This window comes from Actinoplanes sp. NPDC051470 (assembly GCF_040682035.1).
GTDB lineage: Bacteria > Actinomycetota > Actinomycetes > Mycobacteriales > Micromonosporaceae > Actinoplanes.
In genome coordinates this window covers 1-55724 of record NZ_JBFBAA010000021.1, presented here as the reverse complement: position 1 = coordinate 55724, position 55724 = coordinate 1, and the positions used below count along the sequence as shown (strand labels likewise).

General features: G+C 69.4%; 54 protein-coding genes and 2 tRNA genes (1 of these 56 running past the window's edge). 35 read left to right on the top strand and 21 right to left on the bottom strand.

The annotated features are described in order from the left end of the window. On the top strand, positions 1-1357 hold the 3' portion of the coding sequence (locus AB0M54_RS31095) for an arylsulfotransferase family protein (RefSeq protein ID WP_364475260.1). Its footprint begins 185 nt before the window's first position; the window shows 1357 of its 1542 coding nt (coding positions 186-1542); its start codon lies beyond the left edge, outside the window; its stop codon occupies positions 1355-1357. Between the two features lie 88 nt (positions 1358-1445). Here the strand turns inward: AB0M54_RS31095 and AB0M54_RS31090 are convergent, their stop codons facing one another. The 5 genes from AB0M54_RS31090 to AB0M54_RS31070 all read right to left on the bottom strand — a co-directional run bounded on the left by AB0M54_RS31090 (position 1446) and on the right by AB0M54_RS31070 (position 4614). Next, positions 1446-1865, bottom strand: a complete 420-nt coding sequence (locus tag AB0M54_RS31090; protein ID WP_364312518.1) for a PIN domain nuclease — start codon at positions 1863-1865, stop codon at positions 1446-1448. Further along, positions 1862-2056, bottom strand: coding sequence for a type II toxin-antitoxin system VapB family antitoxin (locus AB0M54_RS31085; RefSeq protein WP_364312520.1), 195 nt, complete (start codon positions 2054-2056; stop codon positions 1862-1864). Before AB0M54_RS31085 ends, AB0M54_RS31090 begins: the two co-directional genes overlap by 4 nt. A gap of 83 nt (positions 2057-2139) precedes the next feature. Beyond that, positions 2140-2859 carry a CDP-alcohol phosphatidyltransferase family protein gene (locus AB0M54_RS31080; protein WP_364312523.1) on the bottom strand — a complete coding sequence of 240 codons (720 nt, stop codon included), beginning with the start codon at positions 2857-2859 and terminating at the stop codon, positions 2140-2142. After that, positions 2834-3895: an iron-containing alcohol dehydrogenase family protein gene (locus tag AB0M54_RS31075; RefSeq protein WP_364312525.1), complete on the bottom strand. Its 1062-nt coding sequence runs from the start codon at positions 3893-3895 to the stop codon at positions 2834-2836. Before AB0M54_RS31075 ends, AB0M54_RS31080 begins: the two co-directional genes overlap by 26 nt. After that, positions 3883-4614 (bottom strand): phosphocholine cytidylyltransferase family protein, encoded by a 732-nt coding sequence (locus tag AB0M54_RS31070; RefSeq protein ID WP_364312527.1) that lies wholly within the window; start codon positions 4612-4614, stop codon positions 3883-3885. The genes AB0M54_RS31075 and AB0M54_RS31070 overlap by 13 nt, the downstream gene beginning before the upstream one ends. Positions 4615-4676: 62 nt before the next feature. Here AB0M54_RS31070 and AB0M54_RS31065 point away from each other — a divergent pair, with 62 nt between their 5' ends. The 3 genes from AB0M54_RS31065 to eccB all read left to right on the top strand — a co-directional run bounded on the left by AB0M54_RS31065 (position 4677) and on the right by eccB (position 8528). After that, positions 4677-5771 (top strand): PLP-dependent aminotransferase family protein, encoded by a 1095-nt coding sequence (locus tag AB0M54_RS31065; protein WP_364312529.1) that lies wholly within the window; start codon positions 4677-4679, stop codon positions 5769-5771. A gap of 172 nt (positions 5772-5943) precedes the next feature. Continuing rightward, positions 5944-7068, top strand: coding sequence for a magnesium/cobalt transporter CorA (gene corA, locus AB0M54_RS31060; RefSeq protein WP_364312532.1), 1125 nt, complete (start codon positions 5944-5946; stop codon positions 7066-7068). Between the two features lie 56 nt (positions 7069-7124). Further along, positions 7125-8528, top strand: coding sequence for a type VII secretion protein EccB (eccB, locus tag AB0M54_RS31055; protein ID WP_364312536.1), 1404 nt, complete (start codon positions 7125-7127; stop codon positions 8526-8528). A 67-nt stretch (positions 8529-8595) separates the two neighbouring features. Here eccB and AB0M54_RS31050 read toward each other — a convergent pair whose 3' ends face one another. Then, the gene (locus AB0M54_RS31050) at positions 8596-9198 is read right to left on the bottom strand and encodes a hypothetical protein (protein WP_364475258.1); all 603 of its coding nucleotides are present in this window, start codon (positions 9196-9198) and stop codon (positions 8596-8598) included. A 129-nt stretch (positions 9199-9327) separates the two neighbouring features. Between AB0M54_RS31050 and AB0M54_RS31045 the strand changes: the two genes are divergently transcribed. Together AB0M54_RS31045 and AB0M54_RS31040 are read left to right on the top strand one after the other, a co-directional pair. Further along, positions 9328-9858, top strand: coding sequence for a peptidylprolyl isomerase (locus tag AB0M54_RS31045; protein WP_364475256.1), 531 nt, complete (start codon positions 9328-9330; stop codon positions 9856-9858). A 31-nt stretch (positions 9859-9889) separates the two neighbouring features. Then, positions 9890-10795 carry a rhomboid family intramembrane serine protease gene (locus tag AB0M54_RS31040; RefSeq protein WP_364475254.1) on the top strand — a complete coding sequence of 302 codons (906 nt, stop codon included), beginning with the start codon at positions 9890-9892 and terminating at the stop codon, positions 10793-10795. Here AB0M54_RS31040 and AB0M54_RS31035 read toward each other — a convergent pair. After that, a complete protein-coding gene (locus AB0M54_RS31035) occupies positions 10792-11241 on the bottom strand; it encodes a PH domain-containing protein (protein WP_364475252.1) in 450 nt (149 codons plus the stop codon). The genes AB0M54_RS31040 and AB0M54_RS31035 overlap by 4 nt on opposite strands. Positions 11242-11277: 36 nt before the next feature. On the opposite strand from AB0M54_RS31035, the gene AB0M54_RS31030 reads away from it, so the two are divergent. Genes AB0M54_RS31030 through AB0M54_RS31015 form a run of 4 tightly spaced genes read left to right on the top strand, consistent with a single transcriptional unit; the run spans position 11278 to position 14531 of the window. Then, on the top strand, positions 11278-12408 hold the full coding sequence (locus tag AB0M54_RS31030; RefSeq protein WP_364475250.1) for an acetyl-CoA C-acyltransferase: 1131 nt from the start codon (positions 11278-11280) through the stop codon (positions 12406-12408). 58 nt (positions 12409-12466) lie between these two features. Further along, complete coding sequence (locus tag AB0M54_RS31025) at positions 12467-12901, top strand: hypothetical protein (RefSeq protein WP_364312552.1); 435 nt, start codon at positions 12467-12469, stop codon at positions 12899-12901. A gap of 22 nt (positions 12902-12923) precedes the next feature. Next, a complete protein-coding gene (locus tag AB0M54_RS31020; RefSeq protein ID WP_364475248.1) occupies positions 12924-14354 on the top strand; it encodes a hypothetical protein in 1431 nt (476 codons plus the stop codon). 18 nt (positions 14355-14372) lie between these two features. Then, positions 14373-14531: a hypothetical protein gene (locus AB0M54_RS31015; protein ID WP_364475246.1), complete on the top strand. Its 159-nt coding sequence runs from the start codon at positions 14373-14375 to the stop codon at positions 14529-14531. 350 nt (positions 14532-14881) lie between these two features. Here AB0M54_RS31015 and AB0M54_RS31010 read toward each other — a convergent pair whose 3' ends face one another. Beyond that, positions 14882-15076 carry a hypothetical protein gene (locus tag AB0M54_RS31010; RefSeq protein WP_364312560.1) on the bottom strand — a complete coding sequence of 65 codons (195 nt, stop codon included), beginning with the start codon at positions 15074-15076 and terminating at the stop codon, positions 14882-14884. A 419-nt stretch (positions 15077-15495) separates the two neighbouring features. Between AB0M54_RS31010 and AB0M54_RS31005 the strand changes: the two genes are divergently transcribed. The 4 genes from AB0M54_RS31005 to AB0M54_RS30990 all read left to right on the top strand — a co-directional run bounded on the left by AB0M54_RS31005 (position 15496) and on the right by AB0M54_RS30990 (position 21353). Next, positions 15496-16299 carry a class I SAM-dependent methyltransferase gene (locus AB0M54_RS31005; protein ID WP_364475244.1) on the top strand — a complete coding sequence of 268 codons (804 nt, stop codon included), beginning with the start codon at positions 15496-15498 and terminating at the stop codon, positions 16297-16299. Positions 16300-17026: 727 nt separating this feature from the next. Continuing rightward, positions 17027-17500 (top strand): hypothetical protein, encoded by a 474-nt coding sequence (locus AB0M54_RS31000; protein ID WP_364475242.1) that lies wholly within the window; start codon positions 17027-17029, stop codon positions 17498-17500. Between the two features lie 149 nt (positions 17501-17649). Then, positions 17650-19974, top strand: a complete 2325-nt coding sequence (locus AB0M54_RS30995; RefSeq protein ID WP_364475240.1) for a tetratricopeptide repeat protein — start codon at positions 17650-17652, stop codon at positions 19972-19974. A gap of 497 nt (positions 19975-20471) precedes the next feature. Further along, positions 20472-21353, top strand: coding sequence for a tyrosine-type recombinase/integrase (locus AB0M54_RS30990; protein ID WP_364475238.1), 882 nt, complete (start codon positions 20472-20474; stop codon positions 21351-21353). A gap of 154 nt (positions 21354-21507) precedes the next feature. Here AB0M54_RS30990 and AB0M54_RS30985 read toward each other — a convergent pair. Beyond that, positions 21508-21595: transfer RNA gene (locus AB0M54_RS30985), tRNA-Ser, on the bottom strand. Between the two features lie 84 nt (positions 21596-21679). Here AB0M54_RS30985 and AB0M54_RS30980 point away from each other — a divergent pair. Next, a complete protein-coding gene (locus tag AB0M54_RS30980) occupies positions 21680-22636 on the top strand; it encodes an NAD(P)H-quinone oxidoreductase (RefSeq protein WP_364312565.1) in 957 nt (318 codons plus the stop codon). A 147-nt stretch (positions 22637-22783) separates the two neighbouring features. Here AB0M54_RS30980 and soxR read toward each other — a convergent pair whose 3' ends face one another. Further along, entirely contained in the window at positions 22784-23224 is a 441-nt protein-coding gene (soxR, locus tag AB0M54_RS30975; RefSeq protein WP_364312568.1) for a redox-sensitive transcriptional activator SoxR, read from the bottom strand. Between the two features lie 48 nt (positions 23225-23272). Between soxR and AB0M54_RS30970 the strand changes: the two genes are divergently transcribed. The 3 genes from AB0M54_RS30970 to AB0M54_RS30960 are packed head-to-tail and all read left to right on the top strand — an operon-like array spanning position 23273 to position 25376. Further along, positions 23273-23929 (top strand): transketolase, encoded by a 657-nt coding sequence (locus AB0M54_RS30970; RefSeq protein WP_364475236.1) that lies wholly within the window; start codon positions 23273-23275, stop codon positions 23927-23929. 5 nt (positions 23930-23934) lie between these two features. Next, the gene (locus AB0M54_RS30965) at positions 23935-24816 is read left to right on the top strand and encodes a transketolase (protein ID WP_364312574.1); all 882 of its coding nucleotides are present in this window, start codon (positions 23935-23937) and stop codon (positions 24814-24816) included. A 20-nt stretch (positions 24817-24836) separates the two neighbouring features. Beyond that, positions 24837-25376 carry a hypothetical protein gene (locus AB0M54_RS30960; protein WP_364475234.1) on the top strand — a complete coding sequence of 180 codons (540 nt, stop codon included), beginning with the start codon at positions 24837-24839 and terminating at the stop codon, positions 25374-25376. Here AB0M54_RS30960 and AB0M54_RS30955 read toward each other — a convergent pair. Beyond that, entirely contained in the window at positions 25363-25815 is a 453-nt protein-coding gene (locus AB0M54_RS30955; protein WP_364475233.1) for a lamin tail domain-containing protein, read from the bottom strand. The genes AB0M54_RS30960 and AB0M54_RS30955 overlap by 14 nt on opposite strands. 117 nt (positions 25816-25932) lie before the next feature. Between AB0M54_RS30955 and AB0M54_RS30950 the strand changes: the two genes are divergently transcribed. The 3 genes from AB0M54_RS30950 (at position 25933) to AB0M54_RS30940 (ending at position 28095) form a co-directional block, all read left to right on the top strand. Next, positions 25933-26388, top strand: coding sequence for a DUF427 domain-containing protein (locus AB0M54_RS30950; RefSeq protein WP_364312583.1), 456 nt, complete (start codon positions 25933-25935; stop codon positions 26386-26388). 75 nt (positions 26389-26463) lie between these two features. Then, the gene (locus AB0M54_RS30945; protein ID WP_364312586.1) at positions 26464-27333 is read left to right on the top strand and encodes an NlpC/P60 family protein; all 870 of its coding nucleotides are present in this window, start codon (positions 26464-26466) and stop codon (positions 27331-27333) included. A gap of 108 nt (positions 27334-27441) precedes the next feature. Next, on the top strand, positions 27442-28095 hold the full coding sequence (locus AB0M54_RS30940; protein WP_364475232.1) for a GNAT family protein: 654 nt from the start codon (positions 27442-27444) through the stop codon (positions 28093-28095). Here AB0M54_RS30940 and AB0M54_RS30935 read toward each other — a convergent pair. The 3 genes from AB0M54_RS30935 to AB0M54_RS30925 form a co-directional block, all read right to left on the bottom strand. After that, on the bottom strand, positions 28079-29278 hold the full coding sequence (locus tag AB0M54_RS30935) for an ATP-binding protein (protein ID WP_364475230.1): 1200 nt from the start codon (positions 29276-29278) through the stop codon (positions 28079-28081). The two genes, AB0M54_RS30940 and AB0M54_RS30935, sit on opposite strands and share 17 nt — an antisense overlap. A 285-nt stretch (positions 29279-29563) precedes the next feature. After that, on the bottom strand, positions 29564-30277 hold the full coding sequence (locus AB0M54_RS30930) for a class I SAM-dependent methyltransferase (protein ID WP_364312593.1): 714 nt from the start codon (positions 30275-30277) through the stop codon (positions 29564-29566). 266 nt (positions 30278-30543) lie between these two features. Continuing rightward, positions 30544-30993 carry a hypothetical protein gene (locus AB0M54_RS30925; RefSeq protein ID WP_364475228.1) on the bottom strand — a complete coding sequence of 150 codons (450 nt, stop codon included), beginning with the start codon at positions 30991-30993 and terminating at the stop codon, positions 30544-30546. Between the two features lie 60 nt (positions 30994-31053). On the opposite strand from AB0M54_RS30925, the gene AB0M54_RS30920 reads away from it, so the two are divergent. Beyond that, complete coding sequence (locus AB0M54_RS30920) at positions 31054-32484, top strand: hypothetical protein (protein WP_364312597.1); 1431 nt, start codon at positions 31054-31056, stop codon at positions 32482-32484. Positions 32485-32520: 36 nt separating this feature from the next. Here the strand turns inward: AB0M54_RS30920 and AB0M54_RS30915 are convergent, their stop codons facing one another. After that, positions 32521-34374, bottom strand: a complete 1854-nt coding sequence (locus tag AB0M54_RS30915; protein WP_364475226.1) for a GGDEF domain-containing protein — start codon at positions 34372-34374, stop codon at positions 32521-32523. 268 nt (positions 34375-34642) lie between these two features. On the opposite strand from AB0M54_RS30915, the gene AB0M54_RS30910 reads away from it, so the two are divergent. Continuing rightward, positions 34643-35788, top strand: a complete 1146-nt coding sequence (locus tag AB0M54_RS30910) for a monooxygenase (protein WP_364475224.1) — start codon at positions 34643-34645, stop codon at positions 35786-35788. On the opposite strand, the gene AB0M54_RS30905 is transcribed toward AB0M54_RS30910, so the two are convergent. Next, positions 35789-36547, bottom strand: coding sequence for an IucA/IucC family C-terminal-domain containing protein (locus AB0M54_RS30905; RefSeq protein WP_364316948.1), 759 nt, complete (start codon positions 36545-36547; stop codon positions 35789-35791). 269 nt (positions 36548-36816) lie between these two features. On the opposite strand from AB0M54_RS30905, the gene AB0M54_RS30900 reads away from it, so the two are divergent. After that, positions 36817-38358 carry a peptide deformylase gene (locus tag AB0M54_RS30900; RefSeq protein WP_364475222.1) on the top strand — a complete coding sequence of 514 codons (1542 nt, stop codon included), beginning with the start codon at positions 36817-36819 and terminating at the stop codon, positions 38356-38358. Here the strand turns inward: AB0M54_RS30900 and AB0M54_RS30895 are convergent. Next, positions 38351-39457 (bottom strand): globin domain-containing protein, encoded by a 1107-nt coding sequence (locus AB0M54_RS30895; RefSeq protein ID WP_364312608.1) that lies wholly within the window; start codon positions 39455-39457, stop codon positions 38351-38353. The genes AB0M54_RS30900 and AB0M54_RS30895 overlap by 8 nt on opposite strands. A gap of 75 nt (positions 39458-39532) precedes the next feature. Between AB0M54_RS30895 and AB0M54_RS30890 the strand changes: the two genes are divergently transcribed. Then, positions 39533-40285: a CPBP family intramembrane glutamic endopeptidase gene (locus AB0M54_RS30890; protein WP_364312610.1), complete on the top strand. Its 753-nt coding sequence runs from the start codon at positions 39533-39535 to the stop codon at positions 40283-40285. Positions 40286-40401: 116 nt separating this feature from the next. On the opposite strand, the gene AB0M54_RS30885 is transcribed toward AB0M54_RS30890, so the two are convergent. Next, the gene (locus AB0M54_RS30885) at positions 40402-41229 is read right to left on the bottom strand and encodes a hypothetical protein (RefSeq protein ID WP_364475220.1); all 828 of its coding nucleotides are present in this window, start codon (positions 41227-41229) and stop codon (positions 40402-40404) included. A gap of 994 nt (positions 41230-42223) precedes the next feature. On the opposite strand from AB0M54_RS30885, the gene AB0M54_RS30880 reads away from it, so the two are divergent. Then, a tRNA-Ser gene (locus AB0M54_RS30880) sits at positions 42224-42314 on the top strand. Positions 42315-42614: 300 nt separating this feature from the next. Here the strand turns inward: AB0M54_RS30880 and AB0M54_RS30875 are convergent. Continuing rightward, positions 42615-42857, bottom strand: a complete 243-nt coding sequence (locus tag AB0M54_RS30875; protein WP_364475218.1) for a hypothetical protein — start codon at positions 42855-42857, stop codon at positions 42615-42617. 28 nt (positions 42858-42885) lie between these two features. Further along, positions 42886-43635, bottom strand: coding sequence for an MFS transporter (locus tag AB0M54_RS30870; protein ID WP_364475216.1), 750 nt, complete (start codon positions 43633-43635; stop codon positions 42886-42888). 336 nt (positions 43636-43971) lie between these two features. On the opposite strand from AB0M54_RS30870, the gene AB0M54_RS30865 reads away from it, so the two are divergent. From AB0M54_RS30865 to AB0M54_RS30855, 3 genes are all read left to right on the top strand, one after another. Then, positions 43972-44553 carry a hypothetical protein gene (locus AB0M54_RS30865; protein ID WP_364475214.1) on the top strand — a complete coding sequence of 194 codons (582 nt, stop codon included), beginning with the start codon at positions 43972-43974 and terminating at the stop codon, positions 44551-44553. A 32-nt stretch (positions 44554-44585) separates the two neighbouring features. Next, a complete protein-coding gene (locus AB0M54_RS30860; RefSeq protein ID WP_364312622.1) occupies positions 44586-46214 on the top strand; it encodes a GGDEF domain-containing protein in 1629 nt (542 codons plus the stop codon). Between the two features lie 862 nt (positions 46215-47076). After that, positions 47077-48318 (top strand): glycosyltransferase, encoded by a 1242-nt coding sequence (locus AB0M54_RS30855; RefSeq protein ID WP_364475212.1) that lies wholly within the window; start codon positions 47077-47079, stop codon positions 48316-48318. On the opposite strand, the gene AB0M54_RS30850 is transcribed toward AB0M54_RS30855, so the two are convergent. Then, on the bottom strand, positions 48299-48979 hold the full coding sequence (locus tag AB0M54_RS30850; protein WP_364475210.1) for a DUF998 domain-containing protein: 681 nt from the start codon (positions 48977-48979) through the stop codon (positions 48299-48301). The two genes, AB0M54_RS30855 and AB0M54_RS30850, sit on opposite strands and share 20 nt — an antisense overlap. A 115-nt stretch (positions 48980-49094) precedes the next feature. Between AB0M54_RS30850 and AB0M54_RS30845 the strand changes: the two genes are divergently transcribed. The 6 genes from AB0M54_RS30845 to AB0M54_RS30820 all read left to right on the top strand — a co-directional run bounded on the left by AB0M54_RS30845 (position 49095) and on the right by AB0M54_RS30820 (position 54788). Continuing rightward, positions 49095-49562: a hypothetical protein gene (locus AB0M54_RS30845; protein ID WP_364475208.1), complete on the top strand. Its 468-nt coding sequence runs from the start codon at positions 49095-49097 to the stop codon at positions 49560-49562. A 137-nt stretch (positions 49563-49699) separates the two neighbouring features. Beyond that, positions 49700-50608 (top strand): ABC transporter ATP-binding protein, encoded by a 909-nt coding sequence (locus AB0M54_RS30840; protein WP_364475206.1) that lies wholly within the window; start codon positions 49700-49702, stop codon positions 50606-50608. Further along, positions 50605-51561, top strand: a complete 957-nt coding sequence (locus AB0M54_RS30835; RefSeq protein WP_364475204.1) for a hypothetical protein — start codon at positions 50605-50607, stop codon at positions 51559-51561. The genes AB0M54_RS30840 and AB0M54_RS30835 overlap by 4 nt, the downstream gene beginning before the upstream one ends. A gap of 5 nt (positions 51562-51566) precedes the next feature. Continuing rightward, positions 51567-52223 (top strand): hypothetical protein, encoded by a 657-nt coding sequence (locus AB0M54_RS30830; RefSeq protein ID WP_364475202.1) that lies wholly within the window; start codon positions 51567-51569, stop codon positions 52221-52223. A 70-nt stretch (positions 52224-52293) separates the two neighbouring features. After that, complete coding sequence (locus AB0M54_RS30825; protein WP_364475200.1) at positions 52294-53214, top strand: ABC transporter ATP-binding protein; 921 nt, start codon at positions 52294-52296, stop codon at positions 53212-53214. Continuing rightward, on the top strand, positions 53211-54788 hold the full coding sequence (locus AB0M54_RS30820; protein WP_364475198.1) for an ABC transporter permease: 1578 nt from the start codon (positions 53211-53213) through the stop codon (positions 54786-54788). Before AB0M54_RS30825 ends, AB0M54_RS30820 begins: the two co-directional genes overlap by 4 nt. Positions 54789-55724 lie beyond the last annotated feature (936 nt).

Below are 55724 nucleotides of genomic sequence, written 5' to 3'. Positions count from 1 at the left end.
CCCCGATCTGCGCACCCTGCCGGACGTGACGATCACCGTCCCGGCCAACGCGACCGCACCCGGGTACATCTTCCTGACGCCGGCCTCCGGCGCCGGCCTGTGGGGACCGCTGATCGTCGACGACAAGGGCTCGCCGGTCTGGTTCCGCAAGGTCCCCGACCCGGCCACCGTCGCCATCGACTTCAAGGTCCAGCAGTACCGCAACAAGCCGGTCCTGACCTGGTGGGAGGGCACCATCGGCGGTACCGGCGGCCAGGGTGTCGGCCAGGGCGAGTTCGTCATCGCCGACGAGAACTACCGCGAGATCACCCGGGTCCGCGCGGCCGGCACCGAGCAGGCCGACCAGCACGACTTCGTGATCACCCCGCGCAACACCGCGCTGTTCTGGGTGTACGACCCGATCCCGATGGACCTGACGGCCATGGGCGGCCCGGCCGACGGCGTGCTGCACGACGGCGTCATCCAGGAGATCGACATCGCCACCGGCAAGCGCCTCTTCGAGTGGCGCGCCCGCGACCACGTCGACCTGGACGAGTCCCACGCCCCGCTGCCCCAGGGCGACTCGGCCCACCTGCCCTGGGACTACTTCCACCCCAACTCGGTCGGCCTGGACGCCGACGGTCACCTGATCATCTCGGCCCGGCACACCTGGACCTGCTACAAGATCAACAAGGAGACCGGCGAGGTGATCTGGCGCCTGGGCGGCAAGAAGAGCACCTTCATCATCGACGAGCAGACCAGGTTCTCCTGGCAGCACGACTTCCGTCGCCGCCGGGACGGCTCGTATGGCATGTTCGACAACGGCGCCGGCGTCACCAAGGAACGCCCCTACTCACGCGGCCTGATCCTCAAGCTGGACGAGGCGGCCAAGACCGCGACCTTCGTCCGCGAGTTCGTCCACCCCGACAAGATCTCCGCACCCACCCAGGGCAGCTTCCGCGAGCTGGCCGACGGCGGCAACTTCATCGGCTGGGGCCAGATGCCCCACTTCACCGAGTTCACCGCCGACGGCAAGGTGCGGCTCAACGGCCACCTCCCGCTCGACAACCAGTCCTACCGCGCCTACAAGGCCGAGTGGGCCGGCGCGCCCCTCGACCAGCCGGCCCTGGGCCTGTCCGTCGAGAACGGCGGCGTGACCGTCAGCGTCAGCTGGAACGGCAACACCAAGGTGGCCAAGTGGCGGGCCCGCTCGGGCAGCCAGCCCAAGGCGCTGACGGCCACCACGGCCGAGGTCGCCCGAACCGGTTTCGAGACCAGGCTGACCATTCAGGGCACCCCGGAATACGTGGTGGCCGACGCCCTGGACACCAACGGCAAGGTCCTGGGCACCAGCTCCGCCATTCCCGTCCGCGTCTGACCGAACGCCCGCCGAGTGTTTACTCTCTGCCTCAGGAAGGCGACTTCCGATCCCGCCTTGGGCCCCGCGCGAGCGGGGCCTTCGTGCGTCAGTCGGCGGTTCCGGCGGGGACCACCCACACGACCGGCTGGCCGGTGATGGCCGCGATCATGTCGAAGTCGCCGTCGTAATGCATCACGGTCGCGCCGTGGCGCTCGGCGGTCGCCGCGATCAGCAGGTCAGCCATGGAGAGGGCGCGATGGATCCCCTTACCCACGGCTTGGAGCTGGATGTCCGCCGCGCGGTCCCAGGTTTCGTCCGGCATCGCGAGCCAGTCGAAGCCGCGGAGGAGATACCGCGCCCGTTGAGCCTCTTCCGCGGTGCGGGCGCTGTGGACCACCTCGATCTCCACGGCGGTGCACACGGCCAGCAGCCCTCGATCGGAAAGCTCGTCGAGAACGGAAGCGACGGGCGGCTTCGGCCATCGAGCCATGGCCGACTTGTCCAGCAGGAAGCGGCGTTGTGTCACGTGGCGTCCGGAGCTCCGGTCAGATCGGGCAATCCGCCGGCCTTGAGCCAGTCGGCGAAATCACGCCTCTTCTCGCGGTTGACCAAGGCCTGAAGAGCCGCATTCACCGTTGCCCGCTTCGTCTTGGTGCCGAGGATCTCCGCTGCTTCGGAGAGCAGATCGTCGTCAACGTCGAGGATCGTTCGTGCCATCGTCTCGACCTCCTTCGCGAGAGTCCCGGCCGATGATATCAAAACTTCGATGAGTTGATATCAAGACTTCCGGCCCGAGATGATCACCGCCTGAGGGCCTCGCGGCCGGAGAAGGCGATGCTGGCGGCCAGGAACGCCCCGTTGACCAGGGTGAACAGCCCGACCAGCCAGATCGTCCACTGTGGCGCGACGGTGAGCACCGCCCCGGCCAGCGCCACCACGAACCCGTAGTCGCGGACCAGCTTCACCAGCCGCACCGGCATCGAGGTGCTGGGGACCATGCTGGCCGCGGACGGACCGGCCTGCATCACCGAGGTGACCAGGTTGACCATCCAGGTTCCGGCGAACGCCGCCAGGAGCCAGGCCGGCGTGGACGGCACCTGGGCCTCGGCCACCGAGGCCAGCGCGGCCACCAGCGCGATCTGCGCCGCCACGTCACAGAGCACATCGATGCGGGCGCCCGCCGCGCTGGTCTGGCCGGTCACCCGGGCCAGCTGGCCGTCGGAGCAGTCCAGCGCGTACGCGATCTGCCACCCGACCAGCGCGAGCAATCCGAACGGCCAGGCCCAGAAGCGCCCGTCGGCCACCGGCTCGGCCGTCGCCACCACCGCGACCGAGACCAGGCAGCCCAGCCCGAGGTTGGCCACCGTGAGCACGGTCGGCGCGATCCGATGCTTGTTCGCGAACACCGCGATGCGGGCGCCGACCTGCTGGGCGACCAGCTCGCTGAAGAGTCCTCCGCCGCGGTTGACCCGATAGAAGTCGGCCGCGGTCGGCTCAGCAGGCGGCGACGGCGGCGTCATACTCGGCCAGTTTCTCGGCGATCTCATGCGGCTTCATCTCGAGGTGTTCGAGGATGGTGTAGCGGTCCGGCCGGGTCCGCGGCGCGAACTCCACGACGCGCACGAACTGCTCCTCGTCAAGACCAACATCGGCCGGTGTACGCGGAAGCTGATGCCGGGACAGGCACGCGGACATCTCGGTGAAGCGGCGCGTGTCCCCGCGCAGGAACGTGCAGAACAGGGCGCCCAGCCCGGCCAGCTCGCCGTGGGACGCCGTGCCGGGGTAGAGCGCGTCGGTGGCGTGCATGATCTCGTGGCAGCCGCCACTGGACGGGCGGCTGCTCCCGCACACCGCCATGGCCAGCCCGCTGGAGATCAGCGCCTCGGCGAGGACGGTCAGGAACCCGTCGTCGTTCATGTCGCCGGGGTGCGTCAGGACCGCTTCCGCGCCCATCCGGGCGAGCGACGCCGCCAGGCCGTCGACCGGCTCGTTGCGGACCTGCCGGGCCAGCTCCCAGTCGGCCAGGGCGCTGATGTTGCTGATCACGTCGCCGATGCCGCCGCGGTTGACGCGTTCCGGGCCGTTCTCGACGAAGTCCAGGTCGACCACGACGGCGATCGGGATGTGTACGCCGTACGACCCCTTGATCCCGTCGTTGATCAGGCTGGCCACCGGGGACGCGACGCCGTCGTTGGCGAGGCTGGTGGCCACCGACACCATCGGGATGGCCCAGCGGGTGGCCGCGTACTTGGCGGTGTCGACCGTGGCGCCGCCGCCGATGCCGACCACCGCGTCGTAGTGCCGTGAACGCAGCTTCGCGGCCAGTTCGAGCGCGGCGTCGAGGGTGCCGCCGGAGGTGGTGTAGACGTCGGCCGCGCCCAGCTGCGGCCGGATCAGGTCGATGACCCGCTCGCCCAGCCCGGGCCCGACCACCACCGCCACGTCGCCGCCGGCCGAGATCCGCCCGTCGGACAGGATCCGGCCGAGGTTGGCCACGGCGCCCCGGCGCACCTCGATGTGCAGCGGCGCCTGGACCGTGCGTGCTAGTAGCGGCATGCGATCTCCCGCGCCTTGGCCAGGTCGTCGTGGTTGTCGACCTCGACCCAGGGCACGTCGCCGATCGCCGCCATCCGGATCTCGCCGCCTCGGTTCACGTACTCCTGGTACCCGTCCTCGTAGTAGAGATTCGGGTCGCGTTCCCAGGTCGTCCGGAGCGCGTCGGCCAGGTCGGCGGCCACCGAGGCCTCGATGACGGTCGCGCCGATGTACTCGCCGTGTGCCTCGGCCGGATCCATCAGTTTCGTGATCCTGGCCAACCGGCCATCCGGCGTGAACGTCGTCTTCATCTCCTCGTCACCCAGCTTCTTGAGGCTGTCGACGGCGAGCAGAATTTGGGGTCCACGGTTCGCCAGCAGGGTCTCCTCGACGCTGACCGGGTGCACGGTGTCGCCGTTGACCAGGAGCGCGCCCTGAGCGAAATGCTCACGGGCGAGCCACAGGGAGTAGGCGTTGTTCCACTCCTCGGCCTTGTCGTTGTGCACAAGGGTGAGGGTGACGCCGTACTTCTCCTCGAAAGTGGCTTTCCGCTGCTCGACGGCGGACGACTGGTAACCGACCACTACGGTTACGTCGTTGAGCCCAGCAGCGGCGAGGTTGCGCAGCGAGATGTCCATGATCGTCGTCTCGCCGTCGACCGGCACGAGTGCCTTGGGCAACGTGTCGGTGTAGGGGCGTAGCCGACGGCCGGCGCCGGCCGCCAGAATGAGACCGATCATGTGGGTCCTTCCGGGCAGAGGGGTGCCGTCCGAGAATAGCCGCGGCTCGTAAGCTTGTGAGCATGACCGCTGAGCAGCTGATCTCGTTCGCCCGTGGCGCCCCGTCCCTGGACATCATCGATGTGCAGGGCCTCAAGGACGCGGCTGCGCGCGCTTTCGACGCCGATCCGGCCGGCATGACCGCGTACGGCACCTCCGTCGGCTACGTTCCGCTGCGCAAGTGGATCGCCGAGAAGCACGGCGTCTCGCCCGACCAGGTGATCGTCACCAACGGCTCGCTCCAGGCCGACGCGTTCCTCTTCAACCACCTGGTGAAGCCGGGCGACGACGTGGTGGTGGAGAGCCCCACCTACGACCGCACCCTGCTGAGCCTGCAGAACCTGGGCGCCAAGGTGCACCAGGTGACGCTGGAGCCGGACGGCATCGACGTCGCCGAGCTGCGCGCGCTGCTGGAGTCCGGCGTACGCCCCAAGCTGGCGCACATCATCCCGAACTACCAGAACCCGGCCGGTGTCACGCTTTCCGCCGAAAAGCGCCGCGACCTGCTGGCTCTCGCCGCCCAGTACGAGTTCCTGATCTTCGAGGACGACCCGTACGTCGACATCCGCTTCCGCGGCGACGCCCTGCCGTCGATGCTGTCGCAGGACACCGGCAACGTGGTCGTGCACGCCTCCAGCTTCACCAAGACGGTCTGTCCGGGTGTCCGCGTCGGCTACCTGGTCGGCCCGGCGGCGCTGATCGACGCGATCGCCAAGAAGGCCACCAACCTCTACATCTCGCCCGGCATGGTGTCCGAGGCGATCGTGCACCAGTTCTGCGTCTCCGGTGACATCGACCGCTCGATCTCCACGGTCAGCAAGGCCCTCGGCGAGCGGGCCCGGGTCCTGGGCGAGGCGCTGCGCAAGCACATCCCCGGCGCCACCTTCGTCGAGCCGGACGGCGGCTACTTCCTCTGGGTCGACCTGCCCGACTCGGTCGATGTAGAGCTGCTGTTCCCGGCCGCGATGAAGAAGGGGGTGGCGATCGTGAAGGGCACCGACTTCTTCGTCGACGGCGGCCGGCACTCGATGCGGCTGGCGTTCTCGGCCGTGACGGTCGATCAGATCGAGGAGGGCGTACGCCGGATCGCGGTCGCGATGGAGGAACTGGCGGCCTGATACGTAAGTGTCGGGTTTCTGACACAGAGACGGTTTCCGCTGCGCGGCCGAAAAGGCAGACAATGCGCAGCGGACCTACCCCCCGCCCCGGCGGCGGGCGGGCCGACCGTGGCACTCCACCCCCTCCAGCCGCGGCCGGCCCGCCCGGCGCCACCACCTTGGGGAGGTCTTCATGAGCGAGAACAGCCTGAACCGCTCGCTGTCCCGCGCCTGGACGGCGCCGGTCCGAGCCATGAACCGCTTCCTCGGTACGTCCGACAGCCCGCGCCGCGCCCCGGCCCGCTCGGGCGAGTACGGCAGCTCGGTGATCGACTGCGGGCTCTACATCGACGGCAAGCGCGAGCCCGGCGAGTTCACCCCCGACGAGGCGCTGCGGGAGGCGTGCGAGCGGGACAACGCGTTCGTCTGGCTGGGTCTGCACGAGCCGTCCGAGGCCGAGATGATCGACATCGCACAGACGTACGGGCTGCACGAGCTGTCGGTCGAGGACGCCGTCAAGGCCGAGCAGCGGCCCAAGCTGGAGCAGTTCGGCGCGGTCCAGTTCCTGGTCCTGCGTACCGCCCGCTACGTGCCGCACAGCGAGCTGACCGAGACGTCCCAGGTGGTCGAGACCGGCCACATGATGATCTTCATCGGCGAGCGCTTCGTGATCACCGTCCGGCACGGCGACGCGTCCGAGCTCGCCCCGGTCCGCGCCAACCTCGAGACCGAACGTCCCCAGCTGCTCGAACAAGGGCCCTGGGCGGTCGCGTACGCCGTGACCGACCGCGTCGTCGACCTGTACGTCGAGGTGGCCGACCAGGTCGAGGTCGATCTCGACACGATCGAGGAGAGCGTGTTCTCGCGGGACAGCGGCTCCCGCATCCAGCACATCTACCAGATGAAGCGCGAGCTGGTGGAGTTCCGCCGGGCGGTGGTGCCGCTCCAGCGCCCGCTGGCCACCATCACCGCGCCCCAGAACCGCCTGGTGCCCAAGGAGATCCGGCGCTACTTCCGCGACGTTCAAGACCATCTGACGCGTACGGTCGAGCAGGTCTCCTCGTACGACGACCTGCTGAACTCGATCCTCCAGGCCCGCCTGGCCCAGGTGACCGTCGACCAGAACAACGACATGCGCAAGATCGCCGCCTGGGCCGGCATCTCGGCGGTATGGACCGCGATCGCCGGCGTCTACGGCATGAACTTCGCGCACATGCCCGAGACCCAGTGGCTCTACGGCTATCCGGTGATGCTGACGCTGATGGTGTCGATATCGGTGCTGCTCTACCGCGCTTTCCGCAAGAACGGCTGGCTGTAGCCCACCGGCGTGGGCGCCGCCCCCCATCGGCCCATCGATACTTCTAGAGTGTCGGGGTGCCGTCGCGTCAGGACCAGCTCCACTCGTACCAGTACTCGCTTCAGCGGGTGGTGGCGGCGCTGGTCACCCACGACCCCGACCCACACCGCTCGCCCCTGCGCCGGGCCGGCACCACCGCGCTCGTCAGCCTGGTGATCGCCGCCCTCGCGGTCGGCGCCGCCGCCATCTACGGCCTGCTCACCGGCAACACCACCGCCAACATGAAGGACGAGTCGGTGGTGTACATGGAGAAGGGGTCCGGCGCCCGGTATGTCTACCTGGCCTCGGACAACAGGCTCCACCCGGTGCTCAACTACGCCTCCGGCCTGCTGGTCGCCAACGCGCAGGCGCCGCGGATGGTGACCGCCTCGCGTGAGCGGCTGGCCTCGGTCCCGCTCGGCGACCCGCTCGGCATCCCCGACGCGCCCGACTCCCTGCCGGTCAAGAAAGACCTGGTCACCGGCGACTGGACGGTCTGTTCGGCGCCGCCCGCGGTCACCTCCGGCGCGACCCAGCCGCAGAGCACGCTGATCATCGGCGCGCGGGCCACCGGGGGCACCATCCTGGCCGCCCCCGACGCGCCCAGGGGCCTGCTGGCCCGTGACACGGCCAAGCCCAACCGCACCTATCTGCTCTTCGGCAACCGCCGCTTCCCGATCCCGGCCAGCCGCGAGACGGCCAGCCTGCGGGCGCTGGGCTGGAACGCGCAGCAGCCGTACCCGGTCTCGGCCGGCTTCATCAACGCCGTGCCGGTCGGCCCCGACCTCCAGGCGCCCCGGATCGACAACCTGGGCGCCCCGTCCGGCGTGGCCGGTTTCCGGATCGGCCAGCTGCTCACCGACGGCAAGCAGTGGTCGGTGGCGGTCGCCGACGGCGCCGCCGCGCTGACCGACGTGCAGGCCCGGCTGCTCCAGGCCGACCGGCAGATCCCGCCCGCGATCAACCTGGGCACCGCCTTCAACAACGTGCAGGGGTCCAAGCTGCGGCTGGCCGGGGGTGAGGGGTTGCCGGCCACCGTTCCCGAGCTGACCGAGCCGCGCGAGCGGGCCTGCATGACCCTGCCGGTCGGCAAGGAATCCCAGGCCGGGCTGCGGATCGACCCGACAGTCCCGACCGGCGCGCAGATGCGCGGCGCGTCGGCCGCGCCGGGTGGGGTGCAGGCCGATTTTGTGTACGTCCCTCGCGGCAAGGGCGCGCTGGTGGTGGCCGCGGCCTCGCCGAACGCGCCGGCCGGGACCGGAACGGTGAGCATCGTCACCGACACCGCGACCCGGTACCCGATCGCCGGCCGTGACCTGCTCGGCCGCCTCGGCTACGGCGGCGTGAACCCGCAGCAGGTGTCCTCGCAGATGATCGCGATGCTGCCGCAGGGCCCGTCGCTCGACGCGGCGAAGGCCCGCCAGGCCGTCACGACCGGGTGACGCACATGCGCATATGGGCTCAGAGACGTCTCCGAGCCCATATGCGCATCAATGCTGTTACCGGGGTTCAGAGCTCCTGCCGGGCGACCGTCGGGTTGTCCGCGATCGTCGACGGGGCGGTCTCGGACGCCGGCGGCAGCGGCTCGAACGCCGCGTCGTCAGCACCCTCGGGCTCGGTCGTGACCGGGCTCGGGTCGTACTCGTCCCACTGCGCCTGCTGACGCCGGCGCAGCACGTACGCGGTGCCGACACCGACGGCCGCGCCGATCAGCGCGATGCCGAACAGCTTGCTCTTCCGCCCGGAGCTCTGCTGGCGGCCGAGCACCTTGTTGGCCCGCTTCTCCAGCTTGCGCGCCTTCTTCTTGCTGACCTTGGCCTGCTTGCGCCCGGTCTTCGCGGTCTCCCGCTTGGCCTGCAGCACGTTGTCCGCGACGGCCGTAGCCAGCGGCGTGATCGTCGCGACCGCGCTGCCCCAGCCGCTGCTGGCGGCGTCACGGGCCTGGCTGACGGCCGGTTGTACGCGATCCCGCGCGGCGTTGAGCTTGGGGCCCACCGTCGAGCTGGTCTCCTGCGCGGCGATCGTGGCCGCCCGCTTGAAGTGATCCACGCTCTGGCCGAGCTCGTTCTTCAACTTCGCGCTACGCCGCTTCCGGCGCATGGTTGCGAACACCAGTGCCCACCTCCCTGTGGTCTCTCCCACGTCATCGTGCCCTGCCGGGTACCCCCGCGCTGCCGGAATCAGGCACATGGGGGAGGATCCGAACTGTTATTGAACTTGTCTCCGATGACGGGAGTACCCGTGGCAGAGAAGCTTTACGCCACCCTGCACACCAATCACGGCCCGATCCGAGTGCAGCTCTTCCCGGATCACGCGCCCGCCACGGTGCGGAACTTCGTCGAACTGGCCGAGGGCACCAAGGAGTGGACCGACCCGCGGACCGGTCAGAAGGGCAGCGGGCCGTACTACGACAACACCATCTCGCACCGGGTGATCGCCGGGTTCATGGTCCAGATGGGCGACCCGACCGGCACCGGTCGCGGCGGCCCGGGCTTCCAGTTCGCCGACGAGTTCCACCCCGACCTCCAGTTCGACCGGCCGTACATCCTGGCCATGGCGAACGCCGGACCGGGCACCAACGGCTCGCAGTTCTTCATCACGGTCGGACCGGCCCCGCACCTGAACCGCCGGCACACGATCTTCGGGTCCGTGGCCGACGACCAGAGCGCCAAGGTCGTCGACTCGATCGCCGCCACGCCGACCGGCCCGGGCGACCGCCCGCGTGAGGACGTCGTGATCCAGCGCGTCGAGATCGAGCGGGTCACCGAGTAATCAGGGACCGGCCTCCAGGTACCTTTGATTCATGAGTGAGTCTCCCGTGACGGTTCCGGTGTGCTATCGCCATCCGTCGAAGGAGACCTACATCAAGTGCACCCGCTGTGACCGGCCGATCTGCCCCGACTGCATGAACGAGGCGTCGGTCGGTCACCAGTGCCCCGAGTGTGTGGCCGAGGGCCGGAAGACCCAGCGGTCGGCCCGCACGGCGTTCGGCGGGTCGGTGGCCGGCCGCGTCGGCACGGTCACCCGCTGGCTGATCGGCATCAACGTCGCCGCGATGATCCTCTCGGTGGTCAGCGGCGGCATGGGCGCGCTGGCCGGCGGCGGCTGGGGCGGCCTGCTCGGCAACCAGACGCCGCTCACGCTGCGAGGCGGGGTGATCGCCCTCATCTCGTACGGTCCGGGCGGCGACGTGCACGGTGTCGCCGCCGGCGAGTGGTGGCGGCTGATCACCGCGATGTTCCTGCACTACGGCGTGCTCCACCTGCTGATGAACATGTACGCCCTGTGGATCCTGGGCCGCGAGCTCGAGGCGTCCCTGGGCCGGCTCCGCTACATCGGGCTCTACCTGCTGGCCGGCCTCGGCGGCAACGTGGCGTCGTACCTGTTCGACCCGCAGAGCATCTCGGTCGGCGCGTCCACCGCGGTGTTCGGCCTGATGGCCGCGATCTTCGTGATCCTCAAGCGACTCAACCGCAGCGTGGCGCCGATCGCCCCGGTCATCGTGATCAACCTGGTCTTCACCTTCGTGATCTCCAACGTGTCGGTCGCCGGGCACCTCGGCGGCCTGATCGTCGGCGCGCTGGCGGCCGGCGTCCTGGCCTACGCCCCGAAGCAGCGCCGCACCATGTTCCAGGCGATCGGCTGCGGCATCATCGTGGCCGTCCTGGTCGGCGCGGTGATCGTCCGGACGCTCGGCTACTACACCTAGGCCGCGTCCTCGTCCTGCTCCGCGGCCTTCGCGTTCTCGGCGCGTAGCTGCTCGAGCTCGGCCAGCACGTCATGCGGGTCGGCGCCCAGGTCGTGCAGGGAATAGAGATACAGCGCCTCCTCGGCGTCGATCTCCAGCATCTCGGTGGTGAGCCCGAGGCGTTCGCGGCGATCCAGGCGTACCCGATCGATCTGGGCCCAGGGCAACCAGCGACGGCGCGCGAACCCGTCGATCACCGTGACCCCCTCGGCATCCGCCGCCAGGCGGATCGGCGCCACCAGATCGCGCAGCGCCCACAGCGCCAGCCCGATGGTGACCGCGCCGGCCAGCACCCACTGAACCGCGTCGTCCCGGCCGAAGGCGGTGACCAGCACCACCACGGCAACCGCACCCAGGCCCTTCGTCACCGGCAGGACCGGCTTGATCCGCCACGGCTGTCCAGACATGTGCCCACTATGGCAGGCACGCGTAACGTCGACAGCATGCGCGATGCGGTGATCGTCGGTGCGGTCCGGACCCCGGTCGGCAAGCGGAACGGTGGCCTCTCCGGCATCCACCCGGTCGACCTGTCCGCCCACGTGCTGCGGGCCCTGGCCGAGCGGTCCGGGTTCGCGCCGGCCCAGGTCGACGACGTGATCTGGGGCACCGTGTCACAGACCGGCGAGCAGTCCTGGAACGTCGGCCGCAACGCGGTGCTGGCGGCCGGCTGGCCCGAGTCGGTGCCCGGCACCACGCTCGACCGGCAGTGCGGTTCCAGCCAGCAGGCGCTGCATTTCGCGGCCGCCACGGTGCTGTCCGGCCAGGCCGACCTGGTGGTGGCGGGCGGGGTCGAGTCGATGAGCCGGGTGCCGATGGGCTCGTCCGCGCAGGGCGCCGACCCGTACGGTCCGGCGATTCTCGCCCGATATGGGACCAATACCTTCAATCAGGGCGTCGGGGCCGAGATGATGGCGGCGCGGTGGGGCTTCTCGCGTACGCAGCTCGACGAGTACGCGCTGGCCAGCCACGCTAAGGCCGCCGCCGCGCAGGATGCCGGCGACTTCGAGCTGGAGATCGCCGACCTGCCCGACTGCGCCGAGGACGAGGGCATCCGCCGCGACACCACGCTGTCCGTCCTGGCCGGTCTGAAGACCCCGTTCCAGGCCGACGGCGTGGTCACGGCCGGTTCCGCGTCGCAGATCTCGGACGGCGCGGCGGCCCTCGCGGTCACCACGTCCCGCTGGGCGTCGGCGCACGGCCTGACCCCGCTCGCCCGGGTGCACACCGCGGTCCTCGCCGCCGCCGACCCGGTCATCATGCTGACCGCGCCCATCCCGGCCACCGCGAAGGCGCTGGCCAAGGCCGGGCTCAAGGTGGGCGACATCGGGGTGTACGAGGTGAATGAGGCGTTCGCCCCGGTACCCCTGGCGTGGCTGGCCGAAACCGGCGCCGAACCCGACCGGCTGAACCCGCGCGGCGGGGCGATCGCCCTGGGTCACCCGCTCGGGGCATCCGGGGCGCGCCTGATGACCACCATGCTTCACCACATGCGGGCCCGTGACCTGCGGTTCGGCCTCCAGGTGATGTGCGAGGGCGGCGGAATGGCCAACGCCACCATCGTCGAGTTGTTGTAATCCGATATTCACGGCGTCGTGGCCGATGCCTAGCCGTTCGGCCACCGTTAGTAGCCGTATGGACGTCTTCTCCCGTACGTTCCTCCCGGCGGCCGCCGAGGCCGGCATCCCCCTCCCCACCGTGAGCCGGCACCTGCCGGTCTTCCGCCGGTGCGTCGACGCCGACGACTCCACGGTGCTGGTGACCCGGGTCCGCCCGGCCTCCCACCTCGGCGGCGACTTCCTGCTGCTGCTCACCACCCGGCGCCTGGTCGTCACCCGTGAGACGAAGGTGCTGCACCGCCTCCAGCTGCACCTGAACGCCAACCTCCGGCACCTCAGCCACGTCACGTGGTGCACCGACCCCCGCGACTCGACGATGGAGATGTGCGCGACCGCGGTCGACGGGGTGCGCGAGTGTTTCCGCATGCGCGTGGACGACCCCGGCCACCGCGAGACCCTGCTGAAGAGCGTCTTCACCGACCGCCGCCGCAACGTCTCCCTGGCCGCCTGATCTCTTCAGTAACGTTCATGGCGTGGAGAACGCCGCGCAGACCCTGCACCGCCTGACGTCGTACGAGCCCGGTCGAGAGTGGACCGACCCGATCGCCGACCCGCGCATCGTCCAGGACTTCTCGCCCAACGACTTCTCCCGGCTGCCATGGTTCTTCAAGCGCTTCTCCCCCGAGCTGCCGCGCCTCCCGCTGCCGCCGTCCCTGCCGCCGACGTCATCGCCGGCCCTCGACGTCCTGGCCGGCGTCCCCGCTCCCGCCCTGCCCCTCGACCTGGCACAACTCGGCCGGATCCTCTTCCTGGCCGCCGGCGTGGTCCGGACCACGGAACGCCCGCCGCACGGCACCTGGTACTTCCGGGCGGCCGGCTCGGCCGGGGCGCGGTTCCCCCTGGAGCTCTACGTCGCGGTACCCGCCGGCTCAGGCTCCCTGCCCCCCGGCGTCCACTGGTACGACCCCGCCGCACACGCCCTGGTCACCGTGGGCCCGCCACCGACCGGCGACGCCCCCGCGATCATCACCACCGGCGTCCCGTGGCGAACGGGTTGGCGCTACCGCGAACGCGGCTACCGCCACGTCTACTGGGACGCCGGCACGATGCTGTCCCAGCTGTTGACCGCCGCGGCGGCCGCCGGCCTTCCCGCCGACCTGTACACGAAGTTCGCCGACCACACGGTGGCGTCGCTGGTGGGCGCCGACGGGGTGCACGAGTGGCCGGTCGCGGTCGTCGCCCTGGGCGGCGCGCCCGCCCTGATCCCCGGCGCCCCCGCCGCGCCCGGCGACGTCGACGCCGCCCCCATGGAGTTCCCCCTGGTTACTGCCACTCAGCACGCCGGCGACGACCTGGTCCTGGGCGCCCCCTGGCCCTCTCCTTCGCCGTCACCTGTGCCGTCGACCGATTCCCGCACGATCGACGAAATCATCCTGGCCCGGGGTTCCACCCGCCGCATGAACCCGTCGTCCGGCGTCCCGCTGACCACCCTGACCACGTCGATGCAGCTGGCCCTGCGGGGCATCAACGTCCCCCATTTCGTGGCCGCGCATGCCGTCGACGACCTGGCGCCGGCCCTGTACCGCTGGCCCGACCTGTCCACACCCATCCGCTCAGGCAGCCAGCGCGACGATCTCTACCGCATAGCGTTGGATCAGGGCCTGGCCCGCGACGCCGCCTTCGTGGCGATCGCCGCCGCCGACCTCACCCAGCTGGGGCCGCATTCCTACCGAGAGGCCCAGTTGGCGTCCGGCCTGGTCGAGGGCCGCCTACACCTCCTGGCGTACGCCCTGGGCGCCGGCGCCTCCGGAATGACCTTCATGGACAGCGAGATCCCCACGTATCTGGCCGCGCCCCTCGAGGCCCTCATCTTCACCTGCGTGGGAATCCCCGACTACAAGCCTTCGGTCGGCGGCACGCCTGGCGCGCCCGTCGAAGTGCGCCGAGTAGCCCCGCGGGACTAACTCTCCACCCTGGCGGGGATGGCCGGGCTTCAGCCGTGGTTCCACATCCGTAAGCACGCCGGCGTCCTTCTCCTGCTGGCGTCGTTCCTGCTGGCGTCGTTCATGCTGGTCGAGGCGGGCGCGGCGCGGGCCGCTGGTTCCCTGGACGGCCGCGACGAGAAGAGCTGGCTTCTCTGAAGCAGGCAGGTTTCCGCAGCGAAGACCTAATTCAGCAGGGGTGGCTGCGATGGTCGGCGAACGACAATGCGTTCTGCGTCGACAACGGATTCCTCGAGCCGAAGTCTGAGGTCCGCACGTTGCCTGCTAGACCCTGCTTGAATCGATGTTCAACTGCTGCTCGGCAATCGGAGTGGAAGACTCACAGAACTCGCAAGGACCGGTTCTATGACTTCGTCTTGCTGATCGCGAAGGACTATTTGCAACATTCGGCGCCGCGACAGGTGGTCCTGGCAGTCGTCGGACCACCTATCGCGGCAGGGATCAGATTCACTTGGCGAGCCGACGCGACCATGCCGCCGGGCCCTGTCTCAGGCCGTGGTCTGGCGGTGGCGGCGGTACTGCAGGACCAGGGCGACCGCGACGCCGATGGTGACGACGCCGATGATGACGCTGACGACCGTGAGGCCGGCGACCGAGGTGGCGCCGTTGGCGATGGCGAGGACCACGAGGGCGATCCAGAGGGCGGGGCGGATGTCGGACTTGCGGGTCTCGTTGTTTGTCATGCCTCAAATCTAGGAATCCGAAGCGTCCGCGACGATCCAGCGGGCTGCCCAGCCGGGGGTACAGCTAGCTGTACCTGTCTTCCGTGCCGGGAGATCGACGAGACCCGGCGCTGACCTTTTTGCGCAGGTTAACGCCGGTTTCCGTCGTTCGATCTGGCGAGGGCGTGGGATTCGAACCCACGGAGACGCGGAACGCCTCACGTAAGTGAAGACGATCGCAAGAAAGCCCGTGACTAGCGACGCAGGAACCCCCCACCAATGGTGCTCGAAGCGTAACGACGCCACATGCAGCCCATGAATCCGGCACTTTATTGCAAATTCCGGCAACGATCGGCAGGCGGGCGAGCTGCTGCGCCCCGGCGAGCCAGGCACTGACAATTGAGTGCCTGCCGTAGGAGCGGCACCCCTACTCTCGCTGGGTGAGCGATAGCGATGACTACGTGAGGCTGCGAGAAACCTTCAACGAGGACGCTGAACGGTATGACCGTGCGCGGCCCCGGTACCCGGCACAGATGTTCGATGATCTCGCTGCGGTCGGAGTAGCGCCCGGTGCAAGGGTGTTGGAGATCGGCTCTGGCACTGGGCAGGCGACCGTGCCGCTGGCGGAACGGGGCTACCGGATCGTGGCCGTCGAGTTGGGCCCAGACATGGCTGCTGTGGCTCGGCGAAACCTTGCCGGCTCCGACTCGGTGGAGGTCGTGACGGCAGCGTTCGAGGAGTGGCCCTTGCCGGCGGAACCGTTCGACCTGGTCTTCTCCGCGACGGCGTTTCACTGGATCGATCCGGCCGTGCGGGTGTCGAAGTCTGCTGACGCCTTGCGTCCCGGTGGTCTGCTGGCCACCGTGGGAACCCACCACATCGCCGGTGGCACCTGGACCGAGGCGTTCTTCGTTGAGATTCAGAAGCTTTACGAGCGCTTCGATCCGTCGACCCCACCGGCCCTGCGTCTCGAAGGTGCTCAAGACATTCCGGAGGACGATCGGGAGCTGACCTCGTCGGAGCGGTTCGGGCCTGCGAGCTTCTACCGATACGAGTGGGAGTTGCCGTACTCGACAGCGGACTACCTGGATCTGCTGTTGACCTACTCCGGCCACCGTGCCTTGCCGGCCGCGCAGCAGAGCGCATTGCTGAACTCCATCGCGCGGCTCATAGACGTCAACTACGGGGGCCAAGTCGTCAAGCGCTACCTGACTGAGCTCAGGCTCGCCGAACGTGTCCGGTAAATCGCTTCTATCGGTAGCGGTCGTCGGATTCAGCAGAGTGCACGTGCACTCGGCCGAGTCCTGTTTGAACGGCAACAAAGACGCCCCGTGCAGTTCGCCTTGTTCGGCTGGACGGGGCGCCGGAAGAGAGCCATGCAGCCGGTCGGGTGGCTCAGCCTCTGACGGCCAGGATGGGCGTCTCCAGCCTCCATCCGCACAAGTACGGGCAGGCCGTTGCGCCAAGGGTCTACAGAATGCACTACCGGGCCGTACGTGGCTGCCGCTCGGCGAAGGTAGGGGACAGGCTCAGATGCCTGACCCAACCGCCCACCTCTGGGCCGCATATGGGCAGCGGCGTCAGCCCGAGCGAGATCACGTGAGACCGAGTGAGATCGACACTGAGCAGCCAGAGGTCCCTCCGGTGACCGTTCGCGCTGGTCGGAGGGGCCTTTCGCGTGCTTGGAGCGGAGGGCGTGGGATTCGAACCCACGGAGACGCGGAACGCCTCACCGGTTTCAAGACCGGCCGCCGCAAGACGTTGACGTGCAAGAACGCCGAGGACTGCTCTCCTGTTGTCGCGCCATGGTCGCAACCCTGTGCTCTGGCGTTTTTCAGCACTCATCGAGGTGAAAGGTTGGGTGTATGCGTCCTGCTGGCGGGTCGGCCGTCTGGGTAGTTCGCGACAGTTTAAGGCTGGTCATCCGTTCGGTGGTTTTGTGCGCCTCTCCGTCCCGTGTATCCAGGAGCCATGAATGTGGATGTGGCACAGGCAGCCGCCGCAGTGATGCCTTACGTTACGGCGGTGGCTGGCGCGTATGGGGCTCAGACGTTGGAGAAGCTGCGTGACCAGGCGCTCGATCAAGCTTCAGACGCCACTGTGGGGCTGGGCCGGCGACTTCTGAACCGGATCTTGGGGCGGGAGGAGTCCCGAGAGGTAATCGAGGGTGCGCTGGTCGAGGTCGGTGCGACCCCGGACGACGAGGACACCGTCGCGAGCCTCCGGCTGCAGATCCGCAAGGCACTCGCCGCCGATCCCGCACTCGCGGCCGAAGTGGCGCAGATGTTGCAGTCAGGCTCGGCGGTGACAGCCGGCGATCACGGAATGGCGACCGGAGGCGACGTCTCCATTCTCGCTTCCTCGGGTGGCGTGGCAGCGGGGATGATCCACGGTGGGGTGTCGACGTCGGGAAACCCTCCCCTGCCGGGAGCGGGCCAGGCCTGACCGCTTCCGGGCACGCGCCCATTTTCGCCACTGGCACGAACTACATCGCGACCGGCGGAGGAGTCGCGGGCGGGTGGAGCGAGTTCGTCCCAGGCAACCCGACCCGCATCGCTCCTTCGCCGATCGAGCTGTCCAGCGTCGCCGCATCGGTGGCTTTGCCGCTGGCCGAGCACGATGTGACGCGAACGCTCCGCGGTCGGCAGGCGGTCGTCGAAGAGTTGACGAAGCTTGTCAGTCAGACCGGCGCAACGGCGCGGACGCGGGTGTTGCACGGGCTGGGAGGCAGCGGAAAAACTCTTATTGCCATGCATATAGCTCGCGAAGTCGCTGCGAGCGGAATACCGGTGTGGTGGGTATCGGCTGCCGAACCTTCGGGGTTCGTAACAGCCATGTACGCGGTAGCCCAGTTGCTGGGCGCGACCGAAGTAGAGCTTCAGGAGCAGGACCCCGCCGACATCCTGTGGCGGCGGCTGGAGGTCCGAACCGAGCCTTGGCTGTTGGTTGTCGACAATGCCGACGACGTGTCGCTGCTCGACTCGCGTTCCGCCGAACCCGGCGGCGGGAGGGTGCTGGCCGATGGTCGGGCCTGGATCCGTCCGCTGGCATCCGGTCCCGGCTTGGTCATCGTCACCAGCCGCGACGGCGACCCGAAACGGTGGGGCCGCTGGTGTGCCCTGACACCGATCGGCAAACTCGCGGCCTCGGACGGCGGGCAGGTACTCCTTGATCACACTCGTGATCGGTGCGGCAGCCGGGAGGAGGCCGAGACCCTCGCAGAGCGACTCGGCGGGCTCCCGCTGGCGCTTTCGCTCGCCGGTTCCTACCTGGCCGACAACATTACCGATCCCTGGCCGGACGCCGACTCGCCCACGACCTTTACCGCCTACCGGGATGCGCTGGAAGCCGGGCGCAGTGATCTCCTCACCCCCGAACCCGCCGATGATGACGAGCGGCAGGCTCGGCGGCTCATCGACGGAATCTGGCGGCTATCTGTGGACCTGTTGGAGCAGCGCGGTGCCACCGGTGCCAGGCTGTTGATGCGGCTGCTCTCGCATTTCGCGGAGACGCCCGTGCCCTACCGCATCATGCTGCAACCCTCTGTGCTGAAAACCTCCTCAATCTTTGTGGGGATCGATCGCGAGAAGCTCAGGTCGATACTCGTCGGGGCCGTCCACCTCGGTCTGATCGACTTGTCGACCTTGGCGACGCCCAGCGCCGCTGCGCACGGCGAGATTCCTCTTCTGAGCCTGCATCCCTTGATGCGGGACGCTAGCCGCCATTACGAAGATGCAGAACATGATCGCGGCGATTATTTGTCTTTGGCGGCTCGCTTGCTGTGTGCCGCTGTCCAAGACGAAGAAGAAACCTCTCCGCAGGATCCGACGCAGTGGCCGAAGTGGCAGCTTTTGGCACCGCATGCGGTCCTTCTGCTAAAGGACTTAGTAGAGCAGGACGAAATCGACGCCGTGCTCGTGGCAAGGGTTGCACGAGTGGCTGACCTCACCATTCGCCAAACACACGTCCGCGGCCTATATCTTCTCGCCCACACCCAGTACCGTGCGGTGCAGGAAGCCTGCACTACGGCCCTCGGCGCAGACCATCCTTCAGCGCTTTCTAGCCGACACGGTGCCGCTCTCGCGTTGTGGGCTCAGGGCGGAACCCTGGCAGCACAAACGGAGTTTCGAGAGATCTTTGACATTCGTCAGCAGATTCTGGGTGAGGAACATCCAGACACCCTGGTCGCCCGCCACAACCTCGCCGGCGTCTTGTGGGCGCGTGGTGAGTACGTGGCTGCGCAGGCCGAGTTTGAGGCGGTCCTTGGCGTCCAGCGGCGGGTGCTCGGTGAGGAGCATCCCAGCACCCTGACCAACCGCCATGAACTCGCCGGCGTCTTGCGGGCGCGTGGTGAGTACGTGGCTGCGCAGGCCGAGTTTGAGGCGGTCCTTGGCGTCCAGCGGCGGGTGCTCGGTGAGGAGCATCCCAGCACCCTAGCCACCCGCCATGAACTCGCCGGCGTCTTGCGGGCGCGTGGTGAGTACGTGGCTGCGCAGGCCGAGTTTGAGGCGGTCCTTGGCATCCAGCGGCGGGTGCTCGGTGAGGAGCATCCCGACACCCTGACCACCCGCCACAACCTCGCCGGCGTCTTGCGGGCGCGTGGTGAGTACGTGGCTGCGCAGGCCGAGTGTGAGGCGGTCCTTGGCGTCCAGCGGCGGGTGCTCGGTGAGGAGCATCCCAGCACCCTGGCCACCCGCCACAACCTCGCTGGCGTCCTGGCGGAGCACGGCGACTATCCGGCTGCAATGGCTGAATACCGGGCCACCCTCAGCGTCATGGAACAAGTCCTCGGACCTCGACACCCCACCACGCTCGCGGCTCGCAAGAACTTCGGGCTAGCGCGGCGGACAATGGCTAACCATGGAGGACCCGTTCTCTGGCACGGACCGGGTAAACGACGAAAAGGCAAGAAGAAGTAAAGTCGACTGGCAGGCCGACGTAACGAGCGCGCGACTCGGCGACGGGGAAGGCGGAGTCGCCCCGTAGGCAGACTCTGGCCTGCCCGGTGACAACCGGCCGCGTCAATCGCGTACCGCCAATCTGGTCCGGCCGGACCGCACCACGCGCCGCGTGGCGACCACATGGCCGAAGGCGTGGCATTCGACGAGGAGTGCGGCCTTCCCGAGCCGATGGCCCGCGAGCGCAACAGCCGGTCGTGGTATGAGCACGCGGTCGCCTTCGTCGACATGAGGTGGCCGCGCTCCGCCGCCAAGCATCGGAAGAGCATCGCCGAAGCCCTATCGAATGTGACAACCGTCCTCCTGTCGAATACGCGCGGAGCGCCAGCCGACGACGACATTCGCAAGGCTCTCTATGCCTGGTCCTTCAACAGGTCCCGGCGCGAAGCCGGTCCGCCTCCAGAGGAAATTGCATCTGTGATTCGGTGGGTTTCCGCCAGCACCGTAATCTCAACGACATGCAGAACGCCGCCCTGGTGCGGAAAGCGTTGGACGCTCTTTTGCTTCGGCTGGACGGACAGCAAGCTGCCGCGATCACCACCGCTCGTAAGCGGGCGGTGTTCTACGGAACCCTTCGATATGCGGTTGAGCTTCGACTCCTTCCCGCCCATCCGATGGAACACGTCCAATGGGTTACGCCGAAGTCGAATGACGAGGTCGATCGCCGATCGGTCGTCAACCCGCAACAAGCACTCGCCCTGCTGTCCGCCGTTTGCGAGAAGAATCCACGCCTGGTGGCGTTCTTCGCGTGCCTGTACTACGCAGCGCTTCGGCCGGCTGAGGCGCTACACCTCCGGATCGAGGACTGCGAGCTTCCGGAGGAAGGTTGGGGAGTAGTGCGGCTGTCCGGCTCGACTCAGCACGTGGGAGAGGGATGGGGAGACGACAGCAAGGCGATCCGCGAGGACCGCGAGCTTAAGCACCGCGCCAAGACGGCCGTGCGACCGGTTCCCGCCACACCGCAGTTGGTCAGGGCACTGCGCTGGCACGTAGCCGCTTACGGGCATGCGCCGGATGGACGTCTGTTCGTGACCCAGGGATACGGCCACGGTCCGGTGGCCAAGGAGACGTACGCACGCGTCTGGCGAGCCGTCCGGACCATGGCGCTCACCACTGCTCAGCAGCGCTCGCCGCTCGCCAAACGGCCGTACGACCTGCGGCATGCTGCGGTCTCTCTGTGGCTCAACGAGGGCGTACCGGCGACCCAGGTCGCCGAGTGGGCCGGCCACAGCGTGCATGTGCTCCTGAAGGTCTACGCCAAGTGCATTGAGGGTCAGGACAAGGCGGCGCGTCTCCGGATCGAGGAGGCGCTGAGCAGGGACGACGACGTGGCAGCCTGACGCCCGGAGAGCGACGAACTTTGTCGCGCATTTGTCGCGGCGAGCGAGATCAAGCGGGTTCCCGTGAGATCGAGTGAGACTGTCGATCTAGCAGAAGAGGCCCCCGCCGGGCTGCGTTCTCGCAGCTCAGCGGGGGTTTCTCCTGTTCATCGGGCGGAGGGCGTGGGATTCGAACCCACGGAGACGCGTAACGCCTCACCGGTTTTCAAGACCGGCGCCATCGGCCACTAGGCGAGCCCTCCCGGACAACCTGTTCAGTTTGCCAGACTGGGGCGGCTCGTCGGCAAACCGGGCGGCTGGACGCCCGGCGCGGCAGACTGGGCGGCATGCACGCCATTGTGATCGAGCCACCGGATGGGCTTGCCTGGACCTCGGTGGATGAGCCCGTGGCCGGTGAGGGTGAGGTGATCGTCGATGTTGTGGCGGCCGCCGTCAATCGGGCGGATGTGATGCAGCGGCAGGGGCACTATCCGCCGCCGGCGGGAGCCCCTCCGTACCCGGGGCTGGAATGCTCGGGGGTGATCAGCGCGGTCGGCGCGGGGGTGCTGGACCACAACGTGGGGGAGCGGGTTTGTGCTCTTCTTGCTGGTGGCGGGTATGCCGAGCGGGTGGCGGTGCCGGCGGGGCAGCTGCTGCCGGTGCCGCAAGGGATGTCGGTGCAGCAGGCGGCGGCGTTGCCTGAGGTGGCGTGCACCGTGTTCTCCAACGTGGGGCGGTTGCGGCGGGACTCCGTTTTCCTCGTGCACGGGGGTGGGGGCGGGATCGGGACGTTCGCGGTGCAGTACGGCAAGGCGCTCGGCGCCACCGTTGTGGTCACCGCGCGGGCGGGCAAGCATGAGGCGCTGCGCAAGCTCGGCGCCGACCTGACCATTGACTACACGAGCGACGACTTTGTGGCCGCGACCAGGGACTTCACCGGTGGGCGGGGGGCCGATGTGATCCTCGACATCATCGGCGCGAAGTATCTCGAGCGGAATCTGGACGTGCTGGCGACCGGTGGGCGGCTGGCGGTGATCGGGCTGCAGGGCGGCCGCAAGGCCGAGATCGACCTCAACCAGCTCATGCGCAAGCGCGGGTCGATCTCGGCGACGACCTTGCGCGCGCGGCCGGTCGCCGAAAAGACCAAGATCGTTGCGGGGGTACGGGATCAGGTGTGGCCGCTCGTCGATGCCGGCCAGATCAAACCGATCGTCGACACCACGATGCCGATGTCCGAGGCGATCGAGGCGCACCGCCGCATGGAGGCCAGCGACCACCTCGGCAAGATTCTGCTACTCACGTAAGTCCTGATTCATGACCCGGCCAGGGCTGCGGCGTGGCCCAGAGCGCGCCTGACGGCAGCCGCGAAACACCGACATACAACACCGGTATGACGGCGCTCCGCGGCCGACGCCAGCCACACTCTGGACCGCGCCTCGCACTTGACCGGGTCATGAATCAGGACTTAAGAGTTTTCTCGGTCCGGGGCCGTTCTGGGCGAGCTGGTCGGCGGGGTTGATGAGCTGGCAGCGCTTCAGCGAGAGGCAACCGCAGCCGATGCAGCCGGTCAGCTGGTCGCGGAGGCGTTCCATCAGGGCGATCCGGTCCTCCAGCCGGCGGCGCCAGCGGGCGGACAGGCGGGCCCAGTCGGCCTTGGTCGGCGTGCGGTTCTCGGGGAGCGCCGAGAGGGCGTCGCGGATCTCGTCGAGGGACACCCCGACCTGCTGCGCGATCTTGATGAAGGCCACCCGGCGCAACTCGCCGCGCTGGTAGCGGCGCTGGTTGCCGCCCGTACGCGTGGACCTGATCAGCCCTTCCTTCTCGTAGAAGCGCAGAGCCGAGGCGGCCACCCCGGCGCGGGCGGCGAAGTCACCGATCGTGAGCGAGTCCACATCCAGAGCCTTGCCTTGAAGTTCACTTTAACTTGCACTCTATCGGGCATGACCGGCTCACTTCTGACCAGAGTCACCGGCGACGAGAAGCACCTGCCGTCGGCCAACTCGACCTACGACGTGCTGTGGGTGCTGTATGACCGCATCCTGCGCATCACCCCGGAAACCGCCGACGCCCCGGACCGCGACCGGTTCCTGCTGTCCAAGGGGCACGGGCCGGCCGCCTACTACGCCGTGCTCGCCGCCAAGGGCTTCTTCCCGCCGGCCTGGCTGGACGGCATCGGCACCCGGATGAACCACCTCGGCGGCCACCCGGACCGCGTGCTGGTGCCCGGCGTCGAGGTCGGCACCGGCTCGCTCGGCCACGGCCTCGGCCTGGGTGTCGGCACCGCGCTCGGCCTGCGCGCGCAGGGCTTTCTCGACACCCGCGTGTTCGTCCTGCTCGGTGACGCGGAGCTCGACGAAGGATCAAACCATGAGGCCATCGCGTACGCCGCGGCGACGACGCTGCCGATGACGGCGATCGTCATCGACAACCAGTCGGCCTCGCACGGCTGGCCCGGCGGGATCGCCGCCCGGTTCATCGGTTGGACCACGTCCATCGTGGACGGCCGTGATCACGACGCCATCGAACTGGCCCTGGCCAACCGGGACCGCGACCGCCCGCACGTGGTCGTGGCGACGGTCGAGAAGAAGGAGTACTGACCGCCATGAGGGAGACCTTTGTTGCCACGACGACCGCTCTGCTGGAGGAGGACCCGCGCACCGCCGTCGTCCTCGCCGACATCTCGGCCGACGCGTTCCGGCCGGCCATGCGGCGCCACCCCGACCGGGTGTTGAACGTGGGCATCCGCGAGCAGCTGATGACCGGGGTGGCCGGCGGCCTGGCGCTGACCGGGATGCGGCCGTACGTGCACTCGTACGCGCCGTTCCTGATCGACCGCGCGTACGAGCAGATCAAGCTCGACCTGGGCCACCAGGACGCCGGCGCCGTCCTGGTCAGCATCGGCGCCTCCTACGACGCGTCGGTCGAGGGCTACACCCACCAGTCGCCCGGCGACGTCGAGCTGCTCGACACCCTCGACGGCTGGACCGTGCACGTGCCCGGCCACCCGGACGAGGTCCCGTCCCTGCTGCGGGCGGCGGCCCTCCACGACGACCGGGTGTACGTGCGGCTTTCGAGCCAGGAGAACAGCCGCGGGTACGACACCGGCCCGGTGTTGCAGGAGCTGCGGTCCGGCTGGGCCGGCGCCCCCGTGGTGGTGGCCGTCGGCCCGATGCTCGACCCGGTGCTGGAGGCGACGGCCGACCTGGACGTCACCGTGGCGTACACCCTGACGCCCCGCCCGCTGGACACGGCGGGCCTGCGCCGCCTGGTGAGCCGCGACGTGGTGATGGTCGAGCCCTACCTGCGGGGCACGTCGAGCCGCCAGGTGGCCGACGCCCTGCGCGACATCCCGCACCGCTCCCTGCACCTGGGCGTGGGGCGCACGGAGATCCGCCACTACGGCACCCCGGCCGACCACGCCCACACGCACGGGCTCGACGCGAAGAGCCTGCACGCCTCGATCACCCAGTTCCTGCGCGCCTGAGGAGCGCCTACGCTGCCCGGGTGGATCTCGACGGGCTGTGGAGCAGCGACCGGGCGCGCCAGAACACCGCCTCCGAGCAGGTGATGGCCGCCACTGCGGAGCCGGTGCCGTGGGCCGGGGACGTCTGGGACGACGTGGTCGCCCATCTGGCCGGCACGGACAACCACGATCGGGCGATCGCCGCTCAGCTGCTCGGGAACCTCGCCGCTCACGACACCGGCGGGCGGATCGAGCGGGATCTGGCCGCCCTGATGGCCGTCACGCGTGACGAACGGTTCGTCACCGCTCGTCATGCGCTCAAGTCGGTGTGGCGGGCCGGGCTTTCCGGCGACAAGGCGCGGGCCACCGTCGTCGGGGCTCTGGCGGCCCGCTATCGCGAGGCGGAGGGCGAGAAGAACGGCACGCTCGTCCGCCATGACATTGTGGAGAGCCTGCGACATCTGCGCGACGCCACACAGGACGATGCGATCGAGGCCGTCGCCCGCGAGTTGATCGCGCTCGAGCCGGATCCCAAGTACCGCAAGAAGTATGCGCGGCACTGGCCGGTCAGCAGAGGCTGAAACCGTTGCCCGGGCGCACCCAGACGCAGGAATCGACCGGGCGGCCGGCGGCGTTCCGCAGGGTGGCCGTGTCGCGGTCGTTGTTCCAGATGTAGGCCCGGGACTGCCAGTAACGATGCAGCGCGGTGGACGTGCCGGGTCCGGTGTGGACGATGATGCGGGTCCGGGCGGGCAGCGTGAAGGCGCCGAAGCTGTAGACGTGGGCGGCGTTGTCACGCAACGTCCAGCCCTTCAGGCTGATCGGCGCCTTCGTCGTGTTGGTCAGCTGGATGTACTCGGCGTTGAGGCTGGCCGCCGACCGGGTGTCGGCGCCGGGTGAGTCGTACTGGGCGCGGGTGATCTGCACCTGGGGCACGGCGGCGGCGTTGGCCACCGGGACGGTCAGGGCGACGACCGCGATGGCCGAGGCGGCGACGACGAGGGCGGCGGGGATACGCATGCCCGGTACAACCGATCGGCGGCCGTACGCGCACCGGGCCGAACAGCCAGACCGCTCCGTCCGGCCGGGCGAGCTTTCGTCCTGAAGGTGGGGGCGGGGCGAGCTATCGTCCTGAAGGTGGAGTCCGTGTGGGACTACCCGCGGCCGCCGCGGGTCGAGCGCAGCGCCCGGCGGGTGCGAATCGTGCACGCCGGCCTGACCGTGGCCGACACCGACCGCGCCCTGCGGGTGCTCGAGACCTCCCACCCGCCGGTGTACTACCTGCCGCGCGACACGGTGTGGGGCGTCGAGAGCGTCAGCGGGCGTTCGTTCTGCGAGTTCAAGGGGTACGCCGGCTACTGGGATCTGGTCATCGGCGACGTGCGGGTGTCCCGGGCGGCCTGGTCGTACGCGAAACCCAGCGCCGGATACGAAGAACTGACCGGAATGCTCGCGTTCTACCCGGGTCTGGTGGACGAGTGCACGCTCGACGGCGAGCGTGTCCGCGCTCAGCCGGGTGACTTCTACGGCGGCTGGATCACGGCCGACATCAGCGGGCCGTTCAAGGGCGGGCCGGGCACATCAGGCTGGTGAGCCGGAAGAATTTCGCGCGAATCGCCGGGTAGAAAATTCCGATCCGACACATGTGCAATGCAATTATGTGTTGGCATGGTCGACGGAATTACCCATATCGCCCGGGTTCCCATCGCCGTTTCGTTCGCGGGGCGGCAAAGGCAAAAATGGGATTCGCGTGAGTGCACCGGGCCAAGTACGGAGGCCGAACTGTCCCGTCCGTCCACGCGTCGCGCGTTGACCGCCGGCGCCATTGTGCTGGCCGTTATCGCGCCGGTTGCCGAGTCTGCCGACCGGCCCGCCGACGCCGGAGCCAACCCGCCCAGTGTCGCCCCGTCGACCCCGGCGGAAACGCCCGATTTCGACCCGACTGTCACGCTCGGCAAGCGGACGGAGCGCGCCTATACCCGTGAGGCGCGTCCCGCGCGTGCGTCCCGGGCCCGCCGGGTCGTGCCCAAGCGACCGGCCATCCGGCGAGTGCCCGCGCAACGGGCCCTGGTCAAGGCCAACGCGCAGGTCAAAGCCCAGGTCAGGGCCCATGTCAAGCCGCGCGTGGCCAAGGCCAAGCCGGTCCGCCGCGAGGCTCTGAAACTGAAGCCGCGCCGGATCAAGGCCCGCACTTTCTCGGTCATTCGCCCGGGCATGGGCGCGGTCATCGCGTTCGCCCGGTCGCAGGTCGGAAAGGGATATGCGAGCGGCGCCGAAGGGCCGAGCTACTTCGACTGCTCCGGTTTCACCAAGAGGGCATACGCCCGGGCCGGAATCAGCCTCCCGCATTCGTCCGGCGCTCAGGCGGCCCGGGCCCAGTCCATTCCACGGTCGGCCGCACGCCCGGGTGATCTGGTCGTCGGACCGGGGCACGTCGGCGTCTACATGGGCGGCGGCATGATGATCGACGCGGGCAACCGGCGCACCGGAGTGGTGTACCGCCGGCTCTACGCCGGATTACACGTCGAGCGCCTCTGAGGGGAGGAGCGCGGCGAAAGCGCGGCCAAGCGCGGTGAGGCGCGAAAGGCGAGAATCGAAGGCGAAACCCGCTCGCGGCCGTTCGCGTGGTCACGCGAGAATCGGGACATGCTGACCGACCATTGGCCGATAGCGGGCCTGCGCCTCACCACGCCGCGCCTGGAACTGCGGGTGCCCGATCTGGACGACCTGGCCGAGCTCGGCGACGTGGCCGCGGCCGGCGTCCACGATCCGGCGGTGCAGCCGTTCTCGACGCCGTGGACCGAGGCGGAGCCGGCGATGGTCGCGCTCGGCACGATCCAGTTCCAGTGGGGCGGCTGGGCCCGCTGGTCGCCGGACGACTGGAACCTGCAGTTCGTGGTGGTCGCGGACGGCCGGGTGATCGGCTCCCAGGCGATCAGCGGCAAGCAGTTCGCGGTGCTGCGTGAGGTCGCGAGCGGCTCGTGGCTGGGCCTCGAGTTCCAGGGGCGGGGGTACGGCACCGAGATGCGCGCCGCCGTCCTCGACCTCGCCTTCGCGGGGCTGGGCGCCGAGTTCGCCGTCTCGCAGGCGTTCGAGCACAACGCGGCGTCGTACGGGGTGTCGAAACGGCTCGGCTACGCCGACGACGGGATCGAGCGGCACGTGGTGCGGGGCAAGCCGATGGTGGGCCGGCGGGTGCGGCTCGACCGCCGGTCGTGGGCGGCCGCGCGCAGCGTGCCCGTCGAGATCGTCGGTCTTGACCCTTGCCGAGCGCTGCTGGGGGTCAGCGAGGGAGCTTGACGCGGACCGTCGTGCCGAGGCCGGGCTCGCTGCGCACGCGGATGGTGCCGTGGTGCGCGTCGATGATCGAGCGGACGATGGCCAGCCCGAGGCCCGGACCCTGGGCGGCCATCTGGTCGGCCGCGGCGCTGCGGTAGAAGCGGTCGAAGACGTGTGGCAGGTCGTGGGGCGGGATGCCGACCCCGGTGTCGGTGATGATCAGCTCGGGTTCGTCGTCGGCCCGCGCGTCGACCGAGATCTCGCCGCCCTCGGCGGTGAACTTGATCGCGTTCACCACCAGGTGGTTGAGGGCGTGGCTGAGCCGCTTGGCGTCGCCGCGGGCCGGCACCGGGCTCTCGGTGCGGTCGGTCAGCTTGACCTCCTTGTGCTCGGCGAGCGGCCGGCAGCCGGAGGTGACGTGGTGGGCGATCTCGGCCAGGTCGATCTCGGCCAGGTCGAGTTCCAGGCCCTCGTCGGTGAGCCGGGCCACCAGCAGCAGGTCGTCGATCAGCCGGAGCAGGCGGTCGGAGTTGCGCTGCATGACTGAGAGGAAGCGCCGCGAGGTCTCCCCGTCGAACTCGTCCCCCAGCAACATCTCCAGATAACCGCGGATCGAGGACAGCGGCGTACGCAGCTCGTGACTGACCGTGGCGAGGAACGAGTCCTTCATCCGGTCGAGCTGACGCAGCCGGTCGGCGATCGCGCCGGCGTGCCGGGCGTACCGGCGTAGCTCGAGCTGCACCGAGGCGTGCCGGGCCAGGCTGCGCAGGGCCCGGCGCTGGGCCGGGGTGAGTTCCCGGGGCACGTGGTCGACGACACAGACCGTGCCCACCGAGTGGGTGCCGTCGAGCACCACCGGCGCGCCCGCGTAGAACCGGATGCCGCCGTCTCCGAGCACCATGGGGTTGTCGGAGAACCGCTGGTCGTGGGTGGCGTCCGGGATCTCGAACAGCTCGTGCCCGTGGATCGCGTGCGCGCAGAACGACAGGTCGCGGTGGGTCTGCTCGATGGTCAGGCCGATCTTGGCCTTGAACCACTGCCGGTCGGTGTCGACCAGGCTGACCAGGCCGGCCGGGGTGCCGCAGATCTCCGAGGCGAGCAGCGCGATGTCGTCGAAGTCTTCCTCGGGGGCGGTGTCGAGCACCTGAGCGTCGTGGAGCGCCGCCAGCCGGGCGGGTTCGTCCTCGGGCAGAGGTGCTCTCACGAGTCGATGCTCTCTCGATCCTTCCCGGATCGGGCGCGAATGGGTGATGAGAGCGGACAGCAGTCGGCGCCCGTCCTGACGGAGCGGGCGCCGGCGTTGCTGACCACCGGAGTGGTCCATCGCCACCGGGCGCGGGGATCTCGGCCGCTCGCACCCGGTCGGATGTCTGACGATAGTGTCGCCGGGCCGCCGGAATGTGGCGCGCACCACGTGTGCGTCTCCGAGCTGGGGACACAAAAAAGCCCGGTGCCGCGTACGGCGCCGGGCTTCCTCGACGGACGGTGGTCACCGCGGGGTGCGAGCCACCACGAAGACCGACTGGCCGAACGGCGGCTTCATGACGCTCTCGGCCGCCTTGGTGACCGGCAGCACCACGCTGTCGTAGATCTTCACCATCGGCCCCTCCTTGGGGGCGAGCTTGAAGATGCTGGTGGCGCCGTAGTAGCCGATCAGGCCCAGCGCGTTGGCGTAGTGCAGCTTCTCGATCTCGAGGCCGGCCTCGGTCATCGCGGCCCGCATCGTCTTCTTCGTGTAGCGCCGGATGTGGCCGGTCGCGATGTCGACCTGGCTCATCGCGAACATGAAGGCCGGCACGATCAGGATGACGCGGCCGCCGGGGCGAACCAGATCGGCCATGCTGCGCAGGGCGCCGACGTGGTCCTCGATGTGCTCCAGCACGTTGTACGACACGGCGGCGCTGTATTCGCCGTTCGCCTCGGGGCTGGGCAGCAGCATCTGCCGCACGTCGATGTTGGGGTGGTCGGCCAGGCGCTCCTTGAGCTGCACCAGCCGATCGGGGTCGGCCTCGGTGGCGGTGAACCGCGGAAGGTGCTCCGACCACTCCAGCGCGTAGTCGCCGAGGCCGCTGCCGATCTCGATCGGGTTGTCGCCGAGGTACGGGAGAGCCAGCTCGACGAACCAGCGCCGGTGGTTCACGGCCGTCGCAAGGCCCTCGAGGACCTCGGACTGGATCCGCTGGTCTCCGGTGATGTCTGCCATAAGTAAAGTTCCCTCGTCTTGCCTATCCGAGCTGACAGCGGGACTGACCGAGTTAACCATCCGGCGTCCAGTGGCGAAAGTTGAGCGGGGGAGGGCCACTCATTTTTTGCCTGATTGAGACATTGCCTCGCGGGTACGCGGTGAGGTTGGACGCGATGTCACATATCGGCTCGATCACGCATCGGCCGCCCGACACTGCAACGTTACCAACCTCGGTTAGGGTGGCCGATGCTATGACGATTACGGGTATTGACTCGAGCGGTCAGTCAGCCGGCGGGAGTGCCATGCGGCCCCGCGATGTTGCCGAGTCCGGCGACATCGATGTGGAACTCCGGAGCCTCGGCGTCGATGTGTCCGGTCCCACGATCGCGGTCATACCCGCAGCTGAGCCCGAGGCCGAGCCTGCGGCTCGCCCGCGCTTCTGGCGGACTCTCACCTGGCGGGACGTCCTCGCCATATGCAGTTTGGTTGGGGTAGCGCTCTTCATCACCGCGCCGTTGTGGCTCAATCTTGATCATCAGTTGCGTGATGATCCACAAGATCAAGCGTTCTTCGAGATGATGCTGGCGCACGGTGCTCGCGTCGTTACGGATGGCGCTTATCCGTTCTTCTCCGATCGCATGAATTACCCCGACGGGGTGAACATGATGGCCAACACCTCGGTGTTGGCCGTTTCGCTGCCGATGACGCCGATCACTCTTCTGTTCGGCCCACATGTGGCCTTCAACTTATTTCTTACGCTCGCGTTGGCAGTTACCGGCATCTCGTGGTATCTGGTGCTTTCGCGCGTGTTCGTGGCGTCCCGGCTGGCCGCCTGGGTGGGCGCGCTGTTCTGCACCTTCGCGCCGAGCATGATCTCGCACGCCGGCGGTCACCCGAACATCGTCTCGCAATTCCTGGTGCCCTTGATCATCTGGCGCTGCCTCGCGCTGCGGACGCCGGGCAAGGCCCTCCGCAACGGGTTGATCCTGGGCGGGCTGCTGATCTGGCAGGCGTTCATCAACCTCGAGATCCTCTTCATGACCGCGGTCGGCCTCGGCATCTTCAGCGCGGTGATGGCGATCTCCCGGCGGCGTACCCACCCCGGTGAGGTGGCCACCTTCCTGCGCGGGCTCGGCGTCACCGCGATCGTCACGCTGGGTGCGCTGGCCTACCCGTTGGCCGTGCAGTTCTTCGGGCCGCAGAGCTACCACGGCCTGCCGCAGTTCGTCCGCAACTTCGGCGCCGACCTCGGCTCGTTCACCTCGTACGCGACCCGGTCGGTGGCCGGCAACGAGCTGACCGCCGAGCGGCTGGCCCAGAACCCGGCCGAGGAGAACGCGTTCTTCGGCTGGGGCCTGGTCATCCTCTTCCTCGGCCTGCTGGTCTGGCTGCGGCGCAACGTCGCCGTGGTCGCCCTGGGCAGCATCGGCCTGCTGTTCGCGGCCATGTCGCTCGGCCCGCGGATCTACCTGAACGGCATCAACACCGGCGTCCCGGGCATCTGGGCCGTGCTGCACAGCGTCCCGGTGCTCAACTCGGCGGTGCCCACCCGCTGGGCGATGGCGATCGCCCCGGTGGTCGGCATCGTGCTGGCGATCGGCTGCCAGAAGGCGATCGACCTGGTCCGCTCCCAGCCGTCGGCGCGTGGCCCGGTCCGGGTGGCGATGATCACCTCGGTGGCGATGGCCCTGGTGCCGCTGGTGCCGACCCCGGTCCGCAGCGCCCCGATGACCCCGGTCCCCGAGTTCGTCACCTCCGGCGCCTGGAAGCAGTACGCCGACGACAACCACACCGTGGTGACGCTGCCGCTGCCCGACTCGGGCTACCCCGAGCCGCTGCGCTGGACCGCGTACACCGGCCTGGACATGCGCATCTCCGGCACCTACGCGCTGCTGCCCAACCAGAACCCGCTCGACCCGACCGACCGCACCGCGCTGTTCTCGCCGCCGTGGCGGCCGACCAGCGGCCTGATGGCCTCGATCCAGCAGGGCAACCCGACCCCCGAGATCACCGACACCCGGCGCGAGATGACGCTGGCCGACCTGCGCTACTGGAAGGCGGGCGTGATCGTCCTCCAGCCGCAGACGCGCGACGTCGAGATGCTGCGGGCGATGACCGACCTGCTCGGCTTCGAGCCGACCTGGCAGGGCGGCGTCTGGACCTGGAACGTGCGCAGCCTGGTGGACAACCCGAACGCGGTCCTGACCGGCCCGGTGATCAGCTAGCCACCGGTTCAGCCGGCCCGGTTCAGCCGGCCCGGGTCAGCCGGCGACGTTGCGGGCGGCCGACTTCACGCGGTACATCGCGGCGTCCGCCTCGCGCAGCAGGTGGTCGGGGTCGGACGCGGTCGGCGTGGAGAGCGCGACCCCGATGCTGACCCCGACCTGCACGTCCCGGCCGTCGATCACGAACGGCTTGGTCAGGGCGGCGCGGATCGCGTCGCAGACGGCCTGCGGGCCGTCCGGCACGGTCACCCCGTCGAGGAGTACGACGAACTCGTCGCCGCCGAGCCGGGCCACCGTGTCCGACTCCCGGAGCAGCCCGGTGAGCCGGGTGGCCACCTCGACCAGCATCTGGTCGCCGGCCGCGTGCCCGAGTGAGTCGTTGACCGCCTTGAACCCGTCCAGGTCGAGCAGCAGCACCGCGAACCGGTGGCCGGCCTGCCGGGACACCCGCAGCCCGGCCTGCCGCAGCCGGTCGGCCAGCAGCACCCGGTTGGGCAACCCGGTCAGGTAGTCGTGCAGGGCGGCGTTACGCAGCCGCTCCTCCTGCTCGCGCAGCGCCTTGACCATCGTGACGTGGTCGAGCGCGGCGGCCAGCAGCGAGCCGGAGTGGTTCATCATCTCGCGGCCGGGCGGGGTGCTGGCCTGGATCCGGCCGACCGCCGAGAGCAGCCCCCAGTTGTGCGACTCGCTCTTCACCGGCACCACGAAGACGATGTCGCCGGCCGCGCCGTCGGCCAGGTCGAAGAGGCTCCGCGGCGGGAACTGGCTGACCGGCATCGAGGTGCCCACCACGCCGGCCGGCGCTCCACCGGCGCCGAGCCGGAATTCGCCGACCAGGTCCAGGTGGTCGCCGGCGGACCAGAATCCCAGCACGCCGCCGACCGCCGTGGTGCGGTCCAGCCAGGTGAGCGATCGGGGATCCCGCTCGCCGCGGGTGCCGAGCAGTTCGATGCTCAGCTCGTACTGGATATTGAGGGTGGTCTGAAGGTAGTGGACGTCGCCGAAGAGCTCACGGGTGTGCGGCTCGGAGACCGGCAGCCCGTCGCTGGGGCAGCCGCAGGAGTCGCGGCGGACGAACACGGTCGGCACCTCGCGCAGCTCACGAGGCTTGTCCGGATCGTCGGCGAGCTCCCGGGCGAGCGCGTGGGCGGCCGCGCCGACCTGGTCCAGCGGCTGCCGCACGGTCGACAGCGCCGGATAGAGGTACATCCCGTCCGGGATGTCGTCGAAGCCGATGACGGCCAGCTCACCGGGCAGCTCGTAGCCGGCGGCGGCCAGCCGGCGGAACAGCCCGATCGCGTTCCGGTCGGTGCCCAGCACGATCGCGGTGGCCGGCATCTCCGCCTGGATGAGCAGGTCGGCCACGTCCTCGCCGCCGGTCTCGTGGTTGTCCTGGAGGTCGAAGAGCAGGTCGGCGCGCGGCGTGAGCCCGTGCGCGAACAGGGCCTCGCGGTAGCCCTCGTGGCGTTCCCGCACGTCGAAGTGGCTGAGGTTGCCGGCGAAGGCGATCCGCTCATGGCCGTGGGTGATGAGGTGGGTGACGGCTTCGCGTACGCCGGACCGGTTGTCGGCCACCACCGACGAGCTGTCGCCGTCGATCTCGTGGCCGATCAGCACGACCGGCTTCCCGGTCCGGCGGGCGGCCAGCGCGTACTCGGTGTGCACCGCCCCCGGCAGGATGATCAGCCCGGCGACGTGGTCCCAGGCCACCGGCCGGCGGAAATCGGGCAGCCCGCTGTGGTCGGCGCTGTGCGAGCCCGGGTCGAGCGTCTGGATGGCGATGACCGCGTCGCCCCGGGCGGCGGCGGCCGCGTTGACTCCCGCGATGATCGCGCCGTAGTAGTCGCCGCCGACGAAGGGCGAGAGGACCGCGAACGTACGCTCCGTCATTCGCGTGTCACTCCTTGCTCTCGTCGCCGCCCGAGTTGATCTACCGGTCCAGGGCAGCATAAGCAGATCAACGCCCGGTTCTCCGCCGCCTGCGCCCATCCGGCCCGCTCGCCCGGTTCGGCGAACTCCTCCTGTAGTCGATTCGTCAGATTTTCGAGGGAGATGAGGGATCCGGCGGAACCGGAGTGGCGGGAACGTCAGATAGTGCACCGAAGAGTGACAGATGGTCCGAAGTAGAGCACGCTGCGTTGTCGGGGGTGGTGTACAGATGCGGCGAATCGGATGGATCAGCGTGCTCGTCGGCGTACTCCTCGGGGGTTCCGCCTGTTCTTCTGGTCAGAGCGCCGGGGAGGCCGCGCCGCCGGTCCATCAGCACTCCGGATCGGCCGCTCCGGCGGCGCCGCTCCGGGCCGGCGAGCGCTTCGTCGACGTCTCGATGCCGGCCGCCTACGCCCCGGCCGCGCCGCACGGGGGCACCGACGACTACCGCTGCTTCCTCGTCGACCCGGGCATCAGCGGCGAATCCTTCCTGACCGGCAGCCAGTTCCTGCCGCAGAACGCCGCCGTCGTACACCACGCGATCTTCTTCCGGATCACCCCCGACCAGGCCGCCGAGGCCGAGCAGATGGACGCGGGCACGCCGGGCGAGGGCTGGACCTGCTTCGGGAACGCGGGCATCGCCGAGACCGCGGCCTGGGTGGCGTCCTGGGCGCCGGGCGCGGACGAGACGCTGCTGCGGCCGGACATCGGCTACCCGATGGCCGCCGGGAGCAAGCTGGTCATGCAGGTGCACTACAACCTGCTGGTGGCCAAGCCGGGCGACACCGACCGCTCCGGCGTACGGCTGAGGCTCACCGACCGGGCCGGGACCACGCCACTGAGCACCTCGCTGCTGCCGGCGCCGATCGAGCTGGCCTGCGCGCCGGGCGAGAAGGGGGCGCTCTGCGACCGGTCGGCGGCGGTGAAGGACGTGGCCGCGCGCTTCGGCGACGACGCCCGGGGCCGGGTGGAGGCCCTGAACCAGCGCTGCAACCAGGGCCGGGCGCCGGTCGCCTCGACCGAGACCCGCTGTGACTTCCCGGTGCCGTCGGCGGCCACGGTCTATGCGCTGGGCGGGCACATGCACCTGCTGGGCCGGTCGATCAAGGTCGAGCTCAACCCCGGTTCCGCTTCCGGGAAAACGCTGCTGGACGTCCCGTCGTACAACTTCGACGAGCAGGGGATCGAACCGCTGGCCGAGCCGGTCTCGGTGAAGCCGGGCGACACCCTGCGGGTCACCTGCACGCACGACGTGGGATTGCGGCAGAAGCTGCCCCAGCTGCGGAACCAGCCGCCGCGCTACGTGGTGTGGGGCGAGGGGACCAGCGACGAGATGTGCCTCGGTGTGGTGGTGTTGTCGCGCGCCAAGGCCTGACTACTTGATGCAGCAGCCCTTGCAGACCTTGGGCTGCGGCAGGGTGAAGGCCAGGCAGCAGGTCTTGCGCTGGACGTCGAGGGCGCCGTTGGGCCCGTCGACCAGCTCGATCAGGTCGTCGACGCCGAGCGCGGCCAGCAGCGTGTCGATCGTGTCGGTGGACCGGCCGGGCAGCACGTCGGCCGAGCGGAGAACCGCGTACGCGATGCCGGAGGCCAGCGAGCCGAGCAGCGTGCGGCGGCCCAGCCGGACACGGTCGTGGATGGCGTCGAGCAGCGGGTCGAGGTGATGGTCGAGCAGCGACGCGCGGAACTCGGCACGCAGCGCCGCCTCGTTCGGCACCACCTTGACCTGCGGCAGGCCGCTCAGCGCCAGCGGATCGGTGGCCAGCACCGCGATCGGGATGTCGGCCCGCAGGCCCAGCGTGACCAGGGGACGCGGGTCGTCGAAGTGCATCAGGACGTTGCGCGCGGTGAGCAGCGGCACCCGCCGCGCCGACGCGTACCCGAGGACCGCCGGAAGAGCGAGCCAATAGGTGTACGCCTTCCAGGCCAGCGCCGCGGCGGCATGGGGCTGGGCGTTCCACCGCCGGCGGGACGCCTCGAGCAGCGCGTCGAGGCTGGCGCCCTGCAGATCGGCGGTCGGCCGCCAGCCGGCCGGGTCGGTGACCAGCAGGTCGGGGGCGAGGCCGGGCAGCTGGGTGCTGGTGCCGAACATGGCCCGCAGGGTGTCGGTGACGGGCGCCAGAGGCTGGGGCATCGCGAGTGCTGCCGTCACGTATCCCTTGCCTCCCCGGATCGGCGTTGACCGTACCTTGTTAAGGCTAACCTAACCACGGTAGCCCCGGATAACCCACACCGCCCCCCAACAGGTGTTATTCCTCCGAATACCTGACGCGACGGTGTCCTGACGGACCGTTGCCACGTTGCCGGATTCGTCAAGGTATCTGTCGGCAACGCGCTACTAGCCCCTTGTTGACACCGGGAGCCAGCGACACTGAATTTCCCGTCGCGAAGGGGACATCCGTGATGACCACCTCGCCCGTCGAGCGGGCTGCCGACCAGTTCGTCACGGCCCTTGCTCAATGGCGTTCCGAGCGGGGCATGACGAAGAAGCAGCTCGCCGCACGCATGGGCTTCGATCCGTCGTACGTCAGCCACGTGGAGGGTCGCCGGCACAAGCCCACCGAAGACTTCGCCCGGCGCGCCGAGGCCGTGCTTTCCGCGGGCGGTGCGATCTGGCAGAAATTCCAGGAGTACGACGAGCTTCGCCACGCCCGGGGCGCGGCGGCTCATCGTGACCCGCCGGTGCCGGCGCAGTGGATGCCGCCCGGCACCGGGCTGATCGTCGAGCGGGAGGACGCCGAGCTCCGGTACTCCGACGGCGCCTACCGATGCGTGATCCGCCGGGCGCTCTACAACGCGGGCAACGAGCCGGTCACCCGGTACCTGATGAAGATCTCGGTCGACCGCTACCCGAACGATCCCACCGGCTCCAACCAGCACCACCGGCAGCACCCGCTGACCTGGGAGGAACTGGACATCGAGGCGGTGGCCGGCGAGGGCGAGGCCGCCGAGCCCATGCAGCGGCGGCTCAAGCTCGACCGGGACGCGTCCAAGGAGGTGTGGTTGCTGTTCGCCAACGAGCATGGCCAGTTCCCCCTCTATCCCGGCGAACGGACCACCATCACCTACGGCTACACCGTCGGCGAGGAGAAGTGGGGCCAGTGGTTCCAGCGCGCCATGCGGCTGCCGACCCGGCACCTCACCGTGCGGCTCGACTTCCCGGTGCATTTCGATCCGCAGGTGTGGGGCCTGGAGACATCCCTTGCCGCTGAGGTACCCGTGCGGACGCCGGCCGAACGTCACAACGAGCACGGCCGGGCGGTTTTCGAGTGGTCCACCGACCAGCCGCTGCTCAACGCCCGGTACCGGCTGGAGTGGCGGTTCCGCGGGGCGGGCGCGCCGATCTACGAGGAGGTCGCCCCGATCAACGGCTCCGCCCTGCCGGCCATCGAGCCCCGCGCCTCACACCGGATGCGTGGCATCGGCATCGTCCAGCGTGGCGCCGACCTGTTGCGGCAGCGCTCCCGGCACTTCCAGCTGCCGCGGGAGGAGGGCGACGCCAAGGACGCGGTCACCGCCCTGCTCTCCGCGCTCCACCGCCTCGAGGCCCTGCACGACTTCAGCCGGGGCGTCGGACTGGCCGCGCCGCAGATCGGGCTGTCCGTGGCCGCGGCGGTGGTCAGGCCGCCGGAGCGCGACGCCGAGCCGGTGGTGCTGCTCAATCCGCGGGTGGTCGGCGAGTCGGGCGACCGCGACGAGCAGTACGAAGGCTGCCTGTCGTTCTTCGACTACCGCGGCCTGGTGGTGCGGCCGCTGCGGATCGAGGTGGAGCACGCCCGGTTCGACGGCACGCGGGTGATCACGTCGTTCGAGCAGGCGATGGCCCGGCTGGTCAACCACGAGATCGACCACCTCGACGGCAAGCTGTACGTCGACCGGATGGCGCCCGACGCCACGCTGGTTCCGGTGTCCGAGTACCAGCAGGCCGGGCGGCCGTTCAGTTGAACGCGTCGTACTTTATGCGGATCGACGGGACCTGCTGCTCGGCCAGCGTCTTCAGGGTGGCCTTGACCATGGCGCCGGAGCCGGACACGAAGAAGTCGTGCTCGTTCCAGGGCCCGTACCGGGCCACCACATCCGAGATGTTGCCCTGCTCGCCGGGGAACGTCGGGTCGTCACTGCAGGCGGTGACCACGGAGAGCCACGGATAGCGGGCGGCCAGGCGGTTGAGCTCGGCCAGGTCGTACAGGTCGTCGCGGGTACGCGCCCCGAAGAAGACGTGCACCCAGCGGGTCCGGTTGTAGCGGGTCAGCTCCTCCAGCATCGACTTGACCGGGGCCAGGCCGGTGCCGCCGGCCACGAACACCGCGTCCCGGGTGGAGCGGCGGTCCAGGCTCATCGAGCCCATCGGCGCGGCCAGCTTCACCATGTCGCCGACCTGCAGGCGCCGGACCAGCGCGGACGACACCCAGCCGGCGCCGACCGCGCGTACATGGAATTCCAGGGTGTTGTCCCGCCGCGGCGCGTTGGCGATCGAATACGTCCGCCAGAGGCGCGGCTGTGAGCGCGGGTACTCGAGGCTCACGTACTGCCCCGCGCGGAAGTCGAGCGGTTGCATCGGCAGCACGGTGAAGACGGCCATGTCCGTGGCCCGGCGCTCATGCGAGACCACTTCGCCGTACCAGTACGCCGGGAGGCTGTCCGCCTCGGCGCCGGCCAGCATCTTCGCCGCGATCGCCGCGTACGCGTCCGCCCAGGCCTGATCGAACTCGACACTCCACTGCTCCCCGGCGTAGTGCCGCATCGCCTCGATCAGCGCCCCGCCCACCACCTCGTAGTGTTCTGGTTCCACGTGAAACTTGCGGTGGTCGCGCCCCAGGTCACGGAGGTACTGGTCGAACTTCTCCGGATCCTCCAGCGTCTGCACGGCGGTGACGAGCGCGTTGAGCAACCGCGATCGCTGGACGTCCATGTGCACCGGGAACAGATCCCGCAGGTCCGGGTGCGAGAGGAAGATCCGCGCGTAGAAGTAGCCGGCGACCTTGTCCTGATGCTCCTCGACGAGGCTCCAACTCTCCTTGAGCAAGCGCGCGAGGTCTCCCATGTGACTCAGGGTGGGCAGCGCAGTCGGATTTACGACGCACCATCAGTGCGATTGACCACCCTTATCGTTGTGCGGGTGACCAGCGACGTCGAACGCTCCAGCCGCACCTCGCCCGGGATCGAGATCCTTCTCGTCCTGCTGCTCTCCCTCGGCGCGAGCGCCGTCTATGCCGTGGTGTCCCTCATCGCCAAACTGACCGCCGGTCCGCTCTCCGCCTCGAAGGCCACGCTCAACCCCTCGCAGTCGCCGCGGCCGTACCTCGACCTGACGTACCAGCTGCTGGGGATCTTCTTCGCGCTGGTGCCGGTGCTGCTGGCGCTGTATCTGCTGGGGTCACGGCGCTCGTCGCTCGGCCAGCCGTTGGTGCGGCCCGGCTTCGACGGGGGCTGGGGGGTGGGGTTGGCCGCGCTGATCGGGATTCCCGGGCTTCTGCTGGTGTACGCCGCGGCGCAGCTCGGATTGAACGCCCAGATCGTGCCGGCCGCTCTGCAGCCGGTGTGGTGGGCGGTGCCGGTGCTGGTCCTGAAAGCCGTGGAGAACGCGGTGCTCGAGGAGGTGATCGTGGTCGGGTATCTGGTCACCCGGCTGCAGGGGCTTCAGTGGCGGCTGGTGGCGATCGTCGGGGCTTCGGCGGTGCTGCGCGGGTCGTACCACCTGTATCAGGGGTTCGGCGCCTTCGTGGGGAACGCGATCATGGGGGTCTTGTTCGCGCTGTTCTTCGTACGGTTCAAGCGGGTCATGCCGTTGATCGTGGCGCATTCGCTGCTGGATATTGTCGCGTTCGTCGGCTACACGCTGTTGCCAGAGTCTTGGTTGAGCTGGCTCTGAGCGGGCCGCCCACCTCCCCTGCCGCTTTTGTGACCACCGATTGCATCCGGGCCTGCCGCATACGCTGCGTCGCCTCGACCGCAACCGTCGGCCCGGCCGGCCGTTCGGCGAGCTGTTCAGCCGGCGCTGGACTCCTGGTTCAGGCGGCTGTAGAAGCGGGTTGCGCGGGCGCTGACCGTGCGGACGCCGGAGCGGCTGGTGATGATCGCGGAGAGCACGGTCACGCCTGGGAAGAGGCGGTTGATGCCCCGGACCAGGGCCCATGCGCCCGCCTGGGCGGAAGCCATGCGGGCCAGGCGCCAGACGGCGTCGGTGAGGCGGGTCTCCTCCTCGTAGGCCGGCTGCTCGGCCGCGGTCAGGGCGGCCTCGGCGTCCTCCGGGGTGGCGTGCACCTGGGTGAGGACGAGCAGGTCGACGGCGCGATCGCGATCGGTCGGGTCGATCCGGTAGGCGGCGGCCACGTGCAGAATCAGCTCCGCGTACGTCAGCGCATTGGAACTGAGCAGGGCGACCGGGACGTAGGAGCCCGCGGCGGCGGCGAAGACACTGCCCACGCCGCCGAAGCGGATGAACTGGCGTTCGGCCAGGCGGGCCAGGCCGGCGTCGGTGGCGTGGGGGTAGCGCTCGCGCAGGCGGCGGGCCCAGTCGGCGGCCCGGGGACCGATGGTCTGTACGGCCGCCAAGGCCAGCAGCTCGGGGGCATGACCTGGGTTGGCCACCAGTTGGGCCCAAGGTTCGGTGCGGGTCTTCGGGGCTTCGTGCTGTGCGGCCTCTGGCGTTGCGGGCTTCGGTGCCTGCAGCTCCGCCTTCGGGGCTGCGGGCACCGGTGTCTGCTGCTCGGTGCCTGCTTTGTGCTGCTCGGTGGCTGCCGCCGTTGGGGGCGGGTTTGCCGACGCGGGCTTCGGGTCGGACGGTGACTTCTGGGACGGGGCGGCGGTGGTCACCGGAGGCGGGGTCTCCTTGGTGGGGGTTGGCTTGGTGCCTTCCGTGGCGGGGCCTTTGTCGATCGGCTCGCCGCCGGGGACTGCCGGTTTCGTTGATGGGGTTGCTTTGCTGGGGCGCTGGGTGGGGGCTGGTGGTTTGGCGGGTGTCCGCTCGGTGACCTTCGTGGGTTCGGCCGCTGAGCTGGGCACTGCCGGTTCGGTCGCCCTAGCCGACGCGGGTGCGGTTGCCTTAGTTGGCGCCGCGGCCGTTGGGGTGGTGAGGGCTGGAGTCGTGGGCTCGGCGGGGGCTGGTTGCGCTGGGGGTTTGGTGGTTTTGGCTCGGGGGGCTGACTTTGCGGCCTTGGCTGGGGTGGCCTTCTTGGCGGCCTTGGCGGGGGGCCTCTTCGCCGGGGTGGTTGCCCTGGGTGGGCGCTGGGCGGGAGGTGTGGAGGCCGGCGGTTGTCCGGTGGTCGCTTCGGGCTTGACAGGAGGTGTGGAGGCCGGCGGTTGCCCGGGGGGCGTCTCGGGTGCGGCGGGAGGTGGGGAAGCCTGGGGGTGGCCGGGGGTGGCTTTGGGCTCGGCGGGAGTTGGGGATTGCGTGGCCTTGCGGGCGGTGGACTTGCGGCGCCCAGCTGAAGGCGGCTGTGGGGCTGGGTTGCGAGCAGGTTCTGTGGGCGTACCCGAATCAGTTTTTGGGTCTTGATCTTCCGCCTGATTCGGGACGGGGCTCTTCGGGCGGCGGGGGCGCACGGTGGGCTCGGGCGTCGGCGGCTGGAACGTGACCTGCGGAGGGGCAGCCTTCTCCGCCCGACGACGACCCGATGGGGCCTGGTCGGGGGCGCTGAACTCCGCGTCGGCCGAGCGCTTACGAGGCTGCTCATCCTCCATCCGCGAGAGCCTAACCGGACCTCGCGGTTTTCACCCGGTACGAACCGCTCCCGCGACGCCCCATACCTCTTTGCTCGCCGCCAACAGGGTCCGGTATCCTCGTCGTTCGACGGCTACGCGCCGTCGAGGAGACTTCGCCTAGTCTGGTCTATGGCGCCGCACTGCTAATGCGGTTGGGGTTTTATAGCCCCTCCCGGGTTCGAATCCCGGAGTCTCCGCTCGACGTCCAACGCCGGTGAGCTGCCCCGCAGCCACCGGCGTTCTGCGTCTGAACCGGGCGGATTCAGACGGTCGTAGCATTTGATCTTGGGGGTTCGGTGGGACAGGTTCCCGCCGTGCGTGTGATGCTGACGCTGCCGGAACGCGAAGAAATATCCCGCGGACTCGCGGAAGGCTTGCTGTATAAGGAGCCCTTTCCAACCTGATCTTGCAGGTCGGCGAGGGTGGGTGGGGGCGGAGGTCGATGCGGGAGAGGCTCCCGGTAAGACAGCAATCGACCTAAACCCGGTGCCGTCAGATCAGACCTTGGCGGTGCGGACCTCGCCGGAGCGGTGCAGCAGGAAGCCGGCGACCACACCGGCGACCGTCAGCGCGGCGAACAGGACCACGGTCATCACGGCGGAGAGGTCGAGCAAGGCGATCAGCATGGCCAGCGGCGTGCCGGCACCCGGCCACAGCACCGCCCCGCGGACCCGGCCGCCCAGTTGGGCCTGCATGACCGCGGCGCTGAGCAGGTAGCCGGCGGTGGCGATGCCCAGCACCCACCGAGTCCCGGCCGTCAGGTGGTCGTCAGCGCCGTGCAGGACGGAGGCCCCAGCCCGCGGCGCCGATGGTGTCGTTGGCTATCACGGGGCCGAGGATCTGCCAGACGCCCCTGTTGATGGCATTGAAAATGGCGAAGGCCACGGTCACGGACCAGATCCACTGCTGAGATTTGAAGTATCTCCAGCCTTCCGCCATGTCGGCGAGCATCGTCGGGCTGTCCTTGGCGCGCGGTCGCCGATCGGGCAGTGAGATGCGGGCGAAGCAGGCGGCCGCCAGCAGGAACGAGGCGGCGTCCGCGGCGATCGCCCAACCGCCGCCGATCGATGCGGTCAGCAGACCGGCGGTGGCCGGGCCGAGGATCCGGTTGGTGTTTCTGGCGGAGGCCAACAGGGAGCTGGCCCGCTGAAGGCCGCGCCCAGCTACGAGGTTCGAGACGATGCCACGCAGCGCGGGAATGGTCAGTCCCTGGAAAACGCCGTTGGAGGCGGCTAAGGGCAGCAGCAGTACCGGGTGTTGATGGGTGAGAAGCAGGACTGCGACGCCAGCCTGGGTGAGCCCCGCGCCAAGACTGGTGAGGCTCAGCACGGCATCGCGGCGGTACCGGTCGGCGATACCGCCGCCGAACAGCATCGTCGCGGCCATCGCCACCATTGCAGTGGCGGTGACCGCGGACAGCCAGGCCGCGCTGTCGGTGATCTCCAGGACCCCGAAGGCCAGGGCGACGGGCGACATGAAACTGCCTGCCATGGAAATCGAACGGCCAGTGAAAACCACCGGAAGGCAGGAGAGCGGAGAGGCCCGCCAGAGGCAGGACCGGGTGTCGTTATCGCGTCGCTTATGGGCGCCTCAGAGCCCTGGTCCTGGAACAATTCCGGCTTGGGCGCGAGGCGTCACCCTGCCAGCGCAGACGCAATGCAACAAGTTCCTGCGCGAGGCGATTGCAGGCCATTGCCGCGACATCGTTCAGTCGGACCAGCCGTAAGCATGCCTCGTGGTGCGTCGCTCTTCTGCCGCGTCGAGGACGTTGGCGCTCTTTCCGGCGGTGACACACGCTGGTTGCGGGAAGTCCGCTGCTACCAGCCCTCGACCGTCTCACGCCGATTGTCAGTCGTGGTCGGCTTCTACCGGGTATGCGTCATCGACCAGTTCCGGGCCCACTCGCCGGCCGACTATGTGCGGCGCCCGCCCACGCCGACCGACTCACCCACGCTTGGGCTGGGCCATCTACAGTTCGAGGCCCTGCTCACGGCCGCATGGCCCTCGGCCAACCGCAACGACTTCGCGTTGATCGCGTTGATCGCGATGCTCGGCCTGATCGGCCTGCGGATCTTCGAAGCCTGCGGTGCGAACCTCGCCGACCTCGGCGAGGAGCACGGCCATCATGCCCTGAAGATTCGCGCCAAGGGCGACAAGACGGTGCTGGTCCCGCTGCCTCCTGCGGTTGCTCGGGCGATCGAGCATGCCACCGAGCGCCGCGAGCAGGGGCCGATCCTGCGCAACAGCCTCCGGTACCTGAACCGCCGAGGCCTGCCAGCTCCGGGATTACCCGGGCGGCGAAACGGCCCATCAGCGGCGCGACTGAGCCCGTACAAGGTATACGGGTCTGACCGACCACACGACCCGCAACGGGAACGCAACCAAGGCCGCGACCGCTTCGCACCCTGGCCCGTGGACTCTCGACAACGTCACTGATGTCGTGCGCCCAAAAGGACAGAGGTTTGAGGATGACCGCCTCCGCGGTGACTGGAACCCCGGCGATCCAGCCGGGCAAGGCCGCGCCGACACCTCACCGACCCCTCTGGTCCGACCGGTGGTGCCGTTTCGCATTCGTCGCGGCCGGCGCGTGGCTGCTGTGCTACGCCGTTCTGACCTGGGCCGGTCAGGCCAACGAGGCCTTCGGTATGTTCGTGGGCGATGGTCTCTATCTTGTGCCCATCGTGGTGTCGGTCCCCGTCGCCTTCGCCGCGTCCCGGCGGGTGCCCGGTCGGCACGCGACCATGTGGCGCATCCTGACCGTGGCCCTGCTGGCGCAATTGGCGGGTGAGACCCTTTGGGCCGGCTACGACTACCTGACCCCGGACGGCGCGCCGTCGCCGTCATTCGCCGACCTCTTCTACCTCGTGGCTTCGGTGCTCACCGTGGTCGCCGTCGTGGTCGGCTTCGGCGACGCCGGCCTGCTCCGGCACCTGCGCGGATCGCTCGACACCGCGCTGATCGTCCTCAGCATCGGCGGTCTGGGCTGGCACGCGCTCATCACACCTCAGGCCAGTGTCAATACGAGCCCGGGCGACCTGGTCAACCTGAGCTATCCCCTGCTCGACGTCGTGACCCTGAGCAGCATCGTGATCGTCGGCATGGGCGGCTACCGGCGTCTGCCGGCTGCGATGCGTCTCGTGACCCTGGCCGTCGGACTCAATGTCGTCAGTGACATGGGCTACACCTATCTGACCATCTTCAGCTCATACGACCCGGCCAGCTGGATCAACGTCGCGTTCCAGGCGGCCAACACGATCTTCCCCGTGGCGGCCGTCGTGGCGATGCGGCGCCGAGAACCACCGGCCCAGCGGCTCCTCTTCGACCGGGGACTGGCGCTGATGCCGATCGCGCTGTCCATGACGGCCACCATCCTGCTCGTCGCCTTCGACAAGAACCACTCCGGCCAGGTCACCAACGCCACGTTGGCAGTCGGCGGCATGCTGTTCGCGATGGTTCTCCTGCGTCAGTACCTGTTCGTCAAGGATCGCGGGACCCTGGCCGAGGATCTGCACGCCGCGGTCCAGGAACAACGGCGCCTGGCCGTCACCGACGGACTCACCGGCCTCTACAACCGCAGGCATCTGACCGCCACGGTCGACGAGGCCGATGCCGAGAGCGTCGGCTCGAACTCGACGGCCTTCATGGTCATCGACATCGACCACTTCAAATCAATTAACGACACATACGGCCACCTCGCCGGCGATGACGTCCTCCGGGGCGTCGCCGCTCGGCTGTCCGCGGCGTCCCGCGAGCACGACCTGGTCGCCCGCTACGGCGGGGAGGAATTCGTCATCCTCCTGCCCGACACCGATGAACCGACGATCCGGAAGGTGGCCGAACGTCTGCGTCGTGCGATCGGCGACGAGCCGTTCCGCACTCCGTCCGGCCGGGCGATCACGGTCACCACCTCCATCGGGGTGGCGCTGGCAACAGGGCCGGATCGGCTGAACAACCTCATGGAACGCGCGGACCGCGCCCTGTACCAATCCAAGCGTGCCGGGCGTGACCGCGTGACCGGCCCGTGGACGCCCCCCGAGGCGGCGGAACGCTCGGAACCGGCCCTGAGCGCGCCGGCGGAGCACCTCCACCCCGGCTGAACATCTTGCTCGCCGGCCCGTTTCTCGGTCACAGATGCGCTTCAGGGAGGACGCACTCACGTGCCGCAGATCACGCGCGGTCCCTTACGGTGGGCAGCCGCTCCAAGTGAGGCCCGAAGCCCGTCCCCGCCATCCGCCGCACCTGGTCGTGTTCGACATGTTCCGCGACGCCTGCGGCAGGGAGCTGATCTCGTTGCCGCTGACCAGCCGCCGCCGGCGGCTGCGACGGCTGCTCGCCACCGCGCCACCGACCCTGACGCTTTGCCCGCAAACCGCCGCGCACCAGCGGCGCCGCCCGTGTTCACGATGCGGACTTTCACGACGGATCAGCGCCACGTCCGCGGCCGGGCCGGTCTGCGATACCTGCTACGCGATGGATCCCGCCCGGCGCGAGGTGTGCGTGACGTGTGGCAACCGCGAGAGGGTGGGCCACCGGCGACCCGACGGCACAGTCGTGTGCGGCGACTGCCACCGCAAGCCGGTACATCGGTGCACCGAATGCGACGTCGCATCGACCTCGCCGTACCGCAGCCTGAACGGTCCGGTGTGCACGGACTGCTGAGCTCGAGGATCTTGGGCTGTTCGGCGGTGATGTCGATGTCGGCCTCGGCCATGGCGGCGACCGCGACGGGGTTGATCGTCTCGGCGGGTTGCGGGTGCTTCGCCGAGGAATCGGTCAGCCGGCCCGGTAGATCGCCGCGCCGCTCGTCCGCGCAGGCCGCGTGGCCAAGGGGCGCAGGACCGGGTGAGGATTTGCACGCTTATTCGAGATGCCGGGACTACTCGCAGCACGTACCTTTGACGTCGGTGTGCCGGGAAGTCTGGTCGGCAATGTCTTTGCCGACCCCTTTTCGGAGGTTCCATGTCCGCGTCACCAAAGTCCTCGTTCCGCCTGCTCAGCCGAGGAAGCTGGCCAGAGGCCCGCCGGGTCGGTGATGTGCTGCGCACCGAGACGGTCGGCGGTGTGCTGCTGCTGGTGGCGGCGGTGCTGGCGATCGTCTGGGCGAACTCGCCTTGGGGTGAGGCGTACCGGTCGTTGGGTGCGGTGCGGGTGGGCCCGTCGGCGTGGCATCTGGACCTGAGCCTGGCGACGTGGGCGGCCGACGGGCTGCTGGCGATCTTCTTCTTCGTGGCCGGCCTGGAGCTCAAGCGGGAGTTCGTCGCCGGGGACCTTCGTGACGTGCGTCGGGCGGCGCCCGGTGAGCCGGGTGTGCCGGCTGTGCTGGGCTTGCCGATCCCGATGTACGTCCCGACCCGGGCCTTCCCGTGGCCGGGGCAGCAATTCGCCCCGTCGCTGCCGCGATTGTTCAACCGTGCCACGTTCGCGGGGATGAAGGCTCCGGCGGTCATGTTCGGCCGCACCGTCGACCGCTGGCGCGCGGGGCTGGGCCTGCCGCGACGCCGGGGCCGGCATGATCCTCTCCGGAGCCCGGACGGCGGGCGGGCGACGGTGCTGCACGGGATCAGCCCGTCGGTGCTGCCTCGGCCTGACGACTGGCCGGCCGCGGCGTGGATGACCAGGTACTGGTTCTTGGACTCGTCGGCCGGTGACTCGTCGCTCGCGCCTCAGGTCAGGGAGTTGCTCGTCGCGGATCCGGCGCCGGTGTACGTCGGATTCGGCAGCATGGCCGGTCCCGACCCGGCCGCCGCCACCGGTGTCGTGCTGGAGGCGCTGCGGCTGGCCGGGGTGCGGGCAGTCATCGGGACCGGCTGGGGCGGCTTGCCGGAGACCGCGGCGCAGGGCCATGTGTTCGCCTCGGAGTTGCCGCACGATGTGGTGTTCCCGCGTTGCTCGGTGATCGTGCATCACGGCGGCGCCGGGACGACCGCGGCGGCGGCGCGGGCCGGGCGGCCGCAGGTGATCTGCCCGTTTGTCGCCGATCAGCCGTTCTGGGGCCGACGTATGCAGCACCTCGGGGTAGCGCCGGCGCCGATCGATCAGCGGCGGCTCACTGCCGAGTCCTTGGCCGCGGCGATCCGGCGAGCCCTCACGCCGTCGATGGCCGGGACCGCGGGGCGGATCGGGGAGCGGATCCGGTCCGAGGACGGCATCACCACGGCGGCCACCGCACTGGAGGACATCGTCATCCGCTCCGGCCGCTGACGATGCCGCCGGGCGCGGCCACGGCCGAGGGACGACGCAGGAGCCAGACGGCGGTGACGGCCACCCAGCCGAAGCCGGCCAGCAGCGAGAGGTGCTCGAGCAGACCGGCCGGGGCGGGTTGCCACACGCCGAGGGTGTCGAGCCGGTAGGCGATGCCGGCGGCGAACGCGAACACGATGACCAGGATCCCGCCGGCCTTCAGCAGCCTCGCGTTGCGCCGGTTGGTCTCGGCGGCGCGCCGGGCCAGGACGAGTGCGGCTGCGCTGAGCCCGGCGAACAATGCCAGCCCGGCGACCTGGTGGACGCCTCCGGTGGCGGTGAGTCCTTCCGGCTCGCCGGGCGGATAACCGAGGGCGGGATCGGTGGGCACGAACCCGGCCACCAGCAGCCCTGCCGCCGCTGTGGCGGTCAGGATCGGTGCCCACCGGGCCGCGAGTCCTGGATGCAGCACCCGGCGAAGCCCGGCGGCGAACAAGGCCAGCAGGGTCCCGCCGAGGGCGAAGTTGATCGTCTGCAGCCAGCCACGGTCACCGGTGCCGAGCTGGCTGGCGCCGTGATGCCACAGGCTGTACCCGGCCCGGGTGGCCCCGTCGATCCACAACACCACCGGAACGAGGACACCGGCGGCGACCCCGGCGCGCAGCTGCCACGTAAGGGACATGGGAAGCCTCCGCTCTCCGCAGCGTCCGCCGCGGGCCGACCAGACTTCCCGGCTCACCCCTGATAGATACAGTGACTTTAGTACGACCTGAAATCTATGAAAAGAGGGGACCGTCGTGGGCGATGCCGAGGATGAAGGGCGGCTGGCGTGGGCCGAGCAGGTGGCCATGTACCTGGCCCGCGACGGCGTCCCACCGATCGCCGGACGCATCCTCGGCTGGCTGATGATCTGCGAGCCGGCCGAGCAGACCGCCGCGCAGATCAGCTCCGCCATCAAGGCCAGCCGGGCCTCGCTGACGATGAACCTGCGACTGCTCACCGGCATGGGGTTTCTGACCTGGCGCACCAAGCCGGGTGAGCGCACCATGTACTACCGCATGGCTGACGACGCGTGGCAGGCCGTGGTCCGCAAGCAGATCGACGGCATCGCCGCGTTCCTCGAGATCACCGACTGCGGTGTTGCCCTGCTCGACGGCGACGCGGAGCGTGCCGGGCGCATCCGTCAGGCCCAGGCTGTCTTCACCTGGATGGCGACGGTGTTCCGCGACGCTCCACCGATCACGGAACAGCCCCTGCGGTCGTAGGGGCGTTCGGCGCGGTCCGGTGTGACGCGTTGAGAAATGGCCTTCCCTGCGGATGTCCGCGGGAGTACGGTGACGCCAGGTGTGCCGGGAAGTCTGGTCGGCGGTCATGTCCGCTTGCGACCAGAGAGGCATCCGCCATGGGCGACGTCGTGCTGCGCACCACTGGGCTCACCAAACGATTCCGGCGGCTGACCGCCGTCGATGACTTGACGCTCGAGGTCACGGCCAGTGAGGTGTTCGGGTTCCTCGGCCCGAACGGCGCCGGCAAGTCCACCACCATCCGCATGCTGCTGGGCCTGGCCAAACCCAGCGCCGGGCATGCCACCATCGCCGGCGTCGACGCCGCCGATGTGCGTCGCGCGCATCGATCGCTGGCCTATGTGCCCGCCGACGTCGCGTTGTGGCCCCAGCTGACCGGCGCCGAGATCCTGCACCTGCTCGCCCGCACCGGGTCCGGTGTGGACCTGGACTACCGCGAAGAGCTGGTCGATCGGTTCGCGCTCGACCTCTCGAAACCGGCTCGTACCTACTCGACCGGAAACCGGCAGAAAGTCGCTCTGGTCGCGGCGTTCGCCACCCGCGCCCCGGCACTGGTCCTGGACGAACCGACCAGCGGCCTCGACCCGCTGATGGAACGCGAGTTCCGCACTGCGGTGGCCGCCGCCCGCGAGCGAGGCCAGAGCGTCTTCCTCAGTTCCCATCAGCTCGCCGAGGTGGAGGCGATCTGCGACCGTGTGGGCATTCTGCGCGCCGGGCGGCTGGTCGATCTGGCCTCCATCGCGAAGCTGCGTACCCTGCACCGCACCGAGGTGACCGTCACCTGCACCGGCGCCCCACCCACCCTGGCCGATGTTCCCGGTGTGGACGCGGTGGAGATCCTTCCCGGCGACAGCGCGGGTGCGATGCGGATGAGGTTCGCGCTCAGCGGTCCGCCCGCCCCTGCGCTCAAAGCGCTCGCCGATGCTGATGTCGCTGCTCTGGTCGTGCGGGAGCCGAGCCTGGAGGAGATCTTCCTCGACTACTACGGCGCTGAGGCCGGCCGATGACCGCGACGCCGATCGCCGCTGACGCCGGGGCGCGGCGGGCCACGACCGGTCTGGCGGTGCGGCAGATCCGTCTCGGCGCGCTGCTGCTGCTGGCTGTCGCAGCGGGCGCGCCGGCGATGGTGGCCGGAACCTACGAGCGGGTGACCAGTGACCCGGCCGCGCTGGCCGGGCTCGGTGCGCTGGCCGGTAACGCCGCGATCCGTACGATCTTCGGCGAGCCGATTGCCCTCGACGAGGCCGGTGGGTTCACCGTGTGGCGTCTGGGCACCGTGCTCGGCGCGATCCTCGCCGTGTGGGCCGTGGTGGCCACCACCCGGGTCACTCGCGGCGAGGAGGACCACGGCCGCTGGGATGTTCTGCTGGCCGGCCGGCTGCCGTTGCGTCAGGTGCTGTTCCGCCATCTGATGGTGATCGCGTCCGTCCCGGTCGTGGCCGGCGCCGCGATCATGGTGGTGCTGCTGGTGTTCGGCGGATCGGATTCCGCCGGTGCGGTGGTGCACGGTGCCGGTGTGGCTCTGCTCGGGCTGTTCGCCGCCGCCCTTGCCGCACTCACCGCCCAGATCTTCTCGGCCCGGACGGCCGCGACCGGTACGGCGATAGCCATTCTGGGTGCCGGGCTGCTCGCCCGGATGGCCGCTGACGGGGTTCCCGCGCTGGGCAGGCTGCGGTGGCTGTCGCCGTTCGGTCTGCTGGAGATCAGTTCCGCGTACGACCGTAACCGGGTTTCGCCGTTGCTGGTGCTGGCGGCCGCGACTGCCCTGCTCTATGTCGCGGTGGCCGTGGTGTGTGGCCGTCGCGATGTCGGTGGTGGCCTGCTGCCGGCTGCGGCCGGGCGCCGCCCCCCGCCTCGGGCTGCTCGACACGGTGGAGGCTTTCGCGGTCCGCCGGCTGCTCGGGCCGCTGGCCGCCTGGTCCGCCGGGATCGGTGCCTACTTCCTGGTCATCGGGGTTGACTTCGATGTCGCTGACCGGGTTCCTCTCCGACAACCGGGTGTTCGCCGACCGCGCTGCCCAAGCCGGATTCGTCGGGCTGGCCACGGTGCAGGGGTTCGTCGCCGCCCTGTTCGGGCTGCTGGCGATGCCGGTGGGGGCGTTCACCGCGGTCCGGCTCGGCGCGTTCATGGCGGCCGAGTCCGACCGGCGGCTCACCCTTGTGGCCGCGCAGCCGCTGAGCCGGCTGCGGCTGCTCGGGGCCGAGACTGCGGCCACGCTCGCCGGTGCGATGCTGCTGCTGGCCGTCGCTGCGGTCGGCGCTTGGGCGGGCGTCAGCATGGTGGGCGGTGATCTCACCCTGACCGCGGCGCTGGCCGGAACCTTCAACGCGCTGCCGATCGTGCTGCTGTGCCTGGGTGCGGCGCTGCTGGCCGCTGGCCTCAGACCTTCTGCGGTCATCCACATCGGCCCTGTCCCGGCGACCGGCGGGTTCCTGCTCAAGGTCATCGCCGACAGCAGTGGCGCACCGGCCTGGGTCAGTGATCTGTCCCCGTACCGGCACACGGCTGCGGTACCGCTGGTCGGTGCCGACTGGCCCGGCGTGCTGGTCATGGGCGCCGTGGCCGTGGTGTTGGCCACGGCCGGAACGTCCGCCTACCTGCGCCGGGACCTGACCGGCTGACAGCCGATCCGCCCGGTTCGGCATCACAAACCTTCCCCTTCCCGAGGACCATCGTCTTCAAGGAGTCCACATGGGCGCATCCCATCCGGCGGCGATCGAGGTCTCCGCCCTGACCAAGCACTTCGGCCGGGCCACGGCACTGGACGGTCTCGACCTCGAGGTGGCAGCCGGCGAGGTGCACGGCTTCCTCGGCCCTAACGGCAGTGGCAAGACCACCACCATCCGGGTGTTGCTGGGTCTGCTGCGGGCCGACTCCGGCACGGTCCGGCTGCTCGGCGGCGACCCGTGGAAGGACGCGGTCGCGCTGCACGCCCGGCTGGCGTACGTGCCGGGTGACGTCACCCTCTGGCCGGGCGTCACCGGGGGAGAGGTCATCGACCTGCTCAGCCGCATGCGCGGCAAACTCGACCGGCGCCGCCGCGACGACCTGCTCGAACGCTTCAACCTGGATCCCAGCAAGAAGGCCCGCACCTACTCCAAGGGCAACCGGCAGAAGGTCGCGTTGATCGCCGCGCTCGCCTCCGACGCCGAACTGCTGCTGCTCGACGAACCGACCTCGGGACTCGACCCGCTGATGGAATCGGTGTTCCGGCAGTGCATCACCGAGGTTCGCGGGCAGGGCCGCACCGTACTGCTGTCGAGCCACATCCTGGCCGAGGTCGAGGCTCTGTGCGACCGGGTCAGCATCATCCGTCAGGGCCGCACCGTAGAGTCGGGCACCCTGGCCGAACTGCGTCACCTGACCCGCACCTCGATCACCGTCGAGACGGCCGCGCCGCTCAACGGCCTCGGCGCCCTGCCCGGAGTGCACGACCTGGTGGCCGGCGACCATCACGCCCGCTTCGACGTCGACGCCGCGCGGCTGGACGATGTGATCCGCCGGCTCGCCCCGCTCGGGGTGCGCAGCCTCACCAGCACCCCGCCGACGTTGGAGGACATGTTCCTGCGCCACTACGGCGACGACACCCCGGCCGGGAGCGTGGCGTCATGACCGGGACCGGGACCCTGCTGCGGTTCATGCTGCGCCGGGAACGCCGCGCCCTGCCCTGGTGGCTGCTCGGCACGGCGTTGCTGCTGCTCGTGCAGTCGGCCCAGAGCCAGAACCTGTACGACACTCCGCAGGACCTCGCCAACCTGCGGCAGACCATCGGCGGCAACACCGCGGTCATCGCCATGAGCGGGCCCACCGCGCTGCTGGAGAGCATCGGCGGGGAGGTCGTCTTCGAGATCCTCGGCTTTCTGGCGATCATTGTCGCGCTGATGAACATGTTCCTGGTCGGCCGGCAGACCCGCGCCGACGAGGAGACCGGACGCGCCGAGCTGATCCGGTCCGCCCGGGTCGGCCGCCGCGCCCCGCTGATCGCCGCGCTCGCACTGGCCGGGCTGGCCGACCTGACCGCCGGCGCGCTGGTGTTCGCCGTGGCCGCGGGGACCGGTCTGCCGATCGGTGGCTCGGCGCTGCTGGGCGCCGCGGTGACCGCGGTGGGTGTCACGTTCGCCGCGCTGACCGCGGTGGCGGCCCAGCTGTTCGAGAACGCCCGAGCCGTGTACGGCAGTGTTGGAACGGTCCTCGGGGCCGCCTACCTGCTGCGCGCCGCCGGAGACGCCGGCGACAACGGGTTGTCCTGGCTGTCACCGATCGGCTGGGCGCAGCAGACCCTGCCCTACGTCGCGAACCGGTGGTGGCCGCTGCTGGTGCCGCTGTGCCTGACCGTGGTGCTGCTGGCCGCCGCGACCGTGCTGCTGGACCGGCGGGACCTCGGCGCCGGACTAGTCCCGGCCCGGCCCGGCCGGCCCACCGCCTCCCGGGCGCTACGCGGCCCGTTCGGCCTGGCCTGGCGGCTGCAGCGCACCGCCCTGATCAGCTGGGTGGCCGGGCTCGCGCTGCTCGGCGCGGCCTACGGATCCCTGGGCAACAGCATCGAACAGTACGTGCGCGACAACCCAGAGATCGCCGACTTCCTGCCCGGCGGCGCGGCCGGCATCGCCGACGCGTACCTCGCCCTGACCGTCGCGATGGCGGCGCTGCTCGCCGCCGCGTACGGCGTCACCAGCGTTCTGCGGGTGCGGGCCGAGGAGACCTCCGGCCACGCGGAACCGGTGCTGGCCACCGCGACCAGCCGGCTGACCTGGCTGGCCGGGCAGCTGAGCGTCACGCTGGCCGGGACGGCGATGGCCCTGCTGGCAATCGGACTCGGCGAAGGAGCGGCGTACGCGCTCACGGTCTCCGACCCCGGCCAGATCCCCCGGCTGACCGGCACCGCCCTCGCCTACCTTCCCGCGGTATGGGTGGTCGCCGCGGGCACCGTGCTGGCCGTCGGCTGGCTACCGCGAACGGCGGCCGCGCTGGCCTGGACGCTGATGGGCTACTGCGCGGTCGTCGCGTTGTTCGCCGACTCCTTCGACCTGCCCGGCTGGGCCCAGCGAGCCTCGCCGCTGGCCCACACCCCACGGGTGCCGACCGAGCAGCTTACCCTGACCCCTCTGATCACACTGGGCGCGATCGCCGCGACGCTGCTGGCACTGGGTTACACCGGACTGCGCCGCCGGGACATCAGCACCTGACGCGACAGCCGGAACTCGATCGAAAACGGCAAAGGACTCTCCCGTGATTCGACCGTAACGTCCCGTCGCCGAGTCGCTCGACGCCCGCAACGCGGCGCCCGGCGAATCAGATGCACTCTTGGGGTGAAGGTCGTGGTCTGGTGGCCTGGTGCTCCGATGGTGATCGGACGTCGGAGCACGGTGCAGCATCGTGCGACATCAACCGGCACGCAGGCCCCACTCGGTGGCATGCGAGAGTCGTTTCTCGCGGGTCCGGGAGTAACGAAACCCCTGGACCAGCGGATACGCAACCGCGACCCCGTGGACGCATCAGCACGCGCGGTTACGGAGAGTGGTTGCGCAAGCGCCCGTAGCTCAATGGATAGAGCATCTGACTACGGATCAGAAGTAGACGCTCGTGAATATTGATTTTGTGCTTTGGGTGGATAGGCCGTGACCTGGGAAAAGACAGGTTCGCGGCCTAACTTGTTCCCGCATATTGGCGGAATTTCCCATCCATTGGGATTGTGGTGCTCAGATGGTGATCGGCTGTTTCGGAACGGTCCGTGCTGGCCGATGGCGCTGCGGATCGATTGGTAACGCCGCGTCCGGACCGCCGTCGAGGGCCGAGGTCAACTGCCCAGAAACGGAATGGGCTCTATGCCGCGGCTCGGACCCGGCAACTGACCGAGATCGGCACATGCCGGCGAGCTCCGGCGGCCTGTCGATGTCTCAGGAAGATGCCGGGATGCGCGGCGCACGTTGAATCTCGACGCCGGCCGGGCGTGGGCGGCGACGGCAGTCCGTGGACTTGGTTGTTGCTTATGCCTCAACAATGCCGCGCCTGCCGCCGGCGTGGCCGTGATGACGGGGGACATGTCCGGCGCCGTTGCAGGCGGCGGTGTGGGCGGGCAGAATGTCGCCGATGTGTGCCATTCACCGATGGAAGGGTGCTCA

Coding starts and splice junctions, on each gene's coding strand:
- AB0M54_RS31085 (WP_364312520.1), bottom strand. CDS start 2,056: ATGGCACGAACGATCCTCGACGTTGACGACGATCTGCTCTCCGAAGCA.
- AB0M54_RS31080 (WP_364312523.1), bottom strand. CDS start 2,859: ATGACGCCGCCGTCGCCGCCTGCTGAGCCGACCGCGGCCGACTTCTAT.
- AB0M54_RS31075 (WP_364312525.1), bottom strand. CDS start 3,895: ATGCCGCTACTAGCACGCACGGTCCAGGCGCCGCTGCACATCGAGGTG.
- AB0M54_RS31070 (WP_364312527.1), bottom strand. CDS start 4,614: ATGATCGGTCTCATTCTGGCGGCCGGCGCCGGCCGTCGGCTACGCCCC.
- AB0M54_RS31065 (WP_364312529.1), top strand. CDS start 4,677: ATGACCGCTGAGCAGCTGATCTCGTTCGCCCGTGGCGCCCCGTCCCTG.
- corA (WP_364312532.1), top strand. CDS start 5,944: ATGAGCGAGAACAGCCTGAACCGCTCGCTGTCCCGCGCCTGGACGGCG.
- AB0M54_RS31040 (WP_364475254.1), top strand. CDS start 9,890: ATGAGTGAGTCTCCCGTGACGGTTCCGGTGTGCTATCGCCATCCGTCG.
- AB0M54_RS31035 (WP_364475252.1), bottom strand. CDS start 11,241: ATGTCTGGACAGCCGTGGCGGATCAAGCCGGTCCTGCCGGTGACGAAG.
- AB0M54_RS31030 (WP_364475250.1), top strand. CDS start 11,278: ATGCGCGATGCGGTGATCGTCGGTGCGGTCCGGACCCCGGTCGGCAAG.
- AB0M54_RS31025 (WP_364312552.1), top strand. CDS start 12,467: ATGGACGTCTTCTCCCGTACGTTCCTCCCGGCGGCCGCCGAGGCCGGC.
- AB0M54_RS31015 (WP_364475246.1), top strand. CDS start 14,373: ATGGCCGGGCTTCAGCCGTGGTTCCACATCCGTAAGCACGCCGGCGTC.
- AB0M54_RS31010 (WP_364312560.1), bottom strand. CDS start 15,076: ATGACAAACAACGAGACCCGCAAGTCCGACATCCGCCCCGCCCTCTGG.
- AB0M54_RS31000 (WP_364475242.1), top strand. CDS start 17,027: ATGAATGTGGATGTGGCACAGGCAGCCGCCGCAGTGATGCCTTACGTT.
- AB0M54_RS30990 (WP_364475238.1), top strand. CDS start 20,472: ATGCAGAACGCCGCCCTGGTGCGGAAAGCGTTGGACGCTCTTTTGCTT.
- AB0M54_RS30980 (WP_364312565.1), top strand. CDS start 21,680: ATGCACGCCATTGTGATCGAGCCACCGGATGGGCTTGCCTGGACCTCG.
- AB0M54_RS30970 (WP_364475236.1), top strand. CDS start 23,273: ATGACCGGCTCACTTCTGACCAGAGTCACCGGCGACGAGAAGCACCTG.
- AB0M54_RS30965 (WP_364312574.1), top strand. CDS start 23,935: ATGAGGGAGACCTTTGTTGCCACGACGACCGCTCTGCTGGAGGAGGAC.
- AB0M54_RS30955 (WP_364475233.1), bottom strand. CDS start 25,815: ATGCGTATCCCCGCCGCCCTCGTCGTCGCCGCCTCGGCCATCGCGGTC.
- AB0M54_RS30945 (WP_364312586.1), top strand. CDS start 26,464: ATGGTCGACGGAATTACCCATATCGCCCGGGTTCCCATCGCCGTTTCG.
- AB0M54_RS30940 (WP_364475232.1), top strand. CDS start 27,442: ATGCTGACCGACCATTGGCCGATAGCGGGCCTGCGCCTCACCACGCCG.
- AB0M54_RS30930 (WP_364312593.1), bottom strand. CDS start 30,277: ATGGCAGACATCACCGGAGACCAGCGGATCCAGTCCGAGGTCCTCGAG.
- AB0M54_RS30925 (WP_364475228.1), bottom strand. CDS start 30,993: ATGTGGGCCGAACAGAAGAGTGATCGGCGTCATCGGCAGCGAAACGGC.
- AB0M54_RS30915 (WP_364475226.1), bottom strand. CDS start 34,374: ATGACGGAGCGTACGTTCGCGGTCCTCTCGCCCTTCGTCGGCGGCGAC.
- AB0M54_RS30910 (WP_364475224.1), top strand. CDS start 34,643: ATGCGGCGAATCGGATGGATCAGCGTGCTCGTCGGCGTACTCCTCGGG.
- AB0M54_RS30905 (WP_364316948.1), bottom strand. CDS start 36,547: ATGCCCCAGCCTCTGGCGCCCGTCACCGACACCCTGCGGGCCATGTTC.
- AB0M54_RS30900 (WP_364475222.1), top strand. CDS start 36,817: ATGACCACCTCGCCCGTCGAGCGGGCTGCCGACCAGTTCGTCACGGCC.
- AB0M54_RS30895 (WP_364312608.1), bottom strand. CDS start 39,457: ATGGGAGACCTCGCGCGCTTGCTCAAGGAGAGTTGGAGCCTCGTCGAG.
- AB0M54_RS30860 (WP_364312622.1), top strand. CDS start 44,586: ATGACCGCCTCCGCGGTGACTGGAACCCCGGCGATCCAGCCGGGCAAG.
- AB0M54_RS30855 (WP_364475212.1), top strand. CDS start 47,077: ATGTCCGCGTCACCAAAGTCCTCGTTCCGCCTGCTCAGCCGAGGAAGC.
- AB0M54_RS30850 (WP_364475210.1), bottom strand. CDS start 48,979: ATGTCCCTTACGTGGCAGCTGCGCGCCGGGGTCGCCGCCGGTGTCCTC.
- AB0M54_RS30840 (WP_364475206.1), top strand. CDS start 49,700: ATGGGCGACGTCGTGCTGCGCACCACTGGGCTCACCAAACGATTCCGG.
- AB0M54_RS30835 (WP_364475204.1), top strand. CDS start 50,605: ATGACCGCGACGCCGATCGCCGCTGACGCCGGGGCGCGGCGGGCCACG.
- AB0M54_RS30830 (WP_364475202.1), top strand. CDS start 51,567: ATGTCGCTGACCGGGTTCCTCTCCGACAACCGGGTGTTCGCCGACCGC.
- AB0M54_RS30825 (WP_364475200.1), top strand. CDS start 52,294: ATGGGCGCATCCCATCCGGCGGCGATCGAGGTCTCCGCCCTGACCAAG.
- AB0M54_RS30820 (WP_364475198.1), top strand. CDS start 53,211: ATGACCGGGACCGGGACCCTGCTGCGGTTCATGCTGCGCCGGGAACGC.